The following is a 55,228-nucleotide window of genomic DNA, read 5'->3' on the forward strand; positions in this document are numbered from 1 at the left end:
GCCTACGCGGGCGCGCGGCGCAAGCTGCTCGTCGTCGACAACGAAGAGGCGGACCGGGAACTGCTCGTGCATCTGCTTGCGCCCATCGGCTTCGAATTGCGTACGGCCGCGAGCGGACACGATGCGCTCGACCTGCTCGCGGCGGGCCTCGTTCCGGATGCGATGCTCGTGGACCTGGCGATGCCCGGCATCGACGGCTGGGAGACGATCCGGCGCGCGAGGCGTCTTGCGCCGCTTGCGAACACGAAAGTCGCGATCGTCTCGGCCAATGCCTTCGACCGCACACTGGAAAACGATGCGGGCATCCTCCCCGAGGACTTCATCCTGAAGCCGGTGCGGCATGCGGAGCTCTTCGACTGGCTCGAGCGGCGTCTCGAACTCGTATGGATCGATGCCGCGTCCGCGCCGCCCATCGCGGCGCAACGCGGGTCGTGGACCTGGCCCCGCGCGGACCGGCTCGCGCCGCTCGACGAGGCGGTGCAGCTCGGGTACTACCGCGGCATCCTCGCGCAGCTCGATGCGATCGAGGCCGCCGAGCCGGAGTGCGCCGGATTCGTTTGCGCGATGCGCGAGCTGGCGCGGCAATTCCGCTTCGAAGCAATCGCGAGCGAGCTCGGCCGCGCGCCCCATGCACAACACACGAAAGAGAGGGACCTGCAATGAGCGCCGTATTCGAATCCATCACGCGCCGGGGCGCGCCTGGGCGCGCCGATACCGACATCGTGCTCGTCGTCGACGACGTTCCCGACAACGTCTCGCTGCTGCACGATGCGCTCGATGCCTCGGGCTACACCGTGCTCGTGGCGACCAGCGGCGAGGCCGCGTTGCAGCGCGCCGCGCAGGCGAGCCCCGACATCATGCTGCTGGATGCCATGATGCCCGGCATCGATGGCTTCGAAGTCGCGCGCCGCATGAAGGCCGATGCGGCCACATCGCATGTGCCGATCATCTTCATGACGGGGCTCACGGATACCGAGCATCTCGTGGCCGCGCTCGAAGCCGGCGGGGTCGACTACGTGACGAAGCCCATCCGGCCGAAGGAGGTGCTCGCGCGAATGAGCGTGCATCTGCAAGCCGCGCGGCTCGCGCGCCAGGCGCGCAATGCGCTCGATGCGTTCGGCTATGCGAGCATCACGGTGCGGCCGGCCGACGGGCGCCTCATGTGGCAGACGCCGCTCGCGCGCGAGCTGCTGCTGCGCTACTACGGCACGAGCGCGCCGGCCACGCCGCGGCCGATCCTCGAGTGGCTGCGCCGGCACCTGCCGGAGGCCGAACGCAACATCGAGCCGCCGAAGCTCACGGCGGAGCTGGGCGCGAAGCGGCTTTCGATCCGTTTGCATCAGCGCACGGGCGACCAGGACGAAGACGGCGACTGGCTGATCGTGATGCGTGAAGTGTCGGACGCGGCGGTCATCGCGTCGATGTCGCTCGCCTTCAAGCTGACCGCGCGCGAGGCCGAGGTGCTCTACTGGGTGGTGAAGGGCAAGATCAACCGCGACATCGCGGACATCGTCGGTGCGAGCCCGGCGACGGTGAAGAAGCATCTCGAGCGGGTCTTCGCGAAGCTCGGCGTGGAGACGCGGACGGCAGCAGCCGCGATGGCGATGAATCGCATCCGGCAGTTGCATCCGCAGTTCGAGGGGTAGGGAGGACTTCCCCCTAGCCCCAGGAGCGCGTCAGCACTTCATCCAGCGCATCGGCGATCGCCTGACCTTGCTCGGCAAGCGAGCCGACGCGCGAGCCCAGCTGATCGACGGACACCGAAACGATATCCAGCGGATGGAGAACGACTTCGGTGTTGCGAACCTTGAAGACGGGATTGACTCGCGCCCGCAGCGCGGAAGGCTGGCCCGCGGCCACGCTCTTGCGGACCAGCGGGACCACGACGCGCCTGCGGTAGTCGTCGAAGAGCGAGGACTGAACGATGACGACATAGGGAATCGAATCCCGCAACGCGCCCTTGTTGGCGTGAACATCGAACTGCGCCACTACAGGTTGACGTGCTCGTCGGCGAATGAACCCACGCGGTCGATGACGGCGTTCCATTCAGCGGCGCATGCCTGAGCCATCCGCCGGCGCGCCTCATGCGCGGCACGCTGGTCGACAACGTAAGCAGCCAGCAACTCCTCGACAGTCGCGGACAGGTTCGGCGTGAAGTGCCGACTCTGCGCCACGAGATCTTCGCTGAGCGTGAGATTCACCGCGCGCTTGCGGTCGCCGGAAGAGGGGGGGCGTGGTGCCATGCGCATGATTATGCGCAGACCTCGGCTGACGGTCAAGATCGCCGCCCGCGGCGGCATGGAGAGGCGCTCGATCCTGTCGGTAGCCTGCAGGCGACACGCGCAACCTTCGCGCGCTTCAGCGCGACCAGATGCGGTGCGACCAGGGCCGATCAGCCGTGCGTCCGCGCGTGAGCAGCCACCCGCCCGCGGCGAGCGCGCCCGCGGCGGCGATCACGGTGCCCACGCTCATGGACCGCGCGACGCTGCCCGCGAGTTCACCGGTGCGCGGGGCGGTGAGCTCGAAGCGGCGCTTCGTCATCTCCGCCCCCATCTCGCCCAGGCGATCGGACAGCAGCCGTTCGGCGCACGGCAGCAGGATCGTTTCCTCGTCCGCCACGTGGTGCATCACGACGCGCGCCAATGCGTAGAACGTGTCGTCGAAGGCCGCATCGGAAGCCTGCATCGCGCGCAGCCGCGCGATCAGCTCGCGCATTTCGTTGTGCTCCGGCCCGGCCTTGCGCAATGTCTCCGTGTCCGACACGAGGCGAAGCGCGGGATAGAAGATCTCCTCCTCGAGCTGCGAATGGATTTCGAGCGCGAGGCAGATGTTGTCGGCGATGCCCTTTTTCACGCGCATGGACGAAGCCACTTCGTACTGGCGGATCGCGGTCTGCACGTGCGTGTGGTCCACGCGGATCATGTTGGTGATGCTCGGCGCGAGCCGGCTCAGCAGCGAGTCGCCCATGGCGGTTTTCCTTTCGGCGCGAACTCCGTTCGCGAATACGGATGGCCAGATTGGACCCCGGCTCGCCTGCCGCGGCTGTCGGACGGGGGCCCGTGTCGGCTCCGTACGCCATGTGTCGTATAGGCCGGGCAGCGGCCCGTGCCTAGCATGGAGCTGCAATTCTTTTCACTCACCCAGGAGCTTTCCATGCAACGCCGCTTCACCCTCAAGGCGCTCGCCGCCGCTGCCGCGTTCGCGGCCGCCGGCACCAGCGCGTTCGCCGCCGACACCATCAAGATCGGCGTGCTGCACAGCCTCTCCGGCACCATGGCCATCTCGGAGACCGTTCTGAAGGACACCGTCCTCATGGCCGTCGACGAGATCAACGCCAAGGGGGGCGTGCTCGGCAAGAAGCTCGAACCCGTGGTCGTGGACCCGGCTTCCAACTGGCCGCTCTTCGCCGAGAAGGCGAAGCAACTCCTCACGCAGGACAAGGTGGCGGTCGTGTTCGGCTGCTGGACGTCGGTGTCGCGCAAGTCGGTGCTGCCGGTCTTCGAGGAACTCAACGGCCTGCTCTTCTACCCGGTGCAGTACGAAGGCGAGGAGCTTTCCAAGAACGTGTTCTACACCGGCGCCGCGCCGAACCAGCAGGCGATTCCCGCGGTCGAATACCTGATGAGCAAGGAAGGCGGCGGCGCGAAGCGCTTCGTGCTGCTCGGCACCGACTACGTCTACCCGCGCACCACGAACAAGATCCTGCGCGCGTTCCTGCACAGCAAGGGCATCGCCGATGCGGACATCATGGAGGAGTACACGCCGTTCGGCCACTCCGACTACCAGACGATCATCGGCAAGATCAAGAAGTTCTCCGCCGAAGGCAAGAAGACGGCCGTGATCTCCACCATCAACGGCGACTCGAACGTGCCCTTCTACAAGGAACTCGGCAACCAGGGCCTGAAGGCGAAGGACGTGCCCGTCGTCGCGTTCTCGGTGGGTGAGGAGGAACTGCGCGGCGTCGACACGAAGCCGCTCGTGGGGCACCTCGCCGCATGGAACTACTTCATGTCGGTGAAGAACCCGACCAACGACGAGTTCACGAAGAAGTGGGCCGCCTACGCGAAGGCCAAGGGCATCCCCGGCCACAAGGACAAGCCGCTCACGAACGACCCGATGGAGGCGACCTACATCGGCGTGCACATGTGGGCGCAGGCCGTGCAGAAGGCGAAGTCCACCGATACCGACAAGGTGATCGCCGCGATGGCCGGCCAGACGTTCAAGGCGCCCTCGGGCTTCACGGCCACGATGGATGCGAAGAACCATCACCTGCACAAGCCCGTGTTCATCGGCGAGGTGAAGGCCGACGGGCAGTTCAACGTGGTGTGGAAGACGCCCGGGCCGGTGAAGGCGAAGCCTTGGTCGCCCTTCATCGAAGGCAACGACAAGAAGCCGGATGAGCCGGCGGGCAAGTCGATGTAGGTCGGTGCGATTGGGGGGCTGCTGCGCGTCTTCGATGACCCGTGGCCCCTCACCCCAACCCGACCCCTCGCTTCGCTCTCCCCAAAGGGGAGAGGGAGCAATACAGGTCCCGGCGTTCCGCATGAAAGCCATCCTCCTCGCGCTCTTCACCATCCTCAGCGGCGTTGCCCACGCCCTCACGCCCGACGAAGCGAAAGCCATGGCGCTGGGCGACACCGACGCGCGCATCGAGGCATTGAACAAGGCCGCCTCGCACGGCGACGACCGGACCGCCGCTTTCGTGCAGGCCCTGGCCGACGACGCCGTGAAGTCCGCGGGCGGCAAAGTCTTCATCGTGAAGGACGGCAAGGGCATCGATCCGGTCACCGGGAACGCAGTGGACCTTCCTGCCGATGCCGAAGACGTGATCAGCAACAACCGGATGCGCGGCGAGCTCGATTCCGCGCTGGCGGCGATGAAGCTCTTTTCGAAGGACGCGCGGCAGCGCGCCGCCGCGGTCGCCGAACTGCAGAAGGACCCCGACGAATCGCGGCTGCCGCTGATCGAAAAGGCCTACGCCGCGGAAAAGGACGCCGCCATCAAGGAGCAGCTCGCGCTCGTGCGCGCCACGGCGCTGCTGGGAAGCGCCGACAAGGCCAAGCGCCTGGCCGCCGCGCAGCTCCTTTCCTCCAGCAAGAGCGCCGCGACGCGCTCGCTGCTGCTGCTGCGGCTGAAGGAAGAAAAGGAGCCCGACGTGAAGGCCGCGCTCGACTCCTCGCTGCGCCGCATGGAAAGCTCGCTCGCGTGGGGCGAGCGAGCGGCCGCGGTCTTCTCCGGCATCAGCCTCGGCTCGATCCTGCTGCTTGCCGCATTGGGCCTGGCGATCACCTACGGCCTCATGGGCGTCATCAACATGGCGCACGGCGAGCTGATGATGATCGGCGCCTACGCGACTTACGTCGTGCAAGGCATGTTCCGGCAATACGCGCCCGGCGCATTCGACTGGTATCTCGTCGCGGCACTGCCCGTGGCTTTCTTCGCGTCCGCGCTGGTCGGCGCGATTCTCGAACGCGGCGTGATCCGCTTTCTCTACGGCCGCCCGCTCGAGACGCTGCTTGCGACCTGGGGCATCAGCCTCGCGCTGCAGCAGGCCGTGCGCAGCATCTTCGGCGCACAGAACGTCGGCGTGGAAAATCCGAGCTGGATGTCCGGCGGCGTGGCGCTCATGGACAACCTGCAACTGCCCTGGAATCGCATCGTCATCATCGGCTTCGCGGCGTGCGTGCTGGGCGGCATGGCATTCCTGATCGCGCGCACGCGCCTTGGCCTGTTCGTGCGCGGCGTGACGCAGAACCGGCCCATCGCATCGTGCATGGGCGTGAACACGGCGCGCGTGGACACCTATGCGTTCGCGCTCGGCTCCGGCATCGCGGGGCTCGCGGGCTGCGCCTTGAGCCAGGTCGGCAACGTCGGCCCCGATCTCGGCCAGGCCTACATCGTCGACTCGTTCATGGTCGTCGTGCTGGGCGGCGTGGGCCAGTTGATGGGCACGGTGTATGCGGCGCTCGGGCTGGGCATCCTCAACAAGTTCATCGAAGGCTGGGCGGGCGCCGTGCTCGCGAAGATCGCGGTGCTCGTGCTGATCGTCATCTTCATCCAGAAGCGGCCGCAGGGCCTGTTCGCGGTGAAGGGCCGCAGCGCGGAAGCATGATGATGCGCGAGCCCCCCGCCGCTGTCGTGATTCCACCGCAGCTTCCGGCGCCCGCGCCGCTGCTGTCGCGGCGCGGCTGGACGGCCTTCCTCGCCGCGCTCGTGTGCGTCTGCGCCGTCGCGCCCCTCATGCACCTCGCGGTTCCGCAAGGAAGCATGTTCCACCTGAGCGACTATGCGGTGGCGCTCATCGGCAAGATCATGTGCTATGCGATCTGCGCGCTCGCGATGGACCTGATCTGGGGCTATACGGGCATCCTCTCGCTCGGCCACGGCCTGTTCTTCGCGCTCGGCGGCTACGCGATGGGCATGTACCTCATGCGGCAGATCGGGCGCGACGGCCAGTACCACGCCGACCTGCCGGACTTCATGGTGTTTCTCGACTGGAAGGCGCTGCCCTGGCACTGGACGTTTTCGGGCAGCTTCGGCGCGACGCTCCTGCTCGTCGTCGCCGTGCCCGCGATCGTCGCCTTCGTGTTCGGCTTCTTCGCGTTCCGCTCGCGCATCAAGGGCGTGTACTTCTCGATCATCACGCAGGCGCTCACGTACGCGGCCATGCTCCTTTTCTTCCGCAACGAGACCGGCTTCGGCGGCAACAACGGCTTCACGGACTTCAAGCGCATCCTGGGCATCTCGATCCAGACGCGCGAAGCGCGCACGGTGCTCTTCGTGCTGACCGGCGTGACGCTGCTCGCGTTCTTCCTGCTCGGGCGGTGGCTCGTCACGAGCAAGTTCGGCCGCGTGCTGCAGGCGATCCGCGACGCGGAGTCGCGCGTGATGTTCTCCGGCTACAACCCGGTGCCCTTCAAGCTCGCGATCTGGACGCTCTCGGCCGTCATGTGCGGCGTGGCGGGTGCGCTCTACGTGCCGCAGGTGGGCATCATCAACCCGGGCGAGATGAGTCCCGCCAACTCGATCGAGATCGCGATCTGGGCGGCGGTGGGCGGGCGCGCGACGCTGCTCGGCCCGATCGTGGGCGCCTTCGTCGTGAACGGCGCGAAGAGCTGGCTCACCGTTGCCGCGCCGGAGATCTGGCTTTACTTCCTCGGCGCGCTGTTCATCGCGGTCACGCTGTTCCTGCCCGACGGCATCGTGGGGCTCGCGAAGAAACTCCTCGGAAGGAAGAGGCCGTGACGCCCGACCAGATGGAAGACGGCGCGCGCCGCGCGGCGGCGCATGCGTCGGCCGCGGTGGCGGGCAAGACCGAGTCGGGCGGGCGCAGCGCCGCGTTCTCCCGCCCGGTGAAGGAAGGCGAGGTCGATCTCACGCACGGCCGCATCCTCTATCTCGAAGACGTGAGCGTGAGCTTCGACGGCTTCAAGGCGATCGACAGGCTCTCGCTCGACATCGCGCCGGGCGAACTTCGCTGCATCATCGGCCCGAACGGCGCGGGCAAGACGACGATGATGGACATCATCACCGGCAAGACGCGGCCCGACTCGGGCACCGTCTTCTTCGGCAGCACGATCGACCTCTTGCGGTACAAGGAAGCCGAGATCGCGGAGATGGGCATCGGGCGCAAGTTCCAGAAGCCGACGGTGTTCGAGCAGCTCACGGTGTTCGAGAACCTGGAGCTCGCGCTGAAGACGGACAAGGGGGTGTACGCCTCGGTGCGATTTCGCCTCGACTCGGCCCAGGCCGACCGGCTCGCCGACGTGCTGCAGACGATCCACCTCGCCGATGCGGTGGACCGGCTCGCGGGCACGCTCAGCCACGGGCAGAAGCAATGGCTCGAAATCGGCATGCTGCTGATGCAGGACCCGAAGCTCCTTTTGCTGGACGAGCCCGTGGCGGGCATGACCGACGAGGAAACCGCGCGCACGGGAGAGCTCTTCCTCACGCTGAAAGGCCGGCATTCGCTCATGGTGGTGGAGCACGACATGAGCTTCATCCGCACCATCAGCGAGAAGGTGACGGTGCTGCACGAAGGAAGCGTACTCGCCGAAGGGACGCTCGACGAGGTGCAGGCGAACGAACGCGTGATCGAGGTGTACCTTGGCCGGTGACCGAACCCTGCGAGGAGCGCGGCGATGCTGAGCATCCGCAACATCGATCAGTACTACGGCGGCTCGCACATCCTGCGCTCCGTGAGCCTCGACGCGTTCGCCGGGCAGGTCACGGTGATCCTCGGGCGCAACGGCGTCGGCAAGACGACGCTGCTCAAGGCGCTCATGGGCCTCGTGCCGATTCGCACCGGCGCGATCGAATTCGAAGGCAGGCGCATCGATCGAGCCACGCCTTACGAACGCGCCCGAGCGGGCATCGGCTTCGTGCCGCAGGGACGCGAAATATTCCTGCGCCTCTCGGTTGAAGAGAATTTGCGCATGGGCCTTGCAACCAAGAGCGCGGCCACGCCGATTCCGTCCGAGCTCTTCGAACTTTTCCCGGTGCTGAAGCAGATGCTCGGCCGCCGCGGCGGCGATCTTTCGGGCGGCCAGCAGCAGCAGCTCGCGATCGCGCGCGCGCTCGCCGCGCGGCCGAAGCTGCTCGTGCTGGACGAGCCCACCGAAGGCATTCAGCCGAGCATCATCAAGGACATCGGCCGCGTGATCCGCATGCTCGCGCAGCGCGGCGACATGGCGATCCTGCTCGTGGAGCAGTACTACGACTTCGCGGCCGAGCTTGCCGACGAGTACGTCGTCATGGAGCGCGGCGAAGTGGTCGCGCGCGGCCGGGGCAAGGACATGGAATCGGATGGCGTGCGACAACGCGTCGCCATTTGAGCGCCTCCGCCTGACCTCGGCCGTGTCGCTTGTCCTTCAAGGCACGGCTGGGGCCGACGATAGATTCCTTGAAAACTTCAAGGAGTTCCAAATGGCTTTGATTCTGTGGCTGCTGGGTGTCCCGCTCACGGTGATCATCCTGCTGAAGCTGTTCGGCGTGCTGTAAGGCGAGGGGAATCCGACTCGCCCCGTCATCCCCGCCTTCGCGGGGATGACGGCACTCCGCCATCAAGCGCGCAGCCGCGCCCGCGAAGGCCGATCTCCTTGATGTCCTGGCCGAAGGCCGAAGGCCTAAGGCTTCCTCGCCACCTCGTCGAGCTGCTCCTGGGTGCGTCCGGACAGCTCGCCCCGGTCGCCGGCTTCGAATTCATCGCCGCCGCCCGCCGGTGCCGCTTCTTCACTCCCCTGGTTCGCATAGGGCTGGCGGCCCTCGCCACCATCCCACGTGACTTCCGTGCTGCCTCCGTGATCGGCCTTCGGCGGCGTCGATTTGCTTTTCGTCATGAATCGTTCCTTCCTTCGCGCCTCGCTTGCATCGCGGAAGGCGCGCCGTCCACTGCTTGCGAAGAAGGGCGCTCGCACGCAAAGCGAGTGTCCCGCGCGAGCGCGAGCGTATCGAAGAAGGTGCCGGCCGCCAGCAGGCTCACCAGCAAGGCGCCACTGAAGAGCGCCGCCGGATGCTGCTGGAACGCGTGAACGGGTGACACCCCGCGAAGGCTAGCGCCAAAGGCGCGAATTCCTGTAGGACGCAGCCTGAACTACACCTCGTTACCGCGTCGGGGCAGGTCCCGCGCCGAGCTCGACAGTCTGCTCGGTCTCACGGATGAGTCCACCTTCGGCGACGCTGCCTTCGATCTGCCCCTGGCCGGTCACGCGCGCATGGCACGCGGCCTTGTCGTCCGCGCTCTGGAACACATCGCAGCGCGCGAGCGCATTGGCCGTGAGGTCGCCTTGCGTGTCCAGCACGCCGTGCTTCTTGTCGGCCGCGGCATTGCGCGCTTCGCGCAGGCAAGTCGCCTGGTCTTGCTGCGTGCGTCCGCTCATGCACGACTGCACTTCGTGCTGGTAGCTGCCGCTCGCGTCGATGCCCGCCGTTCCGGGGGTGGCAACCTGCGCGGCCGCCGCGCCGAAGGCCAGCAAAGCGATCGCGCAGAAGGAAATCGCGCTCTTGCGCGAGCGGGTGCGGTCTCGTGTTGTCATGCTCGGACTCCTTGAAAATCAATGCACGAAGCATGGAGCCGAACCGTGGGAATCGCTGCCGGATGGCACTGGCGGGTCGCGGCGGCGCGCACCCGGTGACGCCGTAGGACGCTGCTTGCAGGCGAGCGCCTACACGGTCCAGCTGCGTGGCTGCACGGGCGGCAATCCCCACAAGGCAGGCCGCCAGGCGCGATGCACGGCCTTGAGCACACCGAAGGCGGGTTCCACGAGCGGGGCGAGCGCCCGCACGACGACCACGCGCGGCGAAGGCGAGGTAGCGCCGGCGATGCAAGCTCGGGTGGACGTTTCGGCGCCATCGCGATGCGTGGCATCGCGCTCGATCGCTTCGCGCGCGGCGTCGAGCGCGAGCTCGCGCCGCGCACGCGGCATGTCGCTGCCCGTGGCGAAGAAAAGCGTCGCAAGGCAGCGATGCCCCGCGAAGCCGAGCGGTCCGTCCAGGAGCCGCGCATCGCGCGCGTCGATGCTCGCGCGTTCCAGCCAGTCGCCGCGCAGTTCGATGTGCTGTCGCACGCGCCCGCGTGCGAATGGCTGGTTGGCCTGCGGCAGGCCCAATGCGGCGATGTCCCAGCCGAACGCCTCCCCGCCCGGCGCGAGGTCGAGTTCGAGCCGGTTCACGGCGTCGCAGCCGGGGTAGTAGATCGCCTCCAGCGGCAACCACTCGAGCCTCGCGTGCTGCGCGAGGCGAATGCGCGCGATCTGCGTGGCCGCTTCGCCTTCGCTTCGGTAAAAGCGCGCCGCGCCGGGCGTGGTGATGAGGCCGTGCGTGCGCTCCTGTCCGGAAACGTCGACCTCGAGCGTGTCGCCGCCCACCAGGCCGCCGGGCGGGTGCACGAGCACGTTGTGGCAGATGGCCGCGCCTTCCGGATGGAGACTCTGCAGGATGCGAAGCGGCCCCTCGTGGGCAAACCGGGCAATGGTGCGCCCCTCGCCCGATGCGGCATAGGCGAGGCGAATCGACGCGTTCCAGGGCATCGGCCAAGTGTATGCGGCTCGACCATGAGGCGTTGTCGAGAAGCGGCCGCCGGGGCGAGCAGCGAAGCGCGTCCATCGCGATGAGCGCTTGTCCGACGCGGCCACGCGGCGGCTGCGCACTTTTGGCCCTTACGCCTGACTACGCCGGACGCACTCGGGCAAAACCATAGTGAGCAGCACCAGCCCCCTCGATGGGTGGCGGGTGGTCGCGGCACCTCACGGACCGCAATCACTTTCAACAACGCGCCGTGTGCGGCAAAGGAGAGTGTGAAATGAGTTTCCTCATCTGGATCATCGTGGGCGGTATCGTCGGCTGGCTCGCCAGTCTCGTCATGCGTACCGATGCCCAGCAGGGCATCCTGCTGAACATCGTCGTGGGCATCGTCGGCGCCTTCATCGGCGGCTGGGTCATCTCGCCGCTCGTGGGCGTGGGCACCATCAACGAAGGCATCAGCATCGGCTCGGTCGTCGTGTCGCTCGTGGGCGCGATCATCCTGCTCGCGATCGTGAACCTGTTCCGCCGCGGGCGGATGCGCTGAGTCAGGCTTGCTCCGGTGGCGGCGCGGGGCCGACCACCGTCACGAGCCGAGGGGCGGGCGGCGCAGCCGCCCGTCTGCGTCTGTGCGTCCCCGACGCTCGGCGCAGCCGCCGTTGCCGCCGTTCGGGCGTGCGCTCGCTTTCCGCTCGCCTTCTTTCGCCCGGCATCAGCCGTCGCGGTACCAGTCCTGGATCGCCCAGAAATCCGTGTCCCACGACGACGCGCGCGTGACGAGCCGGTTGCCCGCCGCGTGGACGTTGGCCCGCGCGATGAGCGGCACGATCGCGCCGTCGCCCACCACCATGTCGTTCATGCGGATCAGCATCGCGGCGCGTTTCACCGGATCGAGCTCGAACTGCGCGGCGCGGTAGAGGCGGTCGAACTCGTCGCTGCGCCAGCGAGCGATGTTGCGGCCTTCCCACTTGTTCGCCTTCGACGCGACTTCCCAGCTCACGAAGCGGTCGAAGTTGCGCTGCGGATCGGGTGCTGCGCCGCTCACGCCGAACATCTCGAAGTCGGCGATGAATTTCCCGTTGGTGTCGGGATTGGCCACGTCGGCGGAGAAGAATACCGAGGCGGTCACCGCTTTCAGTTCGACTTCGATGCCCGCTTTCCGGCACGCCTGCTTCACGACGGCCTGCGTCTTCTGCCGAACGGGATTGATCGACGTCTGGAACAGGAACTTCATCCTGCGGCCGTCCTTCGCGCGCACGCCGTCCGCACCTGGCTTCCAGCCCGCGGCTTCCAGCAGCTGCGAGGCGCGTTCGATGTCGAATTCGGCGCGCGTGTTCGGCGAACGGTATCGCGCCGGCGCATTGATCCAGTTGTTCGACACGGCGCCGCTTCTGCCATAGATGAACTTCTGGATGCTCGACCGGTCCATGAGGAGCGACATCGCCTGGCGTACCCTGAGATCGCTGAAGGCGAAGTGCTTCGTCTTCGTGCTGGAGCGCTCGCCGTCGACCTCGGTCCACGGATCGGTGAAGTTGAGGAAGACGAATTCCACGTCCGGCCCCTGCACGAAGACCGCGCGGCCCCGCCCGCCGTCTTCGAGCCGCCGCAGCATGTCGTCTTCCACCTGCATGTTCCATGCGTAGTCGTATTCGCCGGTCTGGATCACGGCGCGCGCGGCCGATGTCGGGTCGCCGCCGCCTTTCATGTCGATCGCATCGAAGAAAGGCCGGTTGGCCAGGTGGTAGTTCGGGTTCAGCTCGGCGCGCAGCATGTCGCCCGGCTTGAAATCCACGAACCGGTAGGGGCCCGTGCCCACCGGCTTGTGGTTGTGCGGCGCTTCCTGCGACTTCGCGCCCTTGTACGCAGCGAAGAGATGCTTCGGCAGCACCCCCGCGCCGCCGCCCACGAACGCGTCGGCCCAGAATGGCGTGGGCCGCTCGAAGGTGAAGCGCACCGTGTGCGAGTCGAGCTTGTCGACCTGGATCTGCTGGTAGACGCTGATCTGCGTGGAGGCCGTCGCCGGATCGCGCGCGTATTCCCAGTTGAAGACGACGTCGTCGGCGGTGAACGGGTGGCCGTCGTGAAAGACGACGCCGCGCTTCAGCTTCCACGTGACGCTGCGGCCGTCGCGGGCCACGCCGCCATTGTCTAGCGTCGGAATCTCCGCGGCGAGCACGGGCACGAGGTTCGCGTCGCCGTCCCAGTTGGCGAGCGGCTCGTAGAAGATGCGCGAGGCGGCGATGTCCTTGGCGCCGGTCGCGAGGTAGGGGTTCAGCAGCGTCGGGCCTTGCCACATGAGCATCTTCAGCGTGCCGCCGCCGCCTCGCTTCGCGGGCTTGTATCGAAAGGGCGATTGCGCGTTCGCGATGCCGGCGTGCATCAGCAGTTGCGCGGCGGCGGGGCCGCCGATGCCAAGCGACGCCATGTCCGCGATGAAGCTTCGGCGCGTCGCGCGGCCGGTGCGGACCGCGTCGATGCGAGCAAGCAGGTCTCGGGCTTCCATGGCGCCTCCGTGTGCCGCTACGCCGGCTGCGGCTCCTTTTCGATCCCCACCGCGTGCCAGTTGCGCCCGGCGAGCGCCAGCAGCACGATGCCGCCCGCGAGGGGAGCGAGATAGACGAGCGCGTTCGCCACCGCGAAGAGCGGGGAATCCTTCAGCTTGTCGAGCCAGTTGCGCGCATACATCGCAAAAAGCAGCAGCGCCGCCCACAACGCCGCGCGGTGCCACAGGCCTGCCGCCTGCTTCAGCACTTCACGGCCCGCAAGCAGGAAAAGCGCCGAGGCGATGAACACGAGCGTATAGAAGGTCGCCATGATCGGCTGCGCCGCGCCGAATTCGTCCCGCACCGCCCAGTACGGCAGCCACAGCACGCACAGCACGCCCAGCACCCAGGCCGTCTTGCGCGCGCGGCCTTCGGCGAGCGCGTCGGTGAAGCCTTCGGACTTGCGCTTCATCCAGGGCAGCAGCAGCACGCACGCGGGCCCGGTGATCGCATCCACGAGCAGCGTCATCGGATACCCCCACGCCTCGATCGCGATGCCCTGCCACGTGGCCGCGATCGCGATCGCGAGGTTCATCATCGCCATGTAGGCGGTGAACTGCGTGGCCGCGACGGCGGGGTTGGTCACGTCCATCATGATGGCCGAGCGCGTGCCGTACATGAGGCCCTGGAACACCGCGTAGGTGAGCGAAGCGATCCAGAGCACCGTGATCAGCTCGGGGATCGGCGGCGAATTGGGCGCCCGCGGCATGATGTAGTGGTGCTGGTACAGCACGACCATCAGGTACACGACCGGAAGGCTCATGCCGAGCAGGTACACGGCGAGCGTGCGCCGCCGCCCCCACTTGTCCGAGAGCCAGCCGCCCAGCACCATCGCGAGCGCCGAGATGATGATCGACCAGAGGTTCAGGTCGGCGACCTCGCCGTCGGTCATGCCCAGCTCCACCGACAGGTTCGACTGCAACGCGAGTCCGAGCGACATCGCGCCGGCCGGCATCAGCGAGAAGAAGACGCCGAGGAAGGCGCCCTTGGTGCCCACGAACGAGCGGAACGACTCCACCGCGAACTTCTTCATCTCCGAGCCGGCGGCGCGCCAGCCCGTGCCGATCGAAGCCATGGCGTCGGAGAGGGCCTCGCGCATCGGCAGCACCACGAAGGCCGTCACCGCGAGGATCGAGAGCGACACGAACACGAAGGTCGCCTGGAACGGCAGGCCGAAATCCATGAGGTAGAGCACGCCGCTGCCACCGACGCCCTGGCCGATGGAGGCGCCCGCGAACATCAGGCCGTTGGCGAGGCCGCGCTCGTCTTCGCCGAGCGTGTTGACCGCGAGCGAGTCGATCGCGACGTCCTGGATCGCGCCGAAGCTGTTGTGCACGAGCAGGATGATCGTGAAGAGCCAGAGCGCCTGCGGCAGCGGCACGGGGATCAGCATGAGGATCGTGAGCGACAGCATGAGCTGCGTGCCGAGGATCCAGCCGCGCCGGTGGCCCCAGCGCTTGCTGCGGAACACGTCCACGAGCGGGCCCGCCGCCCACTTGAACGCCCACGGCAGGTAGAACGAGGCGACGAACGCGCCGATCTCCGCCGGCCCCACGCCCTGGCGGCGCAACTGCGTGGCCACCGCCGTCGCCGCGAATCCGAGCGGGATGCCCTCGGTGATGTACAGCAGGAAGAACGCGCTGAGGCGGCCCCAGCGCGTGGCGAGAAGGTTGGGCAGGGGCATCATGGACAAGCATGATAGGACGGGACCGCGCGACTCTCCATCCTCGAAGTCGGACTTCAGCCGGCACGGCGCATCGGAATTCGGCCGGCGCGAACATCGAAAGCAACGGGTCCCTCATTGCCCGTCATACGCGACATACCAGACGCCGCCTTCTTGTCTCCACACCGTTTCGTGGGTCGTCCGAGTGCTCACCTGTCGCAGTGTCACAGTCGCCATCCGGCCGCTCGAGTCGATCCTCACGTTCACGACCTCGCTTTGCCCGAGGCCCTGCGCGGCGCTCTTCCACCACGCGCTCCTGCGCTGCCGCTCGCCTTCGGACAGTGCAAGCAATCGATAGGCATCCGTGGCGTCGCCCCTCGAAGCGGCCGATACGAGCTCTTGCGCCCGCAGCTCCAGCGCGCGCGAATTCGTGGGCCAGCCGAACCATCCGACGTACGCGCCGCATGCGATCACGAACGGATAGATGAGCCACGCGAAGTCGAAGGCGCGATGACCATCGACTGGCTCCGCGGCGCTTCGAGGCGCCTGCGCCGGGGGCTGTGGCCGGGTGTCCATGCTGTTCTCCTCGCCGAGGTCGGCGGCACTGCGCGAGAACTCCCTGGCCTTCCCGGCCGCGGACCGGTCGAGACGCCGGCACGAAACCGGGCTCGATCCCTCCGGAGCGGGCAGGGCGGCGTGGATCATGCCGGAGGCGGGTTCCGAATGCAATGCGAGATGGAGAGCCCCGGCGAATCCGCTCGCGCGGTGGCAGCCGAATCCGGGCGCGAAGCTCCAGCGGGGGGCATCGGCCGATTGCGGCACAATCCGCGCGAACATCCGAGCGCATGCGATGACCACTTCCACTCCCATCTCTCCGCGGGACAAGGCGGAGATCCTCGCGCAGGCACTGCCCTACATCCGCCGCTTCCACGGCAAGACGATGGTCATCAAGTACGGCGGCAACGCCATGACCGATCCCGAACTGCAGGCGGACTTCGCCGAAGACGTCGTGCTGCTGAAGCTGGTCGGCATCAACCCCGTGGTCGTGCACGGCGGCGGCCCGCAGATCGAGCAGGCGCTCAACCGGCTCGGCAAGAAGGGCGAGTTCGTCCAGGGCATGCGGGTCACCGATGCGGAGACCATGGAGGTCGTCGAATGGGTCCTGGCCGGCGAAGTGCAGCAGGACATCGTGGGTCTCATCCACCAGGCCGGCGGCAAGGCCGTGGGCCTCACGGGCCGCGACGGCGGCCTCATTCGCGCGCGCAAGCTGAAGATGGCCGACCTGCAGGACCCGCGGAAGGAACACGACCTGGGCCAGGTGGGCGACATCGTCGCGATCGACCCGGCCGTGGTGCAGGCTCTGCAGGAAGACCGCTTCATTCCCGTCGTGAGCCCGATCGGCTTCGGGGAGAACAACGAGAGCTACAACATCAACGCCGACGTCGTGGCCGCCAAGCTCGCGATCGTCCTTGGCGCCGAAAAGCTCGTGCTGCTCACCAATACGCCCGGCGTGCTCGACAAGTCGGGCAAGCTCCTCACCGATCTGTCCGCGCGCGAGATCGACGAACTCTTCGCCGACGGCACGATCTCGGGCGGCATGCTGCCCAAGATCGGCGGCGCGCTCGACGCGGCCAAGAGCGGCGTGAACGCGGTACACATCATCGACGGCCGCGTGCCGCATGCGATGCTGCTCGAGATCCTCACGGATCAGGCATACGGCACGATGATCCGCTCGCACTGAAAAGGCGCTCGGCGGCTTCGCGGGCGATCCCGCGCGCCGGCCGTCCCCCGGCGCCTGAGGGACAATACCGCCATGCGCCTGCTCCTCGTGGAAGACGACGTCCTGGTGGCGAGCGGCATCAAGCTCGGACTCACGAACGCGGGCTACGCCGTCGACTGGGTCGGCAACGCGGAGCGCGCGGAGGAGGCGCTGCGCCAGGAACCATTCGATATCGCCATCATCGACATCGGCCTGCCGCAGATGAACGGTCTCGAGCTCACCCGGCGCCTGCGCAAGCCCGACATGGCGAATCCGTCGATGCCGGTGCTGATCCTCACCGCGCGCGACGCATTGCAGGACCGCGTGCAAGGCCTCGACCTCGGCGCCGACGACTACATGGTGAAGCCCTGCGAACTGCCCGAGCTGCTCGCGCGGCTGCGCGCGCTGCTGCGGCGTTCGCAGGCCGCGACGTCGGCGGTGCTGTCGTTCGGGCCGATCGAACTCGACACGGCCAACCGCCGTGCCTACGCGAGGCGCGACGGCCAGGAGCTTCCGATCGACCTCGGCCCGCGCGAGTGGACGGTGCTGGAATACCTGATGATCAACGCCCCCAAGCCCGCCGGGAAGGACAAGCTGCTGCAGGCGCTCACCGGCTGGGACAAGGAGATCACGCCCAACGCGGTGGAGGTCTATATCTCGCGGCTGCGCGGCAAGCTCGAGCCGCATGGCGTGGCGCTGCGGTCGATCCGCGGGTTCGGCTATCGGCTCGAACTGCGCGCGGCGGATGGCCAATAGGCGCCAGGGTGGCGGCGGGACCCGGTCCATCGCATGACGGCCACGCGCAAGGTCCTCGGCATCGCCTCCGGCCTGCGCCGCCGTCTCGTGGTGATGCTGATCGCGCCGCTCATCGCGCTCGCGCTTGCCAACGCGTGGTTCGACTGGCGCTCCGCTGACAACGTGGCCGAAAAGCAGGACGAGCGACTGTTCGCGCTCGAGCCGCTCTTCGCCGATTCGGTGATCAGCGCGGGCACCGCGCCGGGCGATCCGCCCGTGATGCTGCTCGCGCCCGGGGTCGAGGAGTTCCTGAAGGAATCGCATTCGGCCTACGCCATCCTCGACCCCGACGGCAAGGTGCTTCGGGGCGCCGACTGGCTCGCGGGCATCGTGCCCGCATCGAGCGAGCCCGAGTTCCACAGCGAGGAGCGGCGCGGCATCACATGGCGCATCGTGGCGCAGCGGCACCAGACGGTGCTGGGCCAGATCGCCGTCGTCGTCGCCGACGGCTCCGATCCGCGCCAGCAATGGGCGAGCGCGATCGTCTTCAAGGTGCTGCTGCCCAACCTCGTCCTCGTCGCGGCGGCGGCGCTCGCCGTGCGCTGGGCCGTGTCGCTCGCGCTGAAGCCGCTCATCGAGCTGACAGCGGCAGTGGAAGGCCGCTCGCCGCGCGACCTGAGCGCGATCGACGACAGCGCGTCGCCCAGGGAGGTGCGCCCGCTCGTGGATTCGCTCAATCGCCTCTTCGCGCTCGTGAATGCGCAGGCCGAAAGCCAGCGCCGCTTCGTCGCCGATGCCGCGCACCAGTTGCGCACGCCGCTCGCGGCGCTGCAGTCGCAGGTGGAGGCCTGGGCACAGGCCGCTGCGCAATCGCGCGAAGCGAGGCTCGAGCTGCCCGCGAGCGAGATCGAGCAGTTGCGCCACGCGACGCGCCGCACGTCCCAACTGGCCAACCGCTTGCTCGCGCTGTCGCGCGCCGACTCGAGCGGGATGCAGTCCGAGCCGCTGCGGCCGGTGGAGCTGAAGGCGCTGTGCGAGTCGATCCTCGAGTCGCATCTCGACGCGGCCGAGGCGAAGCGTATCGACCTCGGCCTCGAGGCGCGGCCTGCGTCCGCGATGGGACACGACTGGCTCCTGCGCGAGCTGCTCGCGAATCTCGTGGACAACGCGATCCGCTATACGCCCGAAGGCGGCACGGTGACGATCCGCTGCGGCCCGCTCGCCGACGCCGCGTTTCTCGAGGTGGAGGACGACGGCCCGGGCGTGCCCATCGAGGAACGCGAGCGCATCCTCGAGCGCTTCTATCGGCTGCCGGGCACGCAAGGCGAGGGCACGGGGCTCGGCCTCGCGATCGCCGCCGAGATCGCGCGCGTGCACCGCGGCCAGCTGCAGTTGCAGTCGGGCGCGGCCGGCCGCGGCTTGAAAGTCACGCTCGTCCTGCGGTGATTCGCGGTTCCGTGATGCGATCGAGCCGCGCCTTCGTGCACGCCGCCGCCATCCCCTCGCCACAGGGAAAATCCCTGTCCGGCAGTGTGCGAGAATGGCCCGGCATCAACACCCGCCCATGTCCGACGCCGACATCAGCTCCAACGAGATGGCCGCCGCCGAATCGGTGGCGGCGCCCCGCAAGCGCCCCAAGCCAGGGGAACGCCGGGTGCAGATTCTGCAGGCCCTGGCCACCATGCTGGAACAGCCGGGGGCCGAACGCATCACCACCGCGGCGCTCGCGGCCAAGCTCGATGTGAGCGAGGCGGCGCTTTACCGCCATTTCGCGAGCAAGGCGCAGATGTTCGAAGGACTCATCGAGTTCATCGAGCAGAGCGTCTTCACGCTCATCAACCAGATCACCGAACGCGAGCCCGCGGGCGCGCAGCAGGCCGCCCGCATCGTCGCGATGCTGATCCAGTTCGCCGAGAAGAATCCGGGCATGACGCGCGTGATGGTCGGCGACGCGCTCGTGTACGAGAACGAACGGCTGCAGCAGCGCATGAACCAGTTCTTCGACAAGGTCGAGGCGTCGCTTCGCCAGTGCCTGCGCGAAGCGGGCGAGGCGCAGCAAAGTGCCACGCCCACGGTGGAAGCGCAGGTGCGCGCCTCGATGCTCACGTCGTTCATCGCCGGGCGGCTGCAGCGGTTCGCGCGCAGCGGCTTCAAGCGCGCGCCTTCGGAGCATCTCGAGGCGAGCCTGAAGCGGATGGTGTGACAGGCACGCGGGCGGGGTGCCCGTCGGCTACCCCGCCGATCCCATGCTGCGCATTACCCTCGCAGGCCAGAGCGTCCTGCTTCACCCGACCGGAGCCGCGTTCCTCTGCGAATCGCGCACGCTGCTCATCGCCGACGCGCACTTCGGCAAGGCGGTGAGTTTCCGCAGACTCGGCGTGCCCGTGCCGCGCGGCACGACGACCGAAACGCTCGCGAGGCTTTCGCAGGCGATCGCCGATACGCAAGCGAGCCACGTCGTCTTCCTCGGCGACTTCCTGCATTCGGTGCGCTCGCATGCGAGCGGCACGCTCGCCGCGCTTCACGCATGGCGGCAAGCGCACGCGCAACTTGCCATGACGCTCGTGCGCGGCAACCACGACGACCGCGCGGGCGATCCGCCCGCGACGCTGCGCCTGGAGATCGTCGACGAACCGTTCGTGGCGGGGCCGTTCGCGCTGTGCCATCACCCCGAGCCGGTGTCCAGCCGCTACGTGATCGCGGGCCACTGGCACCCCTGCATCAGCGTGTCGGGGCGCGCGTTCGAAACGCTGAGGCTGCCGTGCTTCTGGCTCGGCGACGACACGGGCGCCTTGCCTCATCAGGCGGTGGGCGTGCTGCCCGCCTTCGGCAGCTTCACCGGCATGCATCGCATCGACCCGCGCGCGGGCGATCGCATCTTCCCTGTCGCGGATGGCGTCGTGCGCGCGCTGCCGGCGCTGCCTCTGCCATAGGCCGGCGATAGCCATCGCGGTAGGCCGCGAGCCTACAAGCGGGATCGGTGCGCGCTGGCGAAGAGCGCCGCGTCCGGCGCGTGCAATAAGCACTATCACAGCACCATCACAGCACCACCGATTTTGAAGGAGAGCATCATGCATGCACTGAAGACAGGTTGCGCGCTCGCCGCGCTCGCCGCGGTTCTGGCCGCGCCCGCGATGGCGCAGAGCACCGTGCAGTCGTCATCCGGGGCGACGGTCGGCTCGGGCGCCGGGATCGCGGTGACGCCGGGTGTTCCCGCCAATCCGATGATCTCGTCCACAAGCAGCCAGGCCAACCGGTTGAACAGCGTGGCGTCGAGCGACACGAGCGTGCTGGGCGGCCCGGGCGTGACGACCACGACGACCGTCGCGGAGTCGCACTGGGTACGCGTGCCGCCGAACGTGGAGTCGCGGCTCGACTTCCGCCGCTGGCTGCGCCTGAAGGATTGAAGCGCCCCCCGCCCCGGTTCACATCACCGCGCCGACCTGCCACGGCACGAACTCGTTTTGCCCGTAGCCGTGCAGCTCGCTCTTCGTCGCGCGGCCCGAGGCGGTGGCAAGCACGAGCTCGAAGATGCGCTGTCCCATTTCCCGAATCGAGGCGAGGCCGTCCACGATCTCGCCGCAGTTGATGTCCATGTCTTCCTGCTGCCGCTGCCACAGCGCCGTGTTGGTGGCGAGCTTCAGCGAAGGTGAAGGCGCGCAGCCGTAGGCCGAGCCGCGTCCGGTCGTGAAGCAGATGATGTTCGCGCCGCCCGCGACCTGCCCGGTCGCGCTCACCGGGTCGTAGCCCGGCGTGTCCATGTACACGAAGCCGTGCGCCGCCACGGGCTGCGCGTACTCGTAGACCGCCTGCAGGTTGGTCGTGCCCCCCTTGGCGATCGCGCCCAGCGATTTCTCGAGGATCGTCGTGAGGCCGCCCGCCTTGTTGCCGGGCGAGGGATTGTTGTTCATCTCGCCGTCGTTGATCTTCGTGTAGTGCTCCCACCACTTGATGCGCGAGACGAGCTTTTCGCCGACCTCGCGCGACACGGCGCGCCGCGTGAGCAGGTGCTCGGCGCCGTAGATTTCCGGCGTTTCGGACAGGATCGCCGTGCCGCCATGCGCGACGAGGATGTCCACGGCCGCACCGAGCGCCGGATTCGCGCTGATCCCGGAATACCCATCCGAGCCGCCGCATTGCAGCCCGATCGTGATGTGCGACACGCCGCACGGTTCGCGTTGCACGCGGTTCGCCTGCGGCAGCATCGCGTTCACGAGCGCGATGCCCTTCTCCACGGTCCTGCGCGTGCCGCCCGCATCCTGGATGTTGAAGACGCGCAGCGTGTCGCCTTCTCGCAGGCTCGAATGCGCGAGCCAGGCGTTGATCTGGTTGGCTTCGCAGCCGAGTCCGACCACCAGCACCGCCGCGAAGTTCGCGTGCGTCGCATAGCCCGCGAGCGTGCGCTCGAGGATGTGCATGCCCAGGCCCTCGGTATCCATGCCGCACCCCGTGCCGTGCGTGAGCGCGACGACGCCGTCGACTTGAGCAAAGTCCTGCAGCGCGGCGGGGTTGCTGCGGCGCGAGAAGTGATCCGCGATCGCGCGCGCCACGGTCGCCGAGCAGTTCACGCTGGAGAGGATGCCGATGAAGTTGCGCGTGGCGACGCGGCCGTCGGCGCGGCGAATGCCCATGAAGGTGGCGTCGCGCTTCGGCGGCTCGGCCTTCGCGTCCGCGCCGAACGCGTAGTCGCGCTCGAACTCGCCCATGGCGAGGTTGTGCGTGTGCACGTGCTCGCCGGCGGCAATGGCTCGCGCGGCGAAACCGATGATCTGGTTGTAGCGGCGCACGGGCTCGCCGGGGGCGATGTCGCGTGTCGCGACTTTGTGGCCCGGCGGGATGAGGCCCCTCGCGGTGACGTTCTCGACGGCCGTGCCGCCGAGGAGTTGCCCGCGGGCGATGACGACGTCGTCGCCGGGATGGAGTCGAATGAAAGGTGTCATCACGGTCTCCTCGGTTCGGCGTTCGCCGCCCTGCGGCCTTCCACTTCGGGCCCATTATGATGGGACGGGATTGCGAAGGCCGCATCCGGCGCATCCAAGGAGACACGATGAGACTCGAAGGCAAGGCCGCGCTTGTCACCGCCGCGGGCCAGGGCATCGGCCGCGCGAGCGCGCTTGCGCTCGCCGCCGAGGGCGCGCAAGTGTGGGCCACCGACCTCAACCCGAGACTGCTCGATGGGTATGAAGGCATCGACGGCGTGCGCGCGGTGCAGCTCGACGTGCTGGACAAGGACGCGATCCACAAGGTGATCTCCGCCATGCCCGCCGTCGACGTGCTCTTCAATTGCGCTGGCTACGTGCACAGCGGAACGGTCCTGCAGGCGACCGACGAGGAATGGAATTTCGCGCTGAACCTGAACGTGCGTTCGCAGTACTGGTCCATCCAGGCGGCGGTGCCGCGAATGCTTCGCTCGGGCGGCGGCAGCGTCATCAACATGGCGAGCGTGTGCTCGAGCATCAAGGGCCTGCCGAACCGCTTCATCTACGGCATGACGAAGGCCGCCGTGATCGGCCTCACGAAGAGCGTGGCCGCCGACTACGTGGCCGACGGCATCCGCTGCAACGCGATCTGCCCGGGCACCGTGGATACGCCTTCGCTTGCGGACCGCATCAACGTGAATGCCGATCCCGAAGCCGCTCGCAAGGCCTTCATCGCGCGCCAGCCGATGGGACGGCTCGCCACGGCCGAAGAGATCGCGCCGCTCGTCGTCTACCTCGCAAGCGACGAGTCGGCGTTCGTCACCGGACAGGCGTACTGCGTGGACGGCGGCATCACGATATGAACCGGCTCGATTTCAATGGCCGCCACGCGATCGTGACGGGCGGCGCCGCGGGGTTGGGTTTCGCGATCGCGCAGCGCCTGGCCGCTTCGGGCGGCGCCATCACGATCTGGGATCGTGACGAAGTGGCCGGCACCGCCGCTGCCATGGAGCTCGGCGGGGCGGCTTCGTTCGTCGCCGTCGACGTGGCGAACGAGGCGAGCGTGCAGCGCGCGATGAAGGCGACGCTTGCCGTCTCGGCGCGCGTCGATGCGCTGGTGACCAGCGCCGGCATCACCGGGCCCAATGCGAAGCTGTGGGACTATCCGCCCGATGCCTGGCGCAAGGTGATGGATGTCAATCTCACCGGCCTCTTTCTTTGTTGCCGCGCGGTGGTGCCGGCGATGCGCGAAGCGAACTACGGCCGCATCGTGAACATCGCCTCCGTGGCGGGCAAGGACGGCAATCCGAACGCGAGCGCGTACAGCGCGAGCAAGGCGGGCGTGATCGCGATCACGAAGTCGCTCGGCAAGGAACTCGCCGACAGCGGCATCCGCGTGAACTGCGTGACGCCCGCGGCGGTGAAGACGGCGATCTTCGACCAGATGACGGCCGAACACATCGCGTTCATGCTCTCGAAGATCCCGATGGGGCGCTTCGGTGCGCCGCAGGAGATCGCGGCCCTCGTCGGCTGGCTTTGCACCGAGGAGTGTTCGTTCTCCACGGGCGCGGTGTTCGATCTCTCGGGCGGACGATCCACTTACTGACTGCAAAGAAGGAAAGCATGCAATGAAACTCGTGCGCTACGGCAATCCGGGACGCGAAAAGCCCGGGCTCATCGATGCCGACGGCCGGCTGCGCGACCTGAGCCCGGTCGTGGGCGACATCGGCCCGCTGCAACTCGGGCAGCCGGGGCTTGCGAGGATTCGCAAGGCGAACACGGCGAAGCTTCCGCTCGTGCGCGGCAAGCCTCGCCTCGGCTGCCCGGTCAGCGGCGTTGGCAAGTTCATCGCGATCGGCCTGAACTACGCCGACCATGCCGCGGAATCGGGCGCGCCCATCCCCAAGGAGCCCGTGGTCTTCACGAAGGCGACGAGCTGCATCCAGGGGCCGAACGATCCGGTGATGCTGCCGCGCGCATCGGTGAAGACCGATTGGGAAGTGGAACTCGCGGTCGTGATCGGCACGCGCGCGCGCTACGTGCCCGCGAAGGATGCGCTTGCGCACGTGGCGGGCTACACGATCTGCAACGACGTGAGCGAGCGCGAATACCAGCTCGAAAAGCCCGGCGGCCAGTGGGACAAGGGCAAGGGCTGCGATACCTTCGGGCCCCTGGGGCCCTGGCTCGTGACCGCGGAGGAGATCGAGAACGTGCAAAAGCTCGACATGTGGCTCGACCTGAACGGCGAGCGCATGCAAACCGGCAATACGCGCACGATGATCTTCAACGTCGCGAAGCTCGTGAGCTACGTGAGCCACTTCATGACGCTGCTGCCTGGCGATGTCCTCACGACCGGGACTCCACCGGGCGTGGGACTGGGCATGAAGCCGCCGAAGTACCTGAAAAAGGGCGACGTGATGACGCTCGGTATCGAGGGGCTCGGCGAGCAGCGGCAGGAGGTCATTGGTTTCAAGCCGTAGCTCTGCGTGAATTTGTCTCCAACGGCTGTGCCGTGCGCGAGCCCGTCCGTCTCGATCGTAGCGCCTGGCGGCGAGTTGACTGACAATCCCCGGTTCAGTATCCAGTGGACTCGGGAACCAGCATGACTCTGCCGGTGTGGACGCAGGCCCAGGTGATCGCCCAGCTCGACAGCGGGATGAGGTGGACGGGCCAGAACATCATCACGTACGCGTTTCCGAGCACCGTGCTCGGGATGCAGAGCGCCGACTCGAGCGAGTTCGCGGGCTTCCAGGCGGCCGACAGTGCGACTCAGGCGTCGATGAAGCTCGCGCTCGAACTGTGGGACGACCTGATCGCCCCGAATTTCGAGCAGACGAGTTCCATCACTTCGGACATCGAAGTCGCCTTCTCGTCGACCATGAGCGACTTCGCGCACACATACTTCCCGAACTTCGGCAGCACCTGGCTGAACAGCGCGTTTTCGAGCGGCATCAACAATCTGAAGGGCGCGCAGCCCGGCAACTACGGCTTCACGACCTACGTGCACGAGCTGGGGCATGCGCTGGGGCTCGAGCACATGGGCGACTACGACGGCGCCGCTTTCTCGCCCTCGTCCTTCCAGGACTCCACGGTCTTTTCGGTGATGTCGTACTTCGGACCGAACGGCCCGTATTTCAGCAGCGGCGTCCAGGGCGCCGACTGGACGATCGGCAGCAACGGCGCGGAAGTCGATCCGCAGACGCCGATGCTCAACGACATCCTCGCCATCCAGTCGATGTATGGCGCGTCCACGACGACGCGGCTGGGCGACACGGTCTACGGCTTCAACAGCAACATCACGGGCGCGACGAGCGCGATCTACAACTTCGCGCAGAACCCGAACCCGGTCCTTGCGATCTACGACTCCGGCGGCAACGACACGCTCGACTTCAGCGGCTTCTCCGCGCCGGGGACGATCAACCTCGACGCGGGCAGCTTCAGCGCCGTGAACGCGATGACGAACAACATCGCGATCGCGTACGACACGACGATCGAGAACGCGATCGGCGGCGCCGGCTCGGACACGATCGTCGGCAACGCAGTCGCGAACGATCTGCAAGGCGGCGGCGGCGACGACTCGCTTGCGGGCGGCGCCGGCGACGACACGCTGGAAGGCGGCAGCGGCAACGACACGCTCGATGGCGGCGCGGGGCTCGACCACGCGATTTTCAGCGGCACCCTCGCGAGCCACACCGTCATATGGAACCCGGCCGCGTCCAACTGGCGGGTGCAGGTCGTGCCGACCGATTCGGACATCGTGACCACCGGCACCGAACGGCTCCAGTTCTCCGACCACGGGCTCGCGCTCGATCTTTCGGGTAATGCGGGCGAAGTGGCCAAGGTGCTCGGCGCGGCCGCCGGTGCCTGGTGCGTGGGCAACGCCAGCGTGGTCGGCGTCGCGCTCGGTCTCGTGGATGGGGGGATGAGCGAAACCGACCTGATGCAACTCGCGCTGAACGTCGTGCTGGGACCGCAGGCGAGCCACGCAACCGTGGTGCAGACGCTCTACACGAACGTGGTCGGTGCGCCTGCCGACTCGATCATGCTCGCCACGCTGACCGGCCTCCTCGACAGTGGCGCGCAAACCCCCGCGAGCCTGGGTGTCCTGGCCGCCGAGACCGGGATCAACGCGGTGCACATCGGCCTCAGCGAACTGATGACGACCGGCCTGGAATACGTCTGAGCCAGACGGCCGGCGGCGAGGCTCTGAAACAATTTGAGATAATTTCGCGAATGCTGTAACATTCGCTTGGGGAGCCAGTACAACGAGCTGGAAGCCTGGAGGAGCAGATGGGCCAAGGACTGAAAGGGCGCATCCGCGACGCACTCACGCCCTGGTCGGCGCGGTTGCGCATGATCGAGGAGGCGAGCGTCCGGTTGCTGATGGACGTGGGCATCCGATGCTCCGTCAAGGCTTATCGCGTGCTGGACGGCAGCGACACACTGCTGCTCGTCGAGCTGCGCGCCGAGCGGCTCGAATGGAACCAGGAGCGCATCGACGCGGTGTCGGCCTACCTCGTGAAGGGGCTGAACAAGGCCATCGACGTGCGGCTCGACTGGGGCGACATGCTGGTCACCGTGGCCGGCCCGACCAGCGGCGTGGCGCTACCGCAGAAGTGGATCCTCGAGCGGCTGCAGGCGGTCTCGCACAAGTCGACGCCACCCGAGCAGATTCACGGCAAGCTGCGCGATCTGGACGAGGAGCGCGAGCCCCCGTCCAGCAGACCGGGCCTCATGGACGACGTGAGCTCGGGGCTGGAAGTGAGCGAGTCGGAAGTGGACTGGAATTCCTACGGGCCGACCGAGCCCGCGAAGCTCTCGCCCAATTCCCTGCCACCTCCGCCGCGCGGCAAGAGCGCTGCGGGCGCCAAGCCACGCTGACGCGGGCTCGAGAGGTCGGCCGCGCGAGCTCCCGCCGCAGCGCAACGCGCGGCGACGCCTTGCATCGCGCACAGCACGCCTCGGCGTTCAGGATCGCACGTGGAAAAGCCGCGGGTGGAAGCCGCTTCACGAATCATCGATGGAGTGTGCATGGTGGCCTCCTCGCAGGCCGTGTCAGTCCCTGATTCTTTCGCAGGCGGCCACCGTGCGCCAACACATCGGCGAACGAATTGGGCGTTGTCCTACACGCAGGGCGCGCGTCTCGGTGCTTTCGTTGTAAGACCGACCGTCCTGGCTTTAATTCACCAATTCGTTAATAATGTCCGCCTGCTTTGTGGGGCAAGCCCGCGCACCACGAACTGCGCGACGGGCAATACTGAAACACTGAAAGCGCGAATCCATGCACTGGTCCGACATTTCTCCCGAACGGCTTGCCGTCCTGCGGCGTGGCGCCGCGATTCCCGCGCACCTGCTCGCACTGGATGCCGAGCGCAAGCTCGACGCGAGACGGCAGCGCGCGATGACGCGCTACTACCTCGACGCGGGCGCGGGCGGCGCGGCCGTGGGCGTGCACTCCACGCAATTCGCGATCCGCGACGCCGGCCTCTACGAGCCCGTGCTGGAGCTTGCGATGCGCACCGCGCGCGAATGGGTCCCGCTTGGCGGCGAACGGCCGCTCTTCATGGTGGCGGGCCTGGCGGGACGCACGCCGCAGGCAGCGCGCGAAGCGGGCATCGCGCGGGGACTCGGCTATGACGCGGCGCTCCTGAGCCTCGCGGCGCTTGCGGGATCGAGCGAAGACGAGCTCGTCGCGCACTGCCGCGCCGTCGCCGAAGCGATGCCGCTCGTGGGTTTTTACCTGCAGCCGGCGGTGGGCGGCATGCACCTCCCAGCATCCTTTTGGCGCCGCTTCGCCGAGATCGACAACGTGGTCGCGATCAAGATGGCGCCGTTCAACCGCTATCGCACGCTCGACGTGATCCGAGGCGTCGTGGCCGCGCGCGCCGAGGAGCGGGTGACGCTTTACACCGGCAACGACGATCACATCGTGCTGGACCTGCTCGCGCCCTTCACCTTCATGCGCGACGGCGAGCCGGTCACGGTGCGCGTCAAAGGCGGGCTGCTGGGCCACTGGAGCGTCTGGACGCGCGCAGCCGTGCAGTTGCTGGAGCGTATTCACGCGGCGATCGAGGCGGGGCACGTGACGCCCGAGTTGCTCGCGCTGGATGCACAGGTCACCGATTGCAATGCCGCGCTCTTCGACGTGGCGCACGACTTCCACGGGTGCATCGCGGGGTGCCATGAGATCCTGCGGCGGCAGGGATTGCTGCAAGGCACGTGGTGCCTCGATCCCGGCGAGGGGCTGAGCGAAGGCCAGGCGACAGAGCTCTCGCGCGTGGCGCGCGACTACCCGCATCTCACGGACGATGCGTTCGTCCGGGAGAACCTGCAAAGATGGCTCGAGTGACAACGCAAGGGCTGCCCTTCGGTTTCTCCACCATTGACAGTGCCGCGATGGAACCCGTACAGTCATAATTCACCAAATCGGGAATTAATGCCCCTGGAGACAACCATGCAGAAACGCTTCTTTCTCTCGGCCGCTGCCGCGGCAGCGCTCATCGCGGCAGCCGGGCCCGCCGCCGCGCAGAACTGGAAGCCGACCCACCCGATCAACCTGATCGTGCCTTGGGCCGCCGGTGGCTCCACCGACCAGGTGACGCGTGTCGCCGCCGCCGAACTGGAGAAGGCGCTCGGCCAGACCATCGTCATCGTGAATCAGCCGGGCGCCTCCGGCGCGATCGGCACCAAGAGCGCGCTCGACGCACCGAAAGACGGCTACACCTGGACCGCCGGGGCCGCGCAGGACCTGGGCACCTACCAGACGCTCGGCTCCGTGAACACGAGCATCCATGACTGGCACCTCTTCCTGAACGTCGCCAACATCCAGGTGATCGGCGTGAACCCGTCGCGGCCGTGGAAGAACGCGAAGGAATTCATCGACGACATGAAGGCCAAGCCCGGGCAGATCAGCGTCGCGACGGCGGGCGTGACCTCCGCCGGCCACAACGCGATGGACTTCATCGTGAAGGCCACCGGCGTGAAGTACAAGGAAGTGAGCTACGACGGCGGCAACCCGGCCGTGGTCGCCACCGTCTCGGGCGAGGCCGATGCCACGACCCAGCTGGCCGTGGAGCAGGCCGACATGATCCGCGGCAAGCGCCTGCGCCCGCTCGCCACCGTGAGCGACAAGCCGGTCGAGCTCGAAGGCTACGGCATCATCCCGCCGCTGTCGGACACGATCAAGGGCTTCAATGCGCCCGCGAACTACTTCGGCATCTTCATCCCCAACGGCGTGCCCGACGACGTGGTGAAGACCGTGGAGCGCATCTGGCGCGACGTGATCCCGAAGAGCGAGGCGCTCAGGAAATACGCGACGAGTCGCGGGGCGCTCTTCAATCCGCTCTACGGCGACGCCGCGCAGAAGGCCGTGTTCCCCGCGATCCAGGCCAACGCGTGGAACCTGCACGCGAGCGGCAAGACCAAGGTGTCGCCCGACACGGTGGGCATCCCGAAGCCGCAATGACCGAAGGCGTAGCCAGCGCCGCCGCGAACGAGGCGACCCAGCACGGGGACGACGGGCGGCAGCACCCGCGCACCGACTTGCGCGGTGCGGTCCTCTGGATCGCGCTGGGTGTCGCCGTGCTCGTGGGCTCCATCACCATGGACCGGCTCGAATCGCAGAACATCAATCCGTACACGGTGCCGGGCCTCCTGCCCGGCTTGCTGGGCCTGGCCATGATTCTGCTGGGCAGCGCGCTGGCCGTGCGCAGCGTCGAACGCGGGGCGCTGAAGCTCGCGAAGCCGCCCGCCGATGCGCTCGCGCGCGAGGAGCGCAAGCGCGTCGCGGTCGTCACGAGCCTGTGCGTCGGCTACGGCGTCGTGCTGATCGGGCACGGCCTGCCGTTCTGGCTCGCCTCCAGCATCTACGTGTTCGCATCGATCCTCGTCATGCAGCGCATGGCGAGCGAACCGGCCGAGCGCCGCATCACGCTTCGCCTCGTCCTGAAGGCGCTCGCGATCGCGGTGGCCGCTTCCGTCATCACCCAGGCGGTGTTCCAGGACCTCTTCCTGGTCCGGCTGCCGTAATCGTTTTTCTCCTCCAGCGTTTCCCATGATGCAAGGACTGTCCGACCTCGGCGAGGCGTGGCTCAGCTTCATGCACCCGATGACGCTGCTCTACGGCCTGGGCGGCGCATTCGTCGGCATCGTGATGGGCATCCTGCCCGGCCTCTCTGCGACGCTCGCGATCGCCTTGCTCACCACGCTCACGATCAAGCTGCCGGCGAACCAGGCGATCCTCGTGCTGATCTGCTCGTACGTGGGGGCGCTCTACGGCGGCTCGCGCACGGCGATCCTTTTGAACATCCCCGGCACGGCGGCGAATGCGGCGTCCTGCGCCGACGGCTATGCGCTCGCGAAGCAGGGCCAGGCCGGGCGCGCGATCGGCATCGCGACCTCGGGCGCTTTCGTCTCCACGCTGATCGGCGTGGTTTGCCTTGCGCTCTTCACGCCGATGCTGGCCGAAGTGGCGCTGCAGTTCGGCGCGTTCGAGTTCTTCTGGCTCGCGCTCTTCGGCGTGACGATGTCGGGCAGCATCGTCGGGCAGGACCCGCTCAAAGGCTGGCTCATGGGCCTGCTCGGGCTCTTCCTTGCACAGGTGGGGCAGGAGGGCCTCTATGCGTACAACCGGTTCACTTTCGGCTGGGACGAACTCGCGGGTGGCTTCGCGCTCATCCCCGCGCTCGTGGGCGCGTTCGGCCTCGCGGAAGTGCTCACGACGCTTTCCGATCCCATCGAGCGCAGGATCGAGGACCTGCGGGACTCGGTGCTGCCGCGCTGGCGCGAAATCTGGATCTACCGCTGGACCGTGCTGCGCTCCGGCGTCATCGGCGTGCTCACGGGGCTGCTCCCCGGCGTGGGCGAAGACGCCGGCGCATGGATGTCCTATGCGGCCGCCAAGGCCGTGAGCCGGGAAAAGGAGAAGTTCGGCAAGGGATCGATCGACGGCCTCATGGCCGCCGAGACGGGCGACATGTCTTCCGTGCCGGGCCATATCATTCCCTCGCTCGCCCTCGGCATCCCGGGCTCGGCGCCTTCGGCCGTGCTGATGGCCGCGATGATCATCCACGGCGTGCAGCCCGGCCCGATGCTCATGATCGAGCATCCGCACTTCATCTACGAAGTGGTCGCGATGACGACGCTTGCCACCATCACGATCCTGCTCTTCGGGCTCTTCGGCGTGCGGCCGCTGCTGCACATCCTGAAGGTGCGCCGCGCGATCCTGATGCCGATCGTGTTCCTGCTGTGCGTCGTGGGCGCCTTCGCTACCGCCTCGCGCCTCTTCGACGTCTATGTGATGATCGTGATCGGCGTGCTCGCCTTCTTCCTCAGAAAGCGCGGCTACGAGATGGCGCCGCTCGTGCTGGGCCTCGTGCTCGGTCCGCTGCTCGACAAGAGCCTGCGCCGCGGACTCGTGTTGTCCGACGGCAGCCTCGTGCCGTTCTTCACGCGGCCCATCGCGCTTGCATTCGCCGTCGTCACGATCTTCACGATCCTGCTGTACGTCCCGCCCGTCAAACGCGGCCTGAATCGCGTGAAGTCCGCCGTGTTCGGCACTGTGCGCTCGCTCTTCGCACGCCGCGCCTGAAAACCCCCAATGCACATCGCACTCTGCAACGAAGTCCTGCAACCGCTCGCGTTCGCCGAGCAATGCGCTCTCGCCGCGCAACTGGGCTACGACGGCCTGGAAGTCGCGCCTTTCACGCTGGCCGAAGACCCGATGACGATCAGCGATGCGCAAGCGGGCGAATTCCGGCGCATCGCGATCGACCACGGCCTTTCCATCGACGGGTTGCACTGGCTGCTCGTGGCGCCGCCGGGCCTGTCCATCGTGAGCGGCGACGAAGCGGTGCGCGATCGCACGGCATCGGTGATGGAACGCCTCGTGGAGCTCTGCGCGGCGATGGGCGGACGGTATCTGGTGCACGGTTCTCCGAAGCAGCGCAGCGTGCCCGCGGACGCGACGCGCGAGGAAGCGTGGTCGCGCGCTCGGGAGTGCCTGCGGCGCGCGGCGAGCCGGGCCGAATCGTGCGGTGTCGTCTATTGCATCGAGCCGCTCGCGCGACGCGAGACCGACCTCGTCAACACGGTGGCCGAGGCCATCGAGATGGTGGAGCAGATCGCCTCGCCCGCCTTCAAGACGATGATCGACTGCAGCGCCGCGGGGCGCACCGAAAGCGAGCCCGTGCACGAACTGATGGCACGCTGGATGCCCACGAGCCACATCGCGCACGTGCAGGTGAACGACCCGAATCGCCGCGGGCCGGGGCAGGGCGATCTGAAATTCGCGCCCATCCTCCAGACGCTGGCACGAATGCGCGCGCAGGGCCACTACACAGGCATCGTCGCGGTCGAGCCTTTCGACTACGTGCCCGACGGGCCGGGCTCCGCCGCGCGCGCCATCGGCTATCTGCGCGGCGTGACGGAAGGAGTCGGTGCATGACGACCGCAGCTCCCCGCTTCACGGTGCGCGAGATCGAGCTGTACGAGCGGCCGGTGAAGCTGAGGCTGCCGTTTCGCTTCGGCGTGGTGACGCTCACGCACTCGCCGCAGGCGTTCGTTCGCGCGCGCATCGAACTCGCGGGCGGCCCGAGCGCCTGGGGCGCGGCCGCGGAGATGATGGCGCCCAAGTGGTTCGACAAGAACCTCGCTCTCACCAACGAGCAGAACTTCGAGCAGTTGAGGCAGACCCTGCGCGATGCGCGCGAAGCGTATCTGGCGGACGCGTCGCCGGCGACCGGGTTCGGCCACTTCGCGCGCAACCACGACGACTGCCTGAAGCGCGGCGCGGCGCGGGGCTTCAACCCGCTTCTCGCCGGCTACGGGCCGGCGCAGGTGGATCGCGCGGTGCTCGATGCGCTTGGCCGCGCGCTCGGCCTATCGTTCTATCGCGCGATCCGCGAGAACGCGGTGGGCATCGACGAGCGCCTGCGTCCGGAATTCGCGGGGCTCGGCATCGAGGCCTTTCTGGCGCGGCTGCGTCCCGCTTCCTCCATCGAGGCGCGGCATACGGTGGGCCTCGTGGATGCGATCACGTCCCAGGACTCGACCCAGCGGGTGAACGACGGCCTGCCCGAGACGCTGGAGGAAGTGGTGCGGACCTACGGCCACCGCTACTTCAAGCTGAAGGTCGCGGGCCGCGTCGATGCCGACCTCGCGCGGCTCGAAGCGATCGCGGCCGTCCTCGACCGGTCGGGCGAACCGTATTTCGCATCGCTGGACGGCAACGAGCAGTACGAGAGCCCCGAAGGCGTGGCGCAACTCGTGAGCGGCATCCGCGAGCGGCCGCGCCTTGCGCGCCTGTGGCAATCGATCCTCTTCATCGAGCAGCCCATCGCCCGCAAGACGGCCCTGCAGGTCGACCTGCGCGCGGCGGACCTTGGCAAGCCCGTCATCGTCGACGAGTCCGACGGCGAGCTGGACAGCTTCGTCGTGGCGCGCCGCCACGGCTACAGCGGCATTTCCTCCAAGACCTGCAAGGGGTTTTACAAGTCGCTCCTGAACGCGGCGCGGTGCGCGGCGTGGAACCGTGAAGAGAACGCCGAACGCTATTTCATGTCCGCCGAGGACCTGACGACGCAGGCGGGCCTTTCGGTGCAGCAGGACCTCGCGCTCGTGAATCTCCTTGGCGTGCGGCACGTGGAGCGCAACGGCCACCACTACGTGAACGGCCTCGCGGCCGAGCCCGAGGGCGAGCAGCAAGCGTTCCTCCAGGCGCACCCCGACGTCTACGTGAGAAGCCACGGCGCGGTGCGCCTGAAGATCGAATCGGGGCGCATCGCCCTCGGCTCGCTCGATTGCACCGGCTTCGCCAGTGCGGCGATGCCCGATTTCGGGCGGATGACGCGCCTCTATTAGCGTTTGCACTGAGGCCCCCCGGGCGGCGTCTGGCGCATTCTTTGCTGTCTTCCAAACAGCCACCGAAGGAGTGCGTCATGCAAGAACACGAAATACGGGATCTCGTCGAAGAAGTGCGCTCCGGCACCCTGCCGCGCCGCGGCTTCATCCAGCGGATGGTGGCCGTGGGGCTGACCGCGCCGATGGCCAGCATGATGCTCATGCACTACGGCGTGGCGCAGGCGCAGCCGATGCCCGCCTACAAGCCGACCAAACGCGGCGGCGGCGGCCCGCTCAAGATCCTGTGGTGGCAGGGCCCGACGCTCCTGCAGCCGCACTTCGCCAACGGCACCAAGGACCAGGAAGGCTCGCGCATCTTCTACGAGCCGCTCGCCGTGTGGGACAACGACGGCAACCTGATCCCCATTCTCGCGGCGGAGATTCCCTCGCGCGAAAACGGCGGCGTCGCGGCCGACGGCCGGTCCGTCACGTGGAAGCTCAAGCGCGACGTGAAGTGGCACGACGGCCAGCCGTTCACCGCGGACGACGTCGTCTTCACCTGGGAATACGCGAAGGACCCCGCCACGGCCGCCGTCACCGCCGCCGTGTACAACGAGATTTCTGTGGCCAAGGTCGACGCCAATACGGTGCGCATCACCTTCCCGAAGCCCACGCCTTTCTGGGCCCAGGCGTTCGTGGCGGACACCGGCATGATCATCCCGAAGCACGTGTTCGGCCCCTTCATCGGCGCGAAGTCGCGCGAAGCGCCGGCCAACCTGAAGCCTGTGGGCACGGGGCCGTACAAGTTCGTGGACTTCAAGCCCGGCGACATCGTGCGCGGCGAGATCAACACGGGCTACCACATGCCCAACCGCCCGTACTTCGACTCGATCGAGATGAAGGGCGGAGGCGACGCGCCATCGGCGGCGCGCGCGGTGCTGCAGACGGGCGAATACGACTACGCCTGGAACCTGCAGGTGGAAGACGAAGTGCTCAGGCGCCTCGAAGACGGCGGCAAGGGCCAGGCGACGATCTCGCCCGGGGGCAACATCGAATTCATCCAGCTGAACGTCACCGACCCGTGGAACGAAGTCGACGGCGAGCGCGCGAGCGTGAAGAGCAAGCACTTCGCGTTCAGCGACCCGCTCGTGCGGCAGGCGATGATGCACCTGTGCGACCAGAATTCCATCCAGAAATTCCTCTATGGCCGCACCGGCATCGCGACCGCGAATTTCCTGAACAATCCCCCGCGCTACCGCTCGCCCAACAACAAGATCGACTTCAACCTCGACCGCGCGAATGCGCTGCTCGACCAGGCCGGCTGGAAGAAGGGCGCCGACGGCATCCGCGAGAAGGGCGGACGCAAGTTCAAGATCGTCTACCAGACCTCGGTGAATTCGCTGAGGCAAAAGGAGCAGGCCGTCATCAAGCAGGCCTGCCAGAAGGCCGGCATCGACGTCGAGCTGAAGTCGGTCGTGGCTTCCGTGTTTTTCTCCTCCGACGTCGCCAACCCCGACACCTACAGCAAGTTCTGGTGCGACATGCAGATGTACACCACGACGCAGACCAACCCCGACCCCGAGCGGTTCATGGACCAGTACATCACGGCCCAGATCTCGTCGAAGGCGAACAAATGGCAGGGCCGCAACATCGCGCGGTACAGCAACCCGGAATACGACAAGGCCTACGACCAGGCGAAGGCGGAACTCGACCCCGCCAAGCGCGCGGCGCTCTTCATCCACATGAACGACCTGGTGGTGCAGAGCCACGCCGTGGTGCCGCTCGTGAACCGGCCGAAGGTGCAGGGCGCCAACCTGAAGCTCGTGGCGATGCCTTCGGGCTGGGATCTCGATCTCTGCCTGATCCAGAACTGGTACCGCGAAGCCTGAGGAGAGAGTAGAGGGATTCGCCGTGGGCCGCTACCTCCTGCGGCGACTCTTGATCGCGGTGCCCAGCCTGCTGGGCATCAGCGTCGTCCTGTTCACGATCCTCGCGCTCGCGCCGGGCGACCCGTTCTCCGAACTCGCGACCAACCCGAACGTCCCGGCCGAAGTGAAGCTCGCGCTGCGCGCGAGCCTCGGCCTGGACGACCCCGTGTACCAGCGCTACTTCCGCTGGCTCTGGGCGATGCTGCACGGCGACTGGGGCTTCTCTTTCATCAGCCGCGTGAACGTCGACACGCTCATCATGCAGCGGGTGACCGTCACGCTCGCGATCATCGGCTCGTCGCAGGTCCTCGCGCTCGCGATCGCGTTGCCGGTGGGCATCTATTCGGCGGTGAAGCCGTATTCGTGGTTCGACCGCATCGCGAGCACGCTCGCGTTCATCGGCTTTTCGCTGCCGACGTTCTTCACCGGTCTTCTGCTCATCCTGCTTTTTTCCATCAAGCTGCACTGGCTGCCGTTCGTGTTCCGCGCGGACATCAGCGCGAGCGGCTGGTGGTGGTGGCAGGAACAGATCAGGCAGTCGATCATGCCGGTGCTCGTGCTCGGGCTCTTCCAGGCCGCGAGCTGGACGCGCTACGTGCGCTCGGCCATGCTCGACGTGATCCGCCTCGACCACGTGACGACTGCGCGCAGCAAGGGGCTTGCCGAGCGCGTGGTGGTCATGAAGCACGTGGTGCGCAACGCGCTCATTCCCGTGGTGACGCTCGTGGCGCTCACGATGCCCGCGGTCTTCGGCGGGGCGATCGTCACCGAGCAGATCTTCCGCATCCCGGGGATCGGCTCGCTTCTCATCGACGCCGTGCTGCGCAACGACACCCCTGTCATCATGGCGGTGACCTTCGTGTTCGCCTGCCTCGTGATCCTCTTCAACCTCATCGCCGACCTGCTCTATGGATGGCTCGATCCCCGCATCAGCTATCGCTGAGCCTGCAGAGGCGGCCGTGGAGGTCGCGAAGCCGCGCTCGGTGTCGCCGTGGCGCGAAGCGTGGCGGCGCTACCGGCGGCACAAGCTCGCGCTCGCCGGGCTCATCGTGCTCGTGGCGATGTTCGCCGCCGTGCTGATCGGGCCCGTCTTCTGGAAAGTCGCGATCAACGACATCGACTTCTCCGCGCGGCTCACCCCCCCGAACTGGCAGCATCCGTTCGGCACCGACGATCTGGGCCAGGATCTGCTCGCACGCATGATGTACGGCGGGCGCATCTCGCTCGCCGTGGGCCTCGCGGCGATGGGGATGTCGATCCTCGTGGGCGTCACCATCGGCTCGATATCGGGCATGGCGCGCGGCAGCGTGGACGCGGCGCTGATGTGGCTCACCGACCTCTTCCTGTCGCTGCCGCAGCTGCCGCTTCTGCTGCTGCTCATCTACCTCTTCCGGGAATCGCTCAAGTCGGTGTTCGGCCCCGAAGTGGGCATGTTCATCCTCATCGTGCTCGTGATCGGAGGCTTTCGCTGGATGCCGGTCGCGCGGCTCGTGCGCGCGCAGTTCTTCTCGCTGCGCGAGAAGGAATTCGTCGAGGCGGCGCGCGCGCTCGGCGCGAGCACGATGCGCCAGGTCGTGCGGCACATCCTGCCCAATGCGCTCGGGCCGGTGATCGTCGCCGGCACGATCGACGTGGCCGCCGCGATCATCGCGGAGTCGACGCTGTCGTTCCTCGGTCTCGGCTTTCCGCCGGACGTGCCGACCTGGGGCCGCATCCTCTTCGACGCGAAGGACCAGATCGACATCGCGGCCTTCTGGGCGCTTTTTCCGGGCGCCGCGATCTTCTTCACCGTGCTCGCGATCAACTTCGTGGGCGACGGATTGCGCGACGCGCTCGACCCGCGGAGAGTGATGTAGATGCCCCTTCTGGACATCAAGGGCCTGAAAACCCACTTCAAGACCGACGACGGCTGGCTGCATGCCGTCGACGGCGTCGACATCTCCGTGGACAGCGGCGAGACCGTGTGCGTGGTCGGCGAGTCGGGCTGCGGCAAGTCGGTGACGGCGATGACCGTGCTCAAGCTGATCCCCATGCCGCCCGGGCGCATCGTCGCCGGCGAGGTGCTGTGGCAGGGGCGCGATCTCGTGCCGCTCGACGCCGAGGGCATGCGCAAGATCCGCGCGAAGGAAATCGCGATCGTGTTCCAGGAGCCGATGACGTCGCTGAACCCGGTGTACACGGTGGGCGAGCAGATCGCCGAAGCGGTGCGGCTGCACAGCGGCTACAGCAAGCGCTCGGCCATGGACCACGCGGCCGAGATGCTGAAGCTCGTGCAGATTCCGCAGCCCGAACAACGCATCCACGACTATCCGCACCAGTTCTCCGGCGGCATGCGCCAGCGCGTGATGATCGCGATGGCGCTGTCGTGCAACCCGCGCCTGCTGATCGCCGATGAGCCGACCACCGCGCTCGACGTGACGATCCAGGCGCAGATCCTCGAGCTGATGCAGGAGCTGAAGGAGCGCATGGGCATGGCGATCATGCTCATCACGCATGCGATGGGCGTGGTGGCCGAGATGGCGCAGCGCGTGGTCGTGATGTACGCGGGCAAGGTCGTGGAGGAAGCGCCGGTGAAGGAGCTCTTCGCGCATCCGCGGCATCCGTACACGCAGGGCCTCATCCGCTCGATCCCGCGCATCGACCTCACGAAGACCGAGCGCGGGCGGCTGGAGGCGATCCCCGGCACGGTGCCGAAACTCATCGCGCCGCGCGAGGGCTGCCGCTTCGCCGCGCGCTGCAAGTACGCGATGCCCGCCTGCCGCGAAGCGACGCCGCCGCTGCGCGAAGTCGCGCCGGGGCACAAGGTCGCGTGCATCCTCGAAGAGGCGCCGCGATGAACGCGGTGCTGAAGCCCGAGGACGCGCCCGCCGAGCCGCTCCTGAAAGTCCGCGATCTGGTCAAGCACTATCCGCTGAAGGGCGGCGTCTTCAAGCGCGTGGTGGACAAGGTGCATGCCGTGGACGGCGTGAGCTTCGACCTCGCGCAGGGCGAGACACTGGGCCTCGTGGGCGAATCGGGCTGCGGCAAGAGCACCACGGGCCGCTGCATCCTGCGGCTGATCGAGCCCACCTCCGGCGAGGTGTGGTTCGACGGCAAGAACGTGATCGCGCAGGACCGTTCGCAATTGCGCGCGCTGGCGCGCGACATGCAGATCATCTTCCAGGACCCGTATGCGTCGCTCAATCCGCGCATGACGGTCGGCTCGATCATCGGGGAGGCGCTCGCCATTCACAAGCTCGCGGCCAACGCGAAGGCCGCGACGGACCGCGTCGTCGAGCTGCTGGAGATGGTGGGCCTCAACCCCGACTACCTGCGCCGCTACCCGCACGAATTCTCCGGCGGGCAGCGCCAGCGCATCGGCATCGCGCGCGCGCTGGCCGTGAGCCCGAAGCTGGTCGTGTGCGACGAACCCGTCTCGGCGCTCGACGTGTCGGTGCAGGCGCAGGTGATCAATCTGCTCGAAGACCTGCAGGAAAAGCTGCAGCTCACGTATCTCTTCATCGCGCACGACCTCTCGGTGGTCGAGCATTTCAGCGATCGCGTGGCGGTGATGTACCTGGGCCGCATCGCCGAAATCGCGCCCGCGCGCGAGCTCTACAGGCGGCCGCTGCACCCCTACACCGAAGCGCTGCTCTCCGCGGTGCCCGTGCCCGACCCGGAAGTGAAGCGCCACCGCATCATGCTGAAGGGCGACGTGCCGAGCCCGATTCATCCGCCCACGGGCTGCCGGTTCCACACGCGTTGCCCGATCGCGCAACTGCCTTTGTGCAGCACCGAGACGCCGGTGTTGAAGGACGCGGGCGAAGGGCACATGGTGGCTTGCCACTTCCGCGGCTGAATTCCCCGCTTGCGCGGGAATTGACGGGCAAGGGGACTTAAGATGACGCCCGGGCGCCAATGCCCGAGCGAAAGACACGGCCATGACCCTCGAGCAATACAACGACGCGGTGAAGAAGATTCTCGCCGACCAGCAGAGCATCGCGCAGTCGACGGCGCAGCTTGCGATGTCGGGCAAAGCCTATCCCGGCGACGCGGAGTTCGGCCAGCTCATGGCGAAGCAGTGGACCCTGATCCAGGAGATGGCGAAGCTCAACACCGAGATGATGCTCGGCGTGATGCAGGCCAGGAAGTAGGGCCCACGCCCGGCCGGCGGCCGCAGAATTCGCGCATGGGCATCGCCGTCGACCGCGAGCCACCCTGGCAGCACACACCCGCGCAACCGGGCGCGGCGCTCGCCATCGGTTTTTTGCTCGCCTATGTTTCGCTCGACTGGGTGAGCTTCGTGCATCCCATGCGCGGCCTGAACATCACGCCGTGGAATCCGCAGGCGGGGCTTGCCGTGGCGCTGCTCATCTGGCGGCCGCGCGCGTGGTGGCTGGCGGGGCTCGCGGTGGCGATCGGCGAAATGCTCGCCCGGCCGGCTTCCGTGGTCGACCCGCTCTTCGTTTCGCTTCTCGCGGCGGTGGCGCTCGCCGCCGGCTATGCGCTCACCGCGGCGTTGCTCGCCCGCTGGCCCGGACTCGCGCAAGGGGTTGCCAGCCGAAAGCGCATCGCCACGTTGCTCGCGGTCGTCGCCGCGGGCGCGCTCGCGGCATCGCTGCTGCACGTGGCGGTGCTCGCGCTGATCGACGCGTCCGTGCCGGAGCGTCTCGCCTCGGCCATCTACCGAGCCTGGATCGGCGAATCAGTGGGCATGCTCGTCACGCTGCCGCTCATCTCCGTTCTCGCGCAACGCGAGGGCCGCGCACGTTCCAAGGCCATGGCGCGGTCGGTGGAGTGGTGGCTGGCCGTGCTGGTCGCATGCCTCGCGACGCTCGCGCTCTTCGCGCGCCCGCCCGACGAGCAGTTCAGGCTCTTCTATCTGCTGTTCGTGCCCGTGGTGTGGGCGGCGGCGCGCTTCGGGCTCGCCGGGGCCGTCTGGTCCGCGATCCTTGTGCAGGTGCTCCTGATCGTGGCCGTGCAGTCCGCGCAATACCGGCCCCTCACGGTCTTCGAGCTGCAGGTCCTCATGGCCGTGCTCGGCGCGACGGGTCTCCTGCTGGGCGGCACCGTGGACGAGCGGGAGGAGGCCGAACGCAGCCTGCGCGCGACGCTGCGGCAGGCTGCGGCGGGCGACATGGCCGCCGCGCTCGCGCACGAGCTGAACCAGCCGCTCGCGGCCATGACCACCTACGCGCGCGCTTCGCAACTGCTCGCCGAGCGGTTCGGCGAAAGCGACGCGCAGGCCGCGCAGCCGCTCGTGAGCGTGTCGGGCAAGCTCGTGCAGGAAGCCGGACGCGCGGGCGAAATCGTGCGGCGGCTGCGCGACTTCTTTCGCGAGCGCACGACGCAGCTCGCGCTCGTCGGCCTGGCCGAACTCCTCGACGAGGCGATGCAGTCGCAAGCCGCGCGCGCGCACGCGCTCGGCTTGCGGCTGGACTGGTATTGCGACGCGGGCGTTCCGCCGCTCTGGCTCGACCGCGTGCAGATCGGCGTGGTGCTGCGCAATCTCGTCGCGAACGCCATCGACGCGGCCGCCGCGCCGCCGCGGCATGACGAGCCGGCGGTGCATGTGCGAATCCGCATCGACGACGGCGACGTGGTGGTCTCGGTACTGGACACCGGCGCCGGGCTCGCGGTGAGCGATATCGCCTCGGTATTCGAAAGCCGCCCCTCCGGCAAGGCCGGCGGCATGGGCGTGGGGCTTGGCATCAGCCGGCTCATCGTCGATGCCCACGGCGGGCGCATGTGGGCCGAGCCGGGGCCGGGCGGCCGTTTCTTCTTCTCGTTGCCCGCGGCCGGTCCGCACCACGAGGCTTAGGCGATGCACAGCCAGACGGTCTTCATCGTCGAGGACGACGCGTCGGTGCGCGACGCGCTGTCGCTGCTGCTCAGCCTGCGCGGCTACGCGACCGCGGTGTTCGCGAGCGCCGAGGACTTCCTGGGCGCGGTGGCAGCGCATTGGCGCGGCGTCGTGATCGCCGACATCCGCATGCCGGGCATGTCGGGGCTCGACCTGCAGGCGGCGCTCGCCGAGCACCCCGCCCGCTTGCCGTTCATCATCGTCACGGGCCATGGCGACATCGCCGCCGCGCGCCAGGCGTTCAAGGCGGGGGCCGTCGATTTCCTCGAAAAGCCGTTCGACGACGAGCGGCTGCTGCGCTCGATCGAGGAGGCGATGCGCGGCCTGCCGCCCGAGCCGCGCGCAGCGCAATCGATTTCGCCGCGCGAGCGCGAGGTGCTGGACCTCGTCGTGCAGGGGCTGGACAACCGGTCGATCGGCGAGCGACTGGCCATCAGCCCGCGCACGGTCGAAGTGCACAAGGCTCGTGTGATGGCGAAGCTCGGCGCGTCGAATCTGCCCGAGCTGATCCGCATCGCCGGGGAGCGGCGCGGCTGACAGGGAGGGGCCGCGCGGCGGAGATTCACTTCGCGCGCGAACGCGACGCCGCACGCACGCTCTGCGAGAGCACGCGCCCGTCGCGCGCGCTGCGCTCGCTCTGCTCGGCGATGTTGCCGCACACGACGTCGCACAGCGAATACACCGACGGGTCGGCGATCCGGTAGTACACCGCGGTGCCCCGGCTGTCGCGCGCGACGAAGCCGTGCCGCATGAGCAGCGAGAGGTGGCGCGACACGTTCGCGGCCGTGTAGCCGGTGAGCTGGGCGAGCTCGCCCACGTTGCGCTCGCCGTCGCGCAGCAGGTTCAGGATCTGCAGCCGCGTCGGCTCGGCCAGCGCCTGGAAATACGCGGCCACGCGCTCGAGCATCTCGGGGGAAAGACCTTTCATCTCCAGGCAGTGCGAAGGGGGCGGGTTCCGATCATGCCGCATCCGGCGCGGCGGCGCCGGGGAAATTCCAGTTGTTGAGCACTTGATTTCTTAACTAATTGCGCAAATAATACATCAACGAATCGAAACCGGCAAGCCCGTCGACGAAAGGTCCTGTTCCTCATGTCCGCTCGCCCCCGCAAGCTCACCGCCGCTCTTGCGCCCTTCGCCGCCGTGGCCGTGCTCGCCATGCTCGGCGCCTGGGCCGCGGCGTCGTCCCGCGTCGTGCAAACCGCAGCGAAGGACGGCGCGCCGCCGCTCGCCACGGTGGCGGTCGTGGGCGGCGACGCGCAGGAAGGTTCGGCCTTCGACGGCGTCGTGCAAGCCGTGCGGCAGACCGTGGTCGCGGCGCAGGTGCCCGGCGCGGTGGTCGCCCTGGGCGTGAAGGCCGGCGATCGCGTGAAGGCGGGCCAGGTGCTGCTGCGGCTGGATGCCCGCGCCGCGGAGCAGGCGGCCGCGGCCGGCGCCGCGCAGGTGCGCGCCGCGAGCGCGATGCAGGAAGCGGCCACGCGCGACTTCGAGCGCCAGCAGCAGCTCTTCCAGCAGAAGTACATCAGCCAGGCCGCGCTCGATCGTGCCGAGGCGCAATACAAGTCCGCGCAGGCCGAAGCCGCCGCGCAGCTCGCCAACGCCGGCGCGGCGCGCACGCAATCGGACTTCCACACGGTGAGGGCGCCGTATGACGGCATCGTGGCGGATGTCTCCGTGGTGCTGGGCGACATGGCGATGCCAGGCCGCGCGCTCATCACTCTCTACGACCCCGAAGCTCTGCGCATCGCAGTGCCGATTCCGCAGACGGTCGCGGCAAACCTCGCGGGCGCCGCGCTTCCGCAGGCCGAAGTACCCGGCATCGCGGGCGGCCGCATCCAGCCCGTCCGCTCGCAACTCCTGCCCGCGGTCGACCCCGCGACGCACACGATGGAACTGCGGCTCGACCTGCCGCCGAACCTCGGCGGGCTCGCACCCGGCATGTTCGCGCGCGCGTGGCTCGCCGTGTCCTCCGGCGAGGGCGCGCGCCTGTACGTGCCTTCGCAGGCGGTGCAGCGGCGCGCGGAGCTCGCCGGTGTGTACGTCGTGGATGCCGAAGGTCGCGCCCTGCTGCGCCAGGTGCGCCTCGGCCGCGCGCAGGGCGGCCGCGTCGAAGTACTGGCGGGCCTCTGCGCCGGCGAGCGCGTCGCGCTCGAGCCGCAGGCCGCGGCGCGCATCGGAGCTTCGCGATGAGCCCGCTCGGCCTCCCCGGTCGCATCGCGGCGTATTTCCAGTCGGCGCGCATCACGCCGCTCGTCGCGCTCGTCGCGCTGCTGCTCGGCGTCTTCGCGCTCGTCGTCACGCCGCGCGAGGAAGAGCCGCAGATCAACGTGACGATGGCCAACGTGCTCATTCCCTTCCCCGGCGCCGGCGTGAAGGACGTCGAGCAGATGGTGGCCGTGCCCGCGGAGCAGGTGCTCTCGCAGATCGCCGGCATCGAACACGTGATGTCGGTGTCGCGCCCCGGCCTCGCGGTGCTCACCGTGCAGTTCAAGGTGGGCGTTGCGCGCACGGAAGCGCTCGTGCGCCTGTACGACACGATCCATTCGCATTCCGACTGGCTGCCGCGCGGACTCGGCGCGGGCGAGCCGATCGTCAAGCCGAAGGGCATCGACGACGTGCCTGTCGTGACGCTCACGCTCTTCGCGAAGGAAGCGGCGCTCGGGCCCTTCGATCTCGAGCGCGTGGCACACAGCGTCGAAGCCGACCTGAAGCGCGTGCCCGGGACGCGTGAAGTCACCACCACCGGCGGGCCCGGCCGCGCGGTGCTCGTGGAACTCGACCCCGCGCGCATGAACGGCGCCGGCGTCACGGTGGCCGACATGCGGCAGGCGCTGCAGGGCGCGAACCTCGCATCGCCGCTCGGCGATCTGCTCGGCGCGAACCGGGCCGTCGCGCTCGAATCGGGCCCGTTCCTGCGCGATGCGCGCGACGTGGGCGAACTCGTCGTCGGCACGCGCGGCGGCCGGCCCGTGTTCCTGCAGGACGTCGCGAACGTGCGCGACGGCCCGCTGCCTGCGGGCGAGTACGTGTGGCACGGCATCGCGGGTCAGGGCGGCGGCGAGTACCCGGCCGTCACGATCTCGATCACCAAGAAGCCCGGCGAAAACGCGATCGACGTGGCCGATGCCGTGATGCGGCGTGCCGACGAACTGCGCAACACCGTCATTCCGCAAGGCGTGGAACTCGCCGAGACGCGCAACTACGGCGCGAGCGCGAACGACAAGGCGCTGAAGCTGATGCAAAAGCTCCTCTTCGCGACCGTGTCCGTGGTCGCGCTCGTCTTTTTCGCGCTGGGACGGCGCGAAGCCGCCATCGTGGGCATCGCGGTCCTCCTCACGCTCACCGTCACGCTCTTCGCCTCGTGGGCGTGGGGCTTCACGCTGAACCGCGTGTCGCTTTTCGCGCTCATCTTCTCCATCGGCATCCTCGTGGACGACGCCATCGTGGTGGTGGAGAACATCCACCGGCACCAGGCGATGCATCCCGGTCGGCCGCTCGCGGACGTGATTCCCGGCGCGGTGGACGAAGTGGGCGGCCCGACGATCCTCGCGACGCTCGCCGTCATCGCGGCACTGCTGCCGATGGCGTTCGTCTCCGGCCTCATGGGCCCCTACATGAGCCCCATTCCGATCAACGCGAGCATGGGCATGGTGCTGTCGCTCGCGATCGCGTTCGTGGTGACGCCCTGGCTCGCGCGCCTGTGGATTCGCCAGGCCCCGGACAGCGCCGAACGGCATGCGAAAAAGGGGCACGGCGACCGGCTGCTTCCACTCTTGCGGCGGGTCTTCTCGCCGCTGCTCGACGCGCGGCGCGGCGCGAGGAACCGCCGAGTCCTCTGGGCCGGCGTGTACAGCCTCATCGCGGTCTCGCTCGCACTGCCCATGCTCGGGCTCGTCGTGCTGAAGATGCTCCCCTTCGACAACAAGTCCGAATTCCAGGTGGTCGTCGACATGCCCGCCGGCACGCCGGTGGAGAAGACGGCCGCCGCGCTGCGCGAGCTGGGCGCACTCGTCGCGCGCCAGCCCGAAGTCACCGACTACCAGGCGTATGCGGGCACGTCCGCGCCGATCAACTTCAACGGCCTGGTGCGGCAGTACTACCTGCGCTCCGGCGGCGACGTGGGTGACCTGCAGGTGAATCTCGTGGGCAGGCACGAGCGCAGCGAGCAGAGCCACGCCATCGCCACCCGGCTGCGTCCGCTGCTGCAGGCGATCGGGCAGCGCCACGGTGCGAACGTGAAGGTCGTCGAAGTGCCGCCGGGCCCGCCCGTGCTCTCGCCGATCGTGGCCGAGGTGTACGGGCCCGACAGAGAGGGGCGCCTGCAGCTCGCGCGCGCGGTACGCGGCGTCTTCGAGCGCACGCCCGGCGTCGTGGACGTCGACGACAGCGGCATCGCCGCGGCGCCGCGCAAGGAACTGAACGTGGATCGCCGCAAAGCCGCGCTGCTGGGTGTGCCGCAGGAGGCCGTCGTCTCGACGCTGCGCGCGGGCCTGGCGGGCGAACCCGCGACCTATCTGCACGACGAAAGCAAATACCCCGCGGCCGCCGTGCTGCAACTGCCTGCCGAACGCCAGGGCGACATCGACGCCCTGCTGCAGTTCGCGGTGCGCGGCTCGGCGGGGCAGCTCGTGCCGATCCGCGAACTCGTGACCGTGAGCGACACCCTGCGCGAGCAGCCCGCGTATCACAAGGACCTGCTGCCGGTGAGCTACGTGGTGGGCGACATGGCGGGCTCGCTCGACAGCCCGCTTTACGGCATGTTCCGCATGCGCGAAGCGGTGAACGCGCTCGTCGCCGGCAACGGCGCGAATCCCGCCGAATACTTCATCCGCCAGCCGGCCGATCCGTACCGCAGCTACGCGGTGAAATGGGACGGCGAGTGGCAGATCACCTACGAGACCTTCCGCGACATGGCAGCGGCCTACGCGGTCGGGCTCGTACTCATCTATCTGCTCGTGGTCGCGCAGTTCGGCTCCTACCTCGTGCCGCTCGTCATCATGGCGCCGATCCCGCTCACGCTCGCGGGCGTGATGCCGGGCCACGCGCTCCTGCACGCGCAGTTCACCGCCACCAGCATGATCGGCATGATCGCGCTCGCGGGCATCATCGTGCGCAACTCGATCCTGCTCGTGGACTTCATCCGCCTGCAGGTGGCCCAGGGCGTCGCGCTCGAGGAGGCCGTGGTCCGCTCCGCCGCGACGCGCGCGCAGCCGATCGTGCTCACGGGGCTGGCCGCGATGCTCGGGGCCTTCTTCATCCTCGACGATCCGATCTTCAACGGCCTCGCGATCTCGCTCATCTTCGGCATCCTCGTGAGCACGGTGCTCACGCTCGTCGTGATTCCGCTTCTCTATTGGCTCGCAGCGCGCCGGACGCACGCGAGCCGCCCCGTTCTTCCACCGGCATCCGAAGGAGTTTCCCCATGACCTCTTGGCAATTCGTCCGCATGTTCGCGGGGATCGTGATCCTCGTTTCGCTCGCCCTCGCCATCCCGGGCAGCCCGCTCTTCGTGAGTCCGTGGTGGCTCGCGCTCACGGCCTTCGTCGGCGCCAACCTGCTGCAAAGCTCGGTGACGCGCTGGTGTCCGCTCGAGATCGTGCTGCGCAAGTTCGGCATCCGGCCGGGGTGCTGACCTTGGTGCAGGCCATGCACTGAACGCACCGCGCGCGTGCTTCCCCGCGGGCTCGGCTAGGGATTGCCCGTACGGTTCAGCCCGGCTGCGGGGACGACGGCACAATGCCAGAATTTCCGGCACGAGCGAAACTTCCCGAGGCGGCCTGAGTGCCGCTTCTTTTTTGACTGGAGCGGGCAATGCGCAACTGGGGGCTGATGGTCCTGGCGCCGATGGTCGCGGGGGCGCTTGCGCTCGCCGCGCCCGGCGCGCGGGCCGACGAGGAGAAGGTTCTCAACGTCTACAACTGGAACGACTACATCGCGAAGGACACCATCGCGAATTTCGAGAAGGAAACCGGCATCAAGGTCCGCTACGACCTGTACGACAGCAACGAGACGCTGCAGGCGAAGCTCCTCACCGGCAAGGCGGGCTACGACGTCGTCGTGCCCAGCATCGAATTCGCGGGCAAGCAGATCCAGGCGGGCGTGCATCGCCCGCTCGACAAGGCGAAGCTGCCTCACTACGCGAACCTGAATCCGACGATCCTGCAGAAGGTCGCCGTCGCCGACCCGGGCAACGCGCACCTCGTGCCCTACATGTGGGGCACGACCGCGCTCGCGATCAACGTGGACAAGGTCGCGAAGGCGCTGGGCGCGCCGCTCCCCGACGACGAATGGAAGCTCCTGTTCGATCCGGCCTACACGTCGAAGCTGCGCTCTTGCGGCGTGTCGTACATGGACACGCCGAGCGACGCGTATGCGATGGTCAACATCTTCCAGGGACGCGCGGCGGGCGACTACAGTGAAGCGGCGCTGAAAGCCGCGAACGACCAGCTCGCGAAAGTCCGCCGCGACGTGCGCCTTTTCAACAGCTCGCCGATCGACGCCATGGCCAACGGCGACCTGTGCGTGGCGATGATGTTCAACGGCGATGCGTACATGGCGCGCAACCGCGCGGCGGAAGCAAAGAACGGGCAGAAGATCAAGTACCTGCTGCCCAAGCGCGGCACCATCCTGTGGGTGGACTCGATGGCGATTCCGAAGTCCGCGCCGCATCCGGGCAACGCGCACAAGTTCATCGACTACATCCTGCGGCCCGAAGTGGTCGCCGCGATCTCCAACGAGGTCTACTACGCCAATCCGAACGTGCCGGCCACGAAGCTCGTGAAGGCGGAAATTCGCGACGACCCGAACATCTACATGACGGACGACGTGCTGAAGCGGCTCACACCGAAGAAGGTGATCCCGGCGGACGAACAGAAGCGCCTCACGACGTTCTGGAACCGCTTCAAGACCGCGCACTGATGGCCGATGGCGTGCCGCAAGGAGGCCCCGCGCCGCAGGCCTTCCTCTCGATCCACGAGCTGCTGAAGCGCTTCGACGACGTCACCGCGGTGGATCGCGTGGACCTCGACGTGCGCCGCGGCGAAGTCTTCGCGCTGCTCGGCAGCTCCGGCTGCGGCAAGTCGACGCTGCTCAGGATGCTCGCCGGTCTGGAAACGCCCACGTCGGGCCGCGTGCTGCTGGACGGCACGGACATCACGCGCGCGCCCGCGTACGCGCGGCCGATCAACATGATGTTCCAGTCGTACGCGCTCTTCCCGCACATGTCGGTGCAGGACAACGTCGCTTTCGGGCTGAAGCAGGAGAAGCTCCCTTCGGCGGAAATTCGCGGCCGCGTCGATGAAATGCTGGAGCTCGTGCAGATGAGCCGGTTCGCCAGGCGCATGCCGCAGCAGCTTTCGGGCGGGCAGCAGCAGCGCGTGGCGCTCGCCCGCTCGCTTGCCAAGCATCCCAAGGTGCTGCTGCTGGACGAGCCGCTCGCCGCGCTCGACAAGAAGATCCGCCAGCAGACGCGTCAGGAACTGCTCGACGTGATCGACCGCGTCGGCGTGACCTGCATCATGGTCACGCACGACCAGGAAGAGGCGATGACGATGGCCGACCGCATCGGCGTGATGTCCGAGGGGCGGCTGCTGCAGGTGGGCACGCCGCAGGAAATCTACGAGCGGCCCGCGAGCCGCTTCACCGCCGACTTCATCGGCGACACGAACCTCTTCTACGGCACCGTGAAGCGCTCCGAGGGCGGGCGTCTCGCCGTGGGCTCGCCCGACTTCGAAGGCGAACTGCTTGCCGAGGACAGCGCGATGCATGCGCCGGGCGCGGCCGTGTGGATATCGGTCCGCCCGGAGCGTGTTCGCGTGTCGCGACATCCGCAGTCCGAAGGCGGCCACCGCGCCAACCGGGCGACCGGCACCGTGCGCGACGTGGCCTATCTTGGCGGCTCGTCGCTCCTTGAAGTGGAGCTGCCGACGCAGCGCAGGTTGAAGGCAGTTGTCACCGTGCGCGACGGCGGCGAGGTGCTGTCCACAGGCGACGCGGTGCACGTGAGCTGGGCGGAGAACGAATGCGTCGTGCTCGTTTCGTGAACCCGGCCGGCCGCTGGCTGGTGATCCTGCCGCCATACGCATGGATCACGCTCTTTTTCGTCCTGCCGTTCCTGATCGTGCTGGCGATCAGCCTCACCGAAGCGCAGATCGGCGTGCCGCCTTTCACGGACATCGTGGTGCGGGAGGCGGGCCACGTCGCGCTCGACCTGCGCGGCGCCAACTACCGCGAGCTCGCGCAGGAAGGCGAGCAGGCGCTCGTGCAGCTGCCTTCCATCCTGTTGGGCGATGCGAGCTGGCCCGACTTCATCGGCGCCTTCGTCGAATCGCTGAAGATGGCGTTCTGGACGACGGTGTTGTGCCTGCTGCTGGGCTATCCGATGGCCTACGCGATGGCGCGGGCCGCGCCCGCGACGCGCAACGCGCTGCTCGTGGCCGTGATGATTCCGTTCTGGACGTCGTTCCTGCTGCGAGTGAGCGCGTGGATCGGCATCCTGCGCGACAACGGCGTCGTCAACAACGTGCTGCTCGCGCTCGGCGTCATCGACTCGCCGCTGCCGATGATGAACACCGAATTCTCCGTCATGGTCGGCATGGTCTACAGCTACCTGCCGTTCATGATCCTGCCGCTCTATGCGCATCTGGTGAAGCTGGACCTGCGGCTTCTCGAAGCCGCGGCGGACCTGGGCGCGCGGCCTTGGAAGGTGTTCGTCGCGATCACCGTGCCGCTTTCGCGCGGCGGGATCGTCGCGGGCTCGATGATGGTCTTCGTGCCCGCGGTCGGTGAATACGTGATCCCGACGCTTCTGGGCGGCGGCGACACGATCTTCATCGGCACGCGCCTCGTGCAGACCTTCAGCGACAACAACGACTGGCCGATGGCCTCGGCCGTGACCGTGGTGCTCGTGCTGCTGCTGGTGGCGCCCATCGTGCTCTTTCAGCGCTACCAGCTGCGCTCGGAGAAGGCGGCATGACGAAGTCGGGCATCTCGCGCGTCGGCATGGCCGCGCTCGCGGCGGGCTACGTGTTTCTCTACGCGCCCATCCTCTGCATGGTCGTGTATTCGTTCAACGACAACCGGCTCGCGACCGTGTGGGGCTCGTTCTCGTTCGCGGCCTACGGCCAGCTCTTCGCCGACGAGCAGTTGCGCGGGGCGGCGCTGCTGTCGCTGCGCATCGCGCTCCTCTCGGGTGCCGCCGCCACCGTGCTCGGCACCGTGGCGGGCTTCTGCCTCGCGCGGTTTCGCCGCCTGCCGACGATCACGCTGTTCGCGGCGCTCGTCACTTCGCCGATGGTGATGCCCGAAGTGATCGTCGCGTTCTCGCTTCTGCTGCTCTTCCTTTTCGTGCTGCGCATCGACCTCGGCTTCGGCGCCATCTGGGCGGGCCATGCGACGCTCGGCATGGCGTACGTGGCGACGCTCGTGCGGTCGCGCCTGCTCGAAATGGATCTGTCGCTCGAGGAGGCGGCGCTGAATCTCGGCGCCCGGCCGGTGAAAGTCTTCTTCACCATCACGCTGCCCATCGTCGCGCCGACGCTGGTGGCGGGCTATCTGCTGTCATTCACGCTGTCGTGGGACGACGTGGTGCTCACGAGCCTGCTCGCCGGCGCGGGCGTGAACACGCTGCCCACGCTCGTGTTTTCCAGCGTGAAGTTCGGCATCTCGCCGAAGATCTACGCGCTCGCGACGCTCATCGTGTGCGCCGTCACCGCCGGTGTGATCGCGTCCAATCGCTTCATGTTGCGCCATGCTCGACCTTGACCTGAGACGCCTCGGCCACCTGTTCGCCACGGGCCCGCGCCCCACGAGGCGCCCGTTCGGCACGCCGCCTTACGTGCGCACCGAGGAGTTGCCCGCGCTCGCGATGTCGGTGCTGTCGCTTCGCATCGGTTCGTTCTACCTGTGCTCGTTCGATGCTAGCGCGGCCGAGGTGCTTCCGATGGCCATGTACCTGGAAGTGCGGGTACTGCCGGGCTGGGTGGTGCGTGTCGCATGGATCCAGCGCACGGCGGGGCAGTTGCGCGAGCTGATGTTTCCCGACGAGTAGGGGCTCGCCTGGCTTCAGGACGCCGCTGGGCCGCCAACGGCCTCAGAGCTTGTGGGTCGACAGCAGAATGCTCGTCTCCGTATTGGCGATGCCTTCGATCGAGCGGAGGGTGTTCAGCACCTTGTCGAATGCTTCGAGCGTGTCGACACGCACCTCGGCCATCAGGTCCCAGCGCCCGTTGGTCGTGTGCAGCGCCGGCCTATGACGAAGTGACCGCCGCGGCCGCGCGTCTGCAGAGCGAAGGCGTGCGTGTCCACCTGTTCGAGGACGACGGACGCAACGACACGCCCGACGCCGTGTTCCCGAACAACTGGTTCTCAACGCACGCGGGCGGTCACGTGGCCCTGTTCCCGATGTATTCACCCAGCCGCCGCCGCGAACGGCGCGGCGACGTCATCGAACTGCTCAAGGCGCGGTACCGCGTGCAGGACGTCATCGACTATTCGGGCCTGGAGCGCGACGGCGTGTTTCTCGAAGGCACGGGGGCCATGGTGCTGGACCACGCGGCGCGCATTGCCTACACGGCGCGATCCAACCGGGCCGACGCGCTCGCGCTGGAGCGCTTCTGCACGCACTTCAACTTCGAGCCGATCGTGTTCGACACGGCCGACGCATCGGGCTGTCCCATCTGCTCGCCGGCGGTTCGGTGCGCTGCATGCTCGCCGGCATCCACCTCGCGCCGCGGGCGGCGCTCAGGGAGGAGGAACGATCACCCACACCGCCACGGTCTTCTTCGTCCTGGACGGATTCACCCAGCTGTGCGGCAGCGACGGCGGAAAGGTGAGGGTGTCGCCTTCCTTCAGGTGATACGACACGCCGTCGACATCGACCACCAGTTCGCCGTCCTTCACGTGCACGAGGTCTGAGCCTGCATTGAGCGTGTAGGGCTCCGAGCCGGAGCCGCCGCCCGGCTCGATCACCGACAGGAGCGCCATCATGTGCTCGTTGCTCGAGCCGGAGATCAGGTACTCGTTCATGGCTTCGCCCCCGAGGTTGATCGGCGTGCCCTTGCCCGAGCGGATCAGGTTGGTTTCGGGCGCGTCGAAGAGCGAGCCCGGCCGGATGCCCATCGCGTTGCAGACGCGGATCAGCGTTGCGATCGAGGCAGCGACGGCGTCGCGTTCCAGCCGGCTCAGGAACGACTTGGTGATGCCCGACGCGCTGGCCACCTGTTCGATCGAGAGGCCGCGCGCCTTGCGCGCGACGCGCAGCCGCTCGCCCAGGTTGATGTCTTCCTGCGCGGGGCGCACGATGTGCAGCGGCTTGCCGCTCTTCCTCGGCGTGGCAGCCGCAGGCGCGGGTGCGGGCGCGGGGGCGGCGCGGCTCAAGGCTTCACCCGCGTCTTCTCGCAGGCCTCGAAGTGCCTGGCGACTTCGGCGCCGGTTGCGATCCACAGGCGCTCCTGCGCGAGCGCGTGATCGAGAAACTCGGTCATGATGCGAAAGCCCTTCGGCCGCCCCGAGGCCTGCGGATGCATCACCATCGAAACGATGCCGCCCCATTCGCTCGTCTGCGCGAGTTCGTCCTTCCAGATCGAGAGCACGTGTTCGCGCGTGGCGAGCGTGCGCGGATAGCGCGCGTGGCTCACGCTGTAGCCGAAGTCGTCGAACGCGAAGTTCACCGGGATCTCGATCGGCCCCGCGCTGCCGTCGGCCAGCACGTGGCGGTACGGGCGAATGTCGTCGCGAAACGAACTCGAGTAGACGATGCCGCGCTCGCGCAGCATCGCGAGACCTTCAGCGGTGTTCTCGCCGTAGGGCGCGCGGTAGCCCACGGGCTTCACGCCCAGCACGCGCTTGAAGGCGTCGAGCCCGCGGTCCAGTTCCTCGGCCATGGCGGCGTCTTCTCCCGGTTCCGGCTTTTTGTGCCAGTAGCCGTGATGCGCGATCTCGTGGCCGTCGCCCGCAATGGCTTCGCACAGCGCCGGATGCGCATCGAGCGCCCAGCCGGTGATGAAGAAGGTGGCGCGCAGGTCGCGCTCACGCAGCGCCTGCAGGATCTTCGGCACGCCGACGCGCGCTTCGTAGCCGCCGTAGGAGCGGCTCACCAGGCGCTGCTCGCTCAACGCGTCGAAGCCGAGCCAGATCGATTCGCCGTCGACGTCGAACGCCGGCATCAGCGCGGCCGTGTACGGCTTCGGCCACGCGAACTCCGGGGCGGGGCGGGCAAGGTTGGCCGCGCGCGGCGCGCGGGTGGTGTAGTCCGGGGTCATGAAGCGACGAATCTTGCCACGGCGTCGTCCAGGCGCTGCAGTGCGCTCGCCACCTGCTGCTTCAAGGCCGCCGTGCGCTCGCCGTCGGCCGCGAGCCTTCGGCGCGCCGCGCGCATTTCGCGCTCCACGGAAGACGGCGCGGGGCCGCCGTAGATCGTGCGCCGCTCGACGAACCGGCGTGGGTCCATGGCATCGGCGAAGCGGGCGGCATCCAGTTTCGGGGCCGCGATGCCGAACTCGACGGCGGCCGCATCGAGGTCGGCGCTGCCGGCTTCGGCGGGCCGCCTGCCCGCCGCGACCGAACGGCGCACGAGCACCGCGACGACCTGGTGCGCGGTGCGCCAGTCGAGCCCGGCATGCCGCACGAGCGCGCTCGACAGGTCCGTCACCTGCGCCCAGTTGGCGCCGGCCAGTTCGAGCATGCGTTCGCGCTTCACCTGCATGTCGCGCAGGAGCGGCGCCATCGTGTCGAAGCGCAGGCCAAGGTCGCGTCCGAGGTCCCACAGGATGGCCTGGCTGTTGCGGCGTTCCATGATCGGAAAGCCCGTGGGGCCCTTCTCCGCCGCCATCACGGTCACGACCACGCCCAGCGAGCGCGCCGCCACCGACTTCATGTCTTCGAGTCCGTCCGGGTTCTTCTTCTGCGGCATGATGCTGCTCGTGCCGCAGTAGCGGTCGGGCAGTTCCACCATCGCGAACTCGGTGGTGGACCAGAGGATCAGGT

General features: G+C 67.8%; 57 protein-coding genes and 2 pseudogenes (2 of these 59 cut by a window edge). 43 read left to right on the forward strand and 16 right to left on the reverse strand.

From position 1 onward, the window contains the following. Positions 1-663, forward strand: partial view of a hybrid sensor histidine kinase/response regulator gene (locus VHA82_RS14985; RefSeq protein WP_414708668.1) — the 3' end only. The gene continues 2,796 nt to the left of window position 1, outside the view; the window shows 663 of its 3,459 coding nt (coding positions 2,797-3,459); its start codon lies beyond the left edge, outside the window; its stop codon occupies positions 661-663. Continuing rightward, complete coding sequence (locus tag VHA82_RS14990; RefSeq protein ID WP_325545063.1) at positions 660-1,646, forward strand: response regulator transcription factor; 987 nt, start codon at positions 660-662, stop codon at positions 1,644-1,646. The genes VHA82_RS14985 and VHA82_RS14990 overlap by 4 nt, the downstream gene beginning before the upstream one ends. Positions 1,647-1,659: 13 nt before the next feature. On the opposite strand, the gene VHA82_RS14995 is transcribed toward VHA82_RS14990, so the two are convergent. From VHA82_RS14995 to VHA82_RS15005, 3 genes are all read right to left on the reverse strand, one after another. Next, a complete protein-coding gene (locus VHA82_RS14995) occupies positions 1,660-1,989 on the reverse strand; it encodes a CcdB family protein (RefSeq protein WP_325545065.1) in 330 nt (109 codons plus the stop codon). Next, entirely contained in the window at positions 1,989-2,243 is a 255-nt protein-coding gene (locus VHA82_RS15000) for a type II toxin-antitoxin system CcdA family antitoxin (protein WP_325545067.1), read from the reverse strand. The genes VHA82_RS14995 and VHA82_RS15000 overlap by 1 nt, the downstream gene beginning before the upstream one ends. 115 nt (positions 2,244-2,358) lie before the next feature. Further along, positions 2,359-2,967 carry a hemerythrin domain-containing protein gene (locus VHA82_RS15005; RefSeq protein WP_325545069.1) on the reverse strand — a complete coding sequence of 203 codons (609 nt, stop codon included), beginning with the start codon at positions 2,965-2,967 and terminating at the stop codon, positions 2,359-2,361. A gap of 186 nt (positions 2,968-3,153) precedes the next feature. On the opposite strand from VHA82_RS15005, the gene urtA reads away from it, so the two are divergent. The 6 genes from urtA to VHA82_RS15035 all read left to right on the forward strand — a co-directional run bounded on the left by urtA (position 3,154) and on the right by VHA82_RS15035 (position 9,000). Further along, positions 3,154-4,422: an urea ABC transporter substrate-binding protein gene (gene urtA, locus VHA82_RS15010; RefSeq protein WP_325545071.1), complete on the forward strand. Its 1,269-nt coding sequence runs from the start codon at positions 3,154-3,156 to the stop codon at positions 4,420-4,422. Positions 4,423-4,543: 121 nt separating this feature from the next. Further along, entirely contained in the window at positions 4,544-6,112 is a 1,569-nt protein-coding gene (urtB, locus tag VHA82_RS15015) for an urea ABC transporter permease subunit UrtB (protein WP_325545073.1), read from the forward strand. Further along, entirely contained in the window at positions 6,109-7,245 is a 1,137-nt protein-coding gene (urtC, locus tag VHA82_RS15020) for an urea ABC transporter permease subunit UrtC (protein ID WP_414708655.1), read from the forward strand. Before urtB ends, urtC begins: the two co-directional genes overlap by 4 nt. After that, a complete protein-coding gene (gene urtD / locus VHA82_RS15025) occupies positions 7,242-8,117 on the forward strand; it encodes an urea ABC transporter ATP-binding protein UrtD (protein ID WP_325545077.1) in 876 nt (291 codons plus the stop codon). The genes urtC and urtD overlap by 4 nt, the downstream gene beginning before the upstream one ends. Positions 8,118-8,141: 24 nt before the next feature. Next, positions 8,142-8,834: an urea ABC transporter ATP-binding subunit UrtE gene (urtE, locus tag VHA82_RS15030; protein WP_325545079.1), complete on the forward strand. Its 693-nt coding sequence runs from the start codon at positions 8,142-8,144 to the stop codon at positions 8,832-8,834. After that, positions 8,806-9,000, forward strand: coding sequence for a hypothetical protein (locus VHA82_RS15035; protein ID WP_325545081.1), 195 nt, complete (start codon positions 8,806-8,808; stop codon positions 8,998-9,000). Before urtE ends, VHA82_RS15035 begins: the two co-directional genes overlap by 29 nt. A 125-nt stretch (positions 9,001-9,125) precedes the next feature. Here the strand turns inward: VHA82_RS15035 and VHA82_RS15040 are convergent, their stop codons facing one another. From VHA82_RS15040 to VHA82_RS15055, 4 genes are all read right to left on the reverse strand, one after another. Continuing rightward, the gene (locus tag VHA82_RS15040; RefSeq protein ID WP_325545083.1) at positions 9,126-9,338 is read right to left on the reverse strand and encodes a hypothetical protein; all 213 of its coding nucleotides are present in this window, start codon (positions 9,336-9,338) and stop codon (positions 9,126-9,128) included. Next, positions 9,335-9,541 carry a hypothetical protein gene (locus VHA82_RS15045; protein WP_325545085.1) on the reverse strand — a complete coding sequence of 69 codons (207 nt, stop codon included), beginning with the start codon at positions 9,539-9,541 and terminating at the stop codon, positions 9,335-9,337. Before VHA82_RS15045 ends, VHA82_RS15040 begins: the two co-directional genes overlap by 4 nt. A 61-nt stretch (positions 9,542-9,602) precedes the next feature. Then, complete coding sequence (locus VHA82_RS15050; protein WP_325545087.1) at positions 9,603-10,034, reverse strand: hypothetical protein; 432 nt, start codon at positions 10,032-10,034, stop codon at positions 9,603-9,605. Between the two features lie 129 nt (positions 10,035-10,163). Beyond that, positions 10,164-11,027: an urease accessory protein UreD gene (locus VHA82_RS15055; RefSeq protein ID WP_325545089.1), complete on the reverse strand. Its 864-nt coding sequence runs from the start codon at positions 11,025-11,027 to the stop codon at positions 10,164-10,166. Positions 11,028-11,299: 272 nt separating this feature from the next. Between VHA82_RS15055 and VHA82_RS15060 the strand changes: the two genes are divergently transcribed. After that, positions 11,300-11,566 carry a GlsB/YeaQ/YmgE family stress response membrane protein gene (locus tag VHA82_RS15060; RefSeq protein WP_325545090.1) on the forward strand — a complete coding sequence of 89 codons (267 nt, stop codon included), beginning with the start codon at positions 11,300-11,302 and terminating at the stop codon, positions 11,564-11,566. A 165-nt stretch (positions 11,567-11,731) separates the two neighbouring features. Here the strand turns inward: VHA82_RS15060 and VHA82_RS15065 are convergent, their stop codons facing one another. The 3 genes from VHA82_RS15065 to VHA82_RS15075 all read right to left on the reverse strand — a co-directional run bounded on the left by VHA82_RS15065 (position 11,732) and on the right by VHA82_RS15075 (position 15,801). Then, positions 11,732-13,522: a peptide ABC transporter substrate-binding protein gene (locus VHA82_RS15065; RefSeq protein WP_325545092.1), complete on the reverse strand. Its 1,791-nt coding sequence runs from the start codon at positions 13,520-13,522 to the stop codon at positions 11,732-11,734. Positions 13,523-13,539: 17 nt separating this feature from the next. Continuing rightward, positions 13,540-15,249: an MFS transporter gene (locus VHA82_RS15070; RefSeq protein ID WP_325545094.1), complete on the reverse strand. Its 1,710-nt coding sequence runs from the start codon at positions 15,247-15,249 to the stop codon at positions 13,540-13,542. A 111-nt stretch (positions 15,250-15,360) separates the two neighbouring features. Further along, positions 15,361-15,801, reverse strand: a complete 441-nt coding sequence (locus VHA82_RS15075) for a hypothetical protein (RefSeq protein WP_325545096.1) — start codon at positions 15,799-15,801, stop codon at positions 15,361-15,363. Positions 15,802-16,075: 274 nt separating this feature from the next. Here VHA82_RS15075 and argB point away from each other — a divergent pair, with 274 nt between their 5' ends. The 6 genes from argB to VHA82_RS15105 all read left to right on the forward strand — a co-directional run bounded on the left by argB (position 16,076) and on the right by VHA82_RS15105 (position 21,126). Then, complete coding sequence (argB, locus tag VHA82_RS15080) at positions 16,076-16,966, forward strand: acetylglutamate kinase (protein ID WP_325545098.1); 891 nt, start codon at positions 16,076-16,078, stop codon at positions 16,964-16,966. A gap of 72 nt (positions 16,967-17,038) precedes the next feature. After that, positions 17,039-17,740: a response regulator transcription factor gene (locus VHA82_RS15085; protein ID WP_325545100.1), complete on the forward strand. Its 702-nt coding sequence runs from the start codon at positions 17,039-17,041 to the stop codon at positions 17,738-17,740. A gap of 33 nt (positions 17,741-17,773) precedes the next feature. Continuing rightward, positions 17,774-19,165 (forward strand): ATP-binding protein, encoded by a 1,392-nt coding sequence (locus VHA82_RS15090; RefSeq protein ID WP_325545102.1) that lies wholly within the window; start codon positions 17,774-17,776, stop codon positions 19,163-19,165. A gap of 118 nt (positions 19,166-19,283) precedes the next feature. Then, on the forward strand, positions 19,284-19,922 hold the full coding sequence (gene slmA / locus VHA82_RS15095) for a nucleoid occlusion factor SlmA (RefSeq protein WP_325545104.1): 639 nt from the start codon (positions 19,284-19,286) through the stop codon (positions 19,920-19,922). A gap of 43 nt (positions 19,923-19,965) precedes the next feature. Next, positions 19,966-20,652: a ligase-associated DNA damage response endonuclease PdeM gene (gene pdeM / locus VHA82_RS15100; RefSeq protein ID WP_325545106.1), complete on the forward strand. Its 687-nt coding sequence runs from the start codon at positions 19,966-19,968 to the stop codon at positions 20,650-20,652. Between the two features lie 138 nt (positions 20,653-20,790). Then, the gene (locus VHA82_RS15105) at positions 20,791-21,126 is read left to right on the forward strand and encodes a hypothetical protein (RefSeq protein ID WP_325545108.1); all 336 of its coding nucleotides are present in this window, start codon (positions 20,791-20,793) and stop codon (positions 21,124-21,126) included. 18 nt (positions 21,127-21,144) lie between these two features. Here VHA82_RS15105 and VHA82_RS15110 read toward each other — a convergent pair whose 3' ends face one another. Further along, on the reverse strand, positions 21,145-22,659 hold the full coding sequence (locus VHA82_RS15110; protein WP_325545110.1) for an altronate dehydratase family protein: 1,515 nt from the start codon (positions 22,657-22,659) through the stop codon (positions 21,145-21,147). 107 nt (positions 22,660-22,766) lie between these two features. Here VHA82_RS15110 and VHA82_RS15115 point away from each other — a divergent pair, with 107 nt between their 5' ends. From VHA82_RS15115 to VHA82_RS15205, 19 genes are all read left to right on the forward strand, one after another. Beyond that, entirely contained in the window at positions 22,767-23,501 is a 735-nt protein-coding gene (locus VHA82_RS15115; RefSeq protein WP_325545112.1) for an SDR family oxidoreductase, read from the forward strand. Next, entirely contained in the window at positions 23,498-24,244 is a 747-nt protein-coding gene (locus tag VHA82_RS15120) for an SDR family NAD(P)-dependent oxidoreductase (RefSeq protein WP_325545114.1), read from the forward strand. Before VHA82_RS15115 ends, VHA82_RS15120 begins: the two co-directional genes overlap by 4 nt. Before the next feature lie 22 nt (positions 24,245-24,266). After that, entirely contained in the window at positions 24,267-25,118 is an 852-nt protein-coding gene (locus VHA82_RS15125; RefSeq protein WP_325545116.1) for a fumarylacetoacetate hydrolase family protein, read from the forward strand. A 122-nt stretch (positions 25,119-25,240) separates the two neighbouring features. Then, entirely contained in the window at positions 25,241-26,821 is a 1,581-nt protein-coding gene (locus VHA82_RS15130) for a M10 family metallopeptidase (RefSeq protein WP_325545119.1), read from the forward strand. A gap of 107 nt (positions 26,822-26,928) precedes the next feature. Continuing rightward, positions 26,929-27,519, forward strand: a complete 591-nt coding sequence (locus VHA82_RS15135) for a hypothetical protein (protein ID WP_325545121.1) — start codon at positions 26,929-26,931, stop codon at positions 27,517-27,519. Between the two features lie 400 nt (positions 27,520-27,919). Then, positions 27,920-28,987 carry a dihydrodipicolinate synthase family protein gene (locus VHA82_RS15140; protein ID WP_325545123.1) on the forward strand — a complete coding sequence of 356 codons (1,068 nt, stop codon included), beginning with the start codon at positions 27,920-27,922 and terminating at the stop codon, positions 28,985-28,987. A 105-nt stretch (positions 28,988-29,092) separates the two neighbouring features. Continuing rightward, positions 29,093-30,103, forward strand: coding sequence for a tripartite tricarboxylate transporter substrate binding protein (locus VHA82_RS15145; RefSeq protein WP_325545125.1), 1,011 nt, complete (start codon positions 29,093-29,095; stop codon positions 30,101-30,103). Next, complete coding sequence (locus VHA82_RS15150; protein ID WP_325545127.1) at positions 30,100-30,666, forward strand: tripartite tricarboxylate transporter TctB family protein; 567 nt, start codon at positions 30,100-30,102, stop codon at positions 30,664-30,666. The genes VHA82_RS15145 and VHA82_RS15150 overlap by 4 nt, the downstream gene beginning before the upstream one ends. A gap of 25 nt (positions 30,667-30,691) precedes the next feature. Continuing rightward, entirely contained in the window at positions 30,692-32,227 is a 1,536-nt protein-coding gene (locus VHA82_RS15155; protein ID WP_325545129.1) for a tripartite tricarboxylate transporter permease, read from the forward strand. A gap of 9 nt (positions 32,228-32,236) precedes the next feature. After that, positions 32,237-33,082 (forward strand): sugar phosphate isomerase/epimerase family protein, encoded by an 846-nt coding sequence (locus VHA82_RS15160; RefSeq protein WP_325545131.1) that lies wholly within the window; start codon positions 32,237-32,239, stop codon positions 33,080-33,082. Beyond that, entirely contained in the window at positions 33,079-34,497 is a 1,419-nt protein-coding gene (locus tag VHA82_RS15165) for an enolase C-terminal domain-like protein (RefSeq protein WP_325545133.1), read from the forward strand. The genes VHA82_RS15160 and VHA82_RS15165 overlap by 4 nt, the downstream gene beginning before the upstream one ends. Before the next feature lie 77 nt (positions 34,498-34,574). Then, on the forward strand, positions 34,575-36,365 hold the full coding sequence (locus VHA82_RS15170; RefSeq protein WP_325545135.1) for a peptide ABC transporter substrate-binding protein: 1,791 nt from the start codon (positions 34,575-34,577) through the stop codon (positions 36,363-36,365). Between the two features lie 22 nt (positions 36,366-36,387). Then, positions 36,388-37,347 carry an ABC transporter permease gene (locus VHA82_RS15175; RefSeq protein WP_325545137.1) on the forward strand — a complete coding sequence of 320 codons (960 nt, stop codon included), beginning with the start codon at positions 36,388-36,390 and terminating at the stop codon, positions 37,345-37,347. 16 nt (positions 37,348-37,363) lie between these two features. Continuing rightward, positions 37,364-38,260 carry an ABC transporter permease gene (locus tag VHA82_RS15180; protein WP_325545139.1) on the forward strand — a complete coding sequence of 299 codons (897 nt, stop codon included), beginning with the start codon at positions 37,364-37,366 and terminating at the stop codon, positions 38,258-38,260. Further along, on the forward strand, positions 38,261-39,241 hold the full coding sequence (locus VHA82_RS15185) for an ABC transporter ATP-binding protein (protein WP_325545141.1): 981 nt from the start codon (positions 38,261-38,263) through the stop codon (positions 39,239-39,241). After that, entirely contained in the window at positions 39,238-40,242 is a 1,005-nt protein-coding gene (locus VHA82_RS15190; protein ID WP_325545144.1) for a dipeptide ABC transporter ATP-binding protein, read from the forward strand. The genes VHA82_RS15185 and VHA82_RS15190 overlap by 4 nt, the downstream gene beginning before the upstream one ends. 82 nt (positions 40,243-40,324) lie before the next feature. After that, positions 40,325-40,537, forward strand: coding sequence for a hypothetical protein (locus VHA82_RS15195; protein WP_325545146.1), 213 nt, complete (start codon positions 40,325-40,327; stop codon positions 40,535-40,537). Between the two features lie 35 nt (positions 40,538-40,572). Beyond that, positions 40,573-42,204, forward strand: a complete 1,632-nt coding sequence (locus VHA82_RS15200; protein WP_325545148.1) for an MASE1 domain-containing protein — start codon at positions 40,573-40,575, stop codon at positions 42,202-42,204. Positions 42,205-42,207: 3 nt separating this feature from the next. Beyond that, positions 42,208-42,783: a response regulator transcription factor gene (locus VHA82_RS15205; protein WP_325545150.1), complete on the forward strand. Its 576-nt coding sequence runs from the start codon at positions 42,208-42,210 to the stop codon at positions 42,781-42,783. Positions 42,784-42,808: 25 nt separating this feature from the next. Here the strand turns inward: VHA82_RS15205 and VHA82_RS15210 are convergent, their stop codons facing one another. Further along, positions 42,809-43,174: a metalloregulator ArsR/SmtB family transcription factor gene (locus tag VHA82_RS15210; protein WP_325545152.1), complete on the reverse strand. Its 366-nt coding sequence runs from the start codon at positions 43,172-43,174 to the stop codon at positions 42,809-42,811. Positions 43,175-43,336: 162 nt separating this feature from the next. Between VHA82_RS15210 and VHA82_RS15215 the strand changes: the two genes are divergently transcribed. The 8 genes from VHA82_RS15215 (at position 43,337) to VHA82_RS15250 (ending at position 52,292) form a co-directional block, all read left to right on the forward strand. Further along, positions 43,337-44,434, forward strand: a complete 1,098-nt coding sequence (locus VHA82_RS15215; RefSeq protein ID WP_325545154.1) for an efflux RND transporter periplasmic adaptor subunit — start codon at positions 43,337-43,339, stop codon at positions 44,432-44,434. After that, on the forward strand, positions 44,431-47,670 hold the full coding sequence (locus VHA82_RS15220; protein WP_325545156.1) for an efflux RND transporter permease subunit: 3,240 nt from the start codon (positions 44,431-44,433) through the stop codon (positions 47,668-47,670). Before VHA82_RS15215 ends, VHA82_RS15220 begins: the two co-directional genes overlap by 4 nt. Continuing rightward, entirely contained in the window at positions 47,667-47,876 is a 210-nt protein-coding gene (locus VHA82_RS15225; RefSeq protein WP_325545159.1) for a DUF2892 domain-containing protein, read from the forward strand. The genes VHA82_RS15220 and VHA82_RS15225 overlap by 4 nt, the downstream gene beginning before the upstream one ends. Positions 47,877-48,055: 179 nt before the next feature. Continuing rightward, positions 48,056-49,162 carry a polyamine ABC transporter substrate-binding protein gene (locus tag VHA82_RS15230; protein ID WP_325545161.1) on the forward strand — a complete coding sequence of 369 codons (1,107 nt, stop codon included), beginning with the start codon at positions 48,056-48,058 and terminating at the stop codon, positions 49,160-49,162. After that, positions 49,162-50,286: an ABC transporter ATP-binding protein gene (locus VHA82_RS15235; RefSeq protein WP_325545163.1), complete on the forward strand. Its 1,125-nt coding sequence runs from the start codon at positions 49,162-49,164 to the stop codon at positions 50,284-50,286. Before VHA82_RS15230 ends, VHA82_RS15235 begins: the two co-directional genes overlap by 1 nt. Further along, positions 50,265-51,218 carry an ABC transporter permease subunit gene (locus VHA82_RS15240; RefSeq protein WP_325545166.1) on the forward strand — a complete coding sequence of 318 codons (954 nt, stop codon included), beginning with the start codon at positions 50,265-50,267 and terminating at the stop codon, positions 51,216-51,218. The genes VHA82_RS15235 and VHA82_RS15240 overlap by 22 nt, the downstream gene beginning before the upstream one ends. Next, positions 51,215-52,006: an ABC transporter permease gene (locus tag VHA82_RS15245; protein ID WP_325545168.1), complete on the forward strand. Its 792-nt coding sequence runs from the start codon at positions 51,215-51,217 to the stop codon at positions 52,004-52,006. Before VHA82_RS15240 ends, VHA82_RS15245 begins: the two co-directional genes overlap by 4 nt. After that, the gene (locus VHA82_RS15250; RefSeq protein ID WP_325545170.1) at positions 51,993-52,292 is read left to right on the forward strand and encodes a hypothetical protein; all 300 of its coding nucleotides are present in this window, start codon (positions 51,993-51,995) and stop codon (positions 52,290-52,292) included. Before VHA82_RS15245 ends, VHA82_RS15250 begins: the two co-directional genes overlap by 14 nt. A 42-nt stretch (positions 52,293-52,334) precedes the next feature. On the opposite strand, the pseudogene VHA82_RS15255 reads toward VHA82_RS15250, so the two are convergent. Continuing rightward, positions 52,335-52,487: pseudogene (locus VHA82_RS15255) on the reverse strand (Lrp/AsnC ligand binding domain-containing protein); the annotation flags it as partial. Here VHA82_RS15255 and VHA82_RS15260 point away from each other — a divergent pair. After that, positions 52,421-52,921, forward strand: a pseudogene (locus tag VHA82_RS15260) (arginine deiminase-related protein); the annotation flags it as partial. The pseudogenes VHA82_RS15255 and VHA82_RS15260 sit on opposite strands and share 67 nt — an antisense overlap. A 63-nt stretch (positions 52,922-52,984) precedes the next feature. On the opposite strand, the gene VHA82_RS15265 reads toward VHA82_RS15260, so the two are convergent. The 3 genes in view from VHA82_RS15265 to argH are tightly spaced (each overlapping or abutting the next) and all read right to left on the reverse strand, a layout consistent with a single transcriptional unit that may run on beyond the window. Continuing rightward, positions 52,985-53,620, reverse strand: a complete 636-nt coding sequence (locus VHA82_RS15265; protein WP_325545172.1) for a helix-turn-helix domain-containing protein — start codon at positions 53,618-53,620, stop codon at positions 52,985-52,987. After that, positions 53,617-54,504, reverse strand: a complete 888-nt coding sequence (locus tag VHA82_RS15270; protein ID WP_325545174.1) for a polysaccharide deacetylase — start codon at positions 54,502-54,504, stop codon at positions 53,617-53,619. The genes VHA82_RS15265 and VHA82_RS15270 overlap by 4 nt, the downstream gene beginning before the upstream one ends. Continuing rightward, on the reverse strand, positions 54,501-55,228 hold the end of the coding sequence (gene argH, locus VHA82_RS15275; RefSeq protein WP_325545175.1) for an argininosuccinate lyase. 766 nt of this gene lie beyond the right edge of the window; only the last 728 of its 1,494 coding nucleotides appear in the window; its start codon lies beyond the right edge, outside the window; its stop codon occupies positions 54,501-54,503. Before argH ends, VHA82_RS15270 begins: the two co-directional genes overlap by 4 nt.

The organism is Ramlibacter sp. (assembly GCF_035548915.1).
Taxonomy (GTDB): Bacteria; Pseudomonadota; Gammaproteobacteria; order Burkholderiales; family Burkholderiaceae_C; genus Ramlibacter.

Bases quoted from the DNA above. Each gene is read 5' to 3' on its own strand.
- VHA82_RS14990 (WP_325545063.1), top strand. From the start codon at position 660: ATGAGCGCCGTATTCGAATCCATCACGCGCCGGGGCGCGCCTGGGCGC.
- VHA82_RS15000 (WP_325545067.1), bottom strand. From the start codon at position 2,243: ATGGCACCACGCCCCCCCTCTTCCGGCGACCGCAAGCGCGCGGTGAAT.
- VHA82_RS15005 (WP_325545069.1), bottom strand. From the start codon at position 2,967: ATGGGCGACTCGCTGCTGAGCCGGCTCGCGCCGAGCATCACCAACATG.
- urtA (WP_325545071.1), top strand. From the start codon at position 3,154: ATGCAACGCCGCTTCACCCTCAAGGCGCTCGCCGCCGCTGCCGCGTTC.
- urtB (WP_325545073.1), top strand. From the start codon at position 4,544: ATGAAAGCCATCCTCCTCGCGCTCTTCACCATCCTCAGCGGCGTTGCC.
- urtC (WP_414708655.1), top strand. From the start codon at position 6,109: ATGATGATGCGCGAGCCCCCCGCCGCTGTCGTGATTCCACCGCAGCTT.
- urtE (WP_325545079.1), top strand. From the start codon at position 8,142: ATGCTGAGCATCCGCAACATCGATCAGTACTACGGCGGCTCGCACATC.
- VHA82_RS15035 (WP_325545081.1), top strand. From the start codon at position 8,806: ATGGCGTGCGACAACGCGTCGCCATTTGAGCGCCTCCGCCTGACCTCG.
- VHA82_RS15040 (WP_325545083.1), bottom strand. From the start codon at position 9,338: ATGACGAAAAGCAAATCGACGCCGCCGAAGGCCGATCACGGAGGCAGC.
- VHA82_RS15050 (WP_325545087.1), bottom strand. From the start codon at position 10,034: ATGACAACACGAGACCGCACCCGCTCGCGCAAGAGCGCGATTTCCTTC.
- VHA82_RS15055 (WP_325545089.1), bottom strand. From the start codon at position 11,027: ATGCCCTGGAACGCGTCGATTCGCCTCGCCTATGCCGCATCGGGCGAG.
- VHA82_RS15060 (WP_325545090.1), top strand. From the start codon at position 11,300: ATGAGTTTCCTCATCTGGATCATCGTGGGCGGTATCGTCGGCTGGCTC.
- VHA82_RS15065 (WP_325545092.1), bottom strand. From the start codon at position 13,522: ATGGAAGCCCGAGACCTGCTTGCTCGCATCGACGCGGTCCGCACCGGC.
- VHA82_RS15070 (WP_325545094.1), bottom strand. From the start codon at position 15,249: ATGATGCCCCTGCCCAACCTTCTCGCCACGCGCTGGGGCCGCCTCAGC.
- VHA82_RS15075 (WP_325545096.1), bottom strand. From the start codon at position 15,801: ATGGACACCCGGCCACAGCCCCCGGCGCAGGCGCCTCGAAGCGCCGCG.
- argB (WP_325545098.1), top strand. From the start codon at position 16,076: ATGACCACTTCCACTCCCATCTCTCCGCGGGACAAGGCGGAGATCCTC.
- VHA82_RS15085 (WP_325545100.1), top strand. From the start codon at position 17,039: ATGCGCCTGCTCCTCGTGGAAGACGACGTCCTGGTGGCGAGCGGCATC.
- VHA82_RS15090 (WP_325545102.1), top strand. From the start codon at position 17,774: ATGACGGCCACGCGCAAGGTCCTCGGCATCGCCTCCGGCCTGCGCCGC.
- slmA (WP_325545104.1), top strand. From the start codon at position 19,284: ATGTCCGACGCCGACATCAGCTCCAACGAGATGGCCGCCGCCGAATCG.
- pdeM (WP_325545106.1), top strand. From the start codon at position 19,966: ATGCTGCGCATTACCCTCGCAGGCCAGAGCGTCCTGCTTCACCCGACC.
- VHA82_RS15105 (WP_325545108.1), top strand. From the start codon at position 20,791: ATGCATGCACTGAAGACAGGTTGCGCGCTCGCCGCGCTCGCCGCGGTT.
- VHA82_RS15110 (WP_325545110.1), bottom strand. From the start codon at position 22,659: ATGACACCTTTCATTCGACTCCATCCCGGCGACGACGTCGTCATCGCC.
- VHA82_RS15115 (WP_325545112.1), top strand. From the start codon at position 22,767: ATGAGACTCGAAGGCAAGGCCGCGCTTGTCACCGCCGCGGGCCAGGGC.
- VHA82_RS15120 (WP_325545114.1), top strand. From the start codon at position 23,498: ATGAACCGGCTCGATTTCAATGGCCGCCACGCGATCGTGACGGGCGGC.
- VHA82_RS15125 (WP_325545116.1), top strand. From the start codon at position 24,267: ATGAAACTCGTGCGCTACGGCAATCCGGGACGCGAAAAGCCCGGGCTC.
- VHA82_RS15130 (WP_325545119.1), top strand. From the start codon at position 25,241: ATGACTCTGCCGGTGTGGACGCAGGCCCAGGTGATCGCCCAGCTCGAC.
- VHA82_RS15135 (WP_325545121.1), top strand. From the start codon at position 26,929: ATGGGCCAAGGACTGAAAGGGCGCATCCGCGACGCACTCACGCCCTGG.
- VHA82_RS15140 (WP_325545123.1), top strand. From the start codon at position 27,920: ATGCACTGGTCCGACATTTCTCCCGAACGGCTTGCCGTCCTGCGGCGT.
- VHA82_RS15145 (WP_325545125.1), top strand. From the start codon at position 29,093: ATGCAGAAACGCTTCTTTCTCTCGGCCGCTGCCGCGGCAGCGCTCATC.
- VHA82_RS15150 (WP_325545127.1), top strand. From the start codon at position 30,100: ATGACCGAAGGCGTAGCCAGCGCCGCCGCGAACGAGGCGACCCAGCAC.
- VHA82_RS15155 (WP_325545129.1), top strand. From the start codon at position 30,692: ATGATGCAAGGACTGTCCGACCTCGGCGAGGCGTGGCTCAGCTTCATG.
- VHA82_RS15160 (WP_325545131.1), top strand. From the start codon at position 32,237: ATGCACATCGCACTCTGCAACGAAGTCCTGCAACCGCTCGCGTTCGCC.
- VHA82_RS15165 (WP_325545133.1), top strand. From the start codon at position 33,079: ATGACGACCGCAGCTCCCCGCTTCACGGTGCGCGAGATCGAGCTGTAC.
- VHA82_RS15170 (WP_325545135.1), top strand. From the start codon at position 34,575: ATGCAAGAACACGAAATACGGGATCTCGTCGAAGAAGTGCGCTCCGGC.
- VHA82_RS15185 (WP_325545141.1), top strand. From the start codon at position 38,261: ATGCCCCTTCTGGACATCAAGGGCCTGAAAACCCACTTCAAGACCGAC.
- VHA82_RS15190 (WP_325545144.1), top strand. From the start codon at position 39,238: ATGAACGCGGTGCTGAAGCCCGAGGACGCGCCCGCCGAGCCGCTCCTG.
- VHA82_RS15195 (WP_325545146.1), top strand. From the start codon at position 40,325: ATGACCCTCGAGCAATACAACGACGCGGTGAAGAAGATTCTCGCCGAC.
- VHA82_RS15200 (WP_325545148.1), top strand. From the start codon at position 40,573: ATGGGCATCGCCGTCGACCGCGAGCCACCCTGGCAGCACACACCCGCG.
- VHA82_RS15205 (WP_325545150.1), top strand. From the start codon at position 42,208: ATGCACAGCCAGACGGTCTTCATCGTCGAGGACGACGCGTCGGTGCGC.
- VHA82_RS15210 (WP_325545152.1), bottom strand. From the start codon at position 43,174: ATGAAAGGTCTTTCCCCCGAGATGCTCGAGCGCGTGGCCGCGTATTTC.
- VHA82_RS15215 (WP_325545154.1), top strand. From the start codon at position 43,337: ATGTCCGCTCGCCCCCGCAAGCTCACCGCCGCTCTTGCGCCCTTCGCC.
- VHA82_RS15220 (WP_325545156.1), top strand. From the start codon at position 44,431: ATGAGCCCGCTCGGCCTCCCCGGTCGCATCGCGGCGTATTTCCAGTCG.
- VHA82_RS15225 (WP_325545159.1), top strand. From the start codon at position 47,667: ATGACCTCTTGGCAATTCGTCCGCATGTTCGCGGGGATCGTGATCCTC.
- VHA82_RS15230 (WP_325545161.1), top strand. From the start codon at position 48,056: ATGCGCAACTGGGGGCTGATGGTCCTGGCGCCGATGGTCGCGGGGGCG.
- VHA82_RS15235 (WP_325545163.1), top strand. From the start codon at position 49,162: ATGGCCGATGGCGTGCCGCAAGGAGGCCCCGCGCCGCAGGCCTTCCTC.
- VHA82_RS15240 (WP_325545166.1), top strand. From the start codon at position 50,265: ATGCGTCGTGCTCGTTTCGTGAACCCGGCCGGCCGCTGGCTGGTGATC.
- VHA82_RS15245 (WP_325545168.1), top strand. From the start codon at position 51,215: ATGACGAAGTCGGGCATCTCGCGCGTCGGCATGGCCGCGCTCGCGGCG.
- VHA82_RS15250 (WP_325545170.1), top strand. From the start codon at position 51,993: ATGCTCGACCTTGACCTGAGACGCCTCGGCCACCTGTTCGCCACGGGC.
- VHA82_RS15270 (WP_325545174.1), bottom strand. From the start codon at position 54,504: ATGACCCCGGACTACACCACCCGCGCGCCGCGCGCGGCCAACCTTGCC.